Below are 57463 nucleotides of genomic sequence, written 5' to 3' on the forward strand. Positions count from 1 at the left end.
CACACGGTAAAGCAAATGCCCAAGCTTGTTTGAATAGCGCGTAAACATAGCTACATTCAAAAACAGCAAGAAAAATACAGCTACCTTGGGGGAGAAGTAAAGCTTGCCTGAAATTCACTCATTTAATCAACATCTATAAAAATCGATATGCAAAGGCTTACAAGATGAAATACATGCATTGTTGTTGGCCAATGGATAGCGTGTTTCAGAGCATTATCATTGTGTAGCATTATCATTGTGTAGCATTATTATGGGTGGCATAGTAATTTTTTCAGAGCATTATTATTGCTAGAATTATCATGGGTGGCATAGTAATTTCAGACCTAAATATTATCTTTGCTCATCATTTTCAATGGCATTATGTTGAAAAGTATTTTTCTGTTCTTTACGCCAGCGACCAGGGCTTAAACCATAGTCTTTCTTAAAACGGTGAGCAAAGCTTGCACTATCGCCATAGCCTACGGTGTCAGCTATTTGATCAAGATTATATTGTGTATAACGAAGTAAGTAGCAAGCGTATTCTAGGCGAGTGTGAGTTAATAGTTTGATTGGTGTCATCCCCATTTCTTTCTTACATAAACGAAAGAAGTGCGGCTCAGACATATGCATTTCTGTAGCTAATTGCTTAACAGTCCACGGCAGTTGCAATTGCTTATTTACACGACGTATTAGAGAGTGAAATTTTTGTTGTTGCTTTGTTAGTTGCTGCCCCATGTTCAGTGTTTGCGCAATTTGATAAATTAAAACTTCGACTAAGCGCAATACAATATCTGATTGATACATACTCTCGCCGTGTTTGAATTCTCTAATAAGTGACATCGTTTGATAAAGCTTCTCTGCATTCGCACTGGAATAAACGGAAGGTTGAAGTTTATGAACAAACTTATATTCAGAACAGTCATGCAGTAATAGCCAACACATATCCCAGTACTTCCCCGAAAGTTCATACAAAAAAGGGGTTCCTGCTGGCAGTAAAAGCACACTACCGGGTTTAACTAAATATTCGTTGTTACCAAACTTGATCTTTCCCTCTCCTGCATGAGTAGAAATTAAGTAATGAACACGCCTATTGCTGTTTTCATTACCTAAACAAACTTCTCCTTTACCTGTTTTGCCTATTTGATATTCAGTTTGTAAATACGACAACCCCGCAATGGCTATGAAACTATCAGCTTGCCCTGGTAATTTATCAAAATTAATAAAATCCTCAATACAATCAGGATGAACATTTAAAATATCTTGCCACATAGAATTACCAAAATGATAGTTTTAAACATGATACATGACAATTTCACTTATGTTTTTTTTATCACTATATTTTATAATTCTATGCAATATTATAGTAACCCCTAATGACTAAAACCAATGCGTAACATCGAACCTTCATCATTAAAGCAAAGCATTAAATTAGCTTGGCCTATCTCTTTACAAAGCATATTGGTCACCATGCTAGGCATGAGTGACATAATGATGGTTGGGCATTTAGGCGATACGGCCGTTGCTTCTGTTGGGCTGGGTAACCGAATTCAATTTGTTTTTTTAATCATTTTAGCGGGACTCGCTTCAGGTGTTGGTACTTTATCTGCGCAACACTTTGGCGCGGGTCAAATTGGTGTGATTAGACAAGTCATTGTTAAAACGCTTGTTATTGCAGCAGGGATTTTACTGCCTATATTACTCATTACTTTCTTGTTTTCTGACAATATCATGGGTATTGCCACAACAGATCCCAGCGTTATAAAAGCAGGAACAAACTACCTTTGGCTGACCATGCCTAGCTTAATTTTTGTTGTCATTGTGATGATATTTGAAAACGCGTTAAGGGGTCTTGGGCAAGTAGTCTTCCCCATGTTAATTAGTACCATAGCGATTATTACCAATATTATTTTAAACTATTGGTTAATCAAAGGTGGCTTAGGTATAGAGCCAATGGGTGTTATTGGCGCTGCGCTAGCAACACTAATTGCGCGAGCACTTCATGCTTTATTAATACTGGTCTACTTAGCAAAGGTTAAGCACAGTATTTTTCCAACAACGTTCTTTTGTGTTAGTTTTTATAACAAACAAGAGTGGACTAAATTACTCACCTTAGTTTGGCCTATGATGCTAAGTTTTGGCGTGTGGTCATTAGGCACTTTTGTATATCAACTGATATATGGACGTATTGGAACACAAGAACTTGCTGTAATGAGTCTATTAGCGCCAATGGAAGGATTATTGGTTTCATTCTTTTTTGGTTTTGCTTCTGCTTGCGCTATTTTAGTTGGGCAGCGCTTAGGTAGAAACGAATTTATAACGGCATGGGTTTTAGCAAAATATTACGCCATTAGTGCGCCAATTGTTACCTTTTTATTAGCCTTAATTTTACTTCAATGTGAGTCTTTAGTCTTTATGCCTTATAGCAATTTGTCTCCAGAAACAATGGCATTGTCCCATGATGTTTTTGTATTGATCACCTTTGGCACTTGCTTGAAAGTATTTAACTTAACTATGTCTATGGGGATATTACGCGCAGGTGGTGATAACAAATATTGCATGTTAATTGATATATCAGGCATGTGGATTTTAAGCATTCCATTAACTTTGGCGGCGGCATTTTACTTTAAGTTACCACTATATTGGGTAGTTCTTATCTCTTACTCTGAAGAAATAACTAAAGCATTTATGTTTGTTTTCAGAATGAGAACGAAGCTTTGGTTAAAAAACCTAACGGCTGAAAGTGTTGCCTAGTAGAACCGATTCGATTAAGTTGCACACAGCTAAAACTTGAGAAACCAATGTATCTTTCTAAGTTGTAATCAAACCAGAAAGTCGTAAAATCTACATTGCAGTCACTCACCTTTTCTAAAATTCAGATGAAATATAGTATTAGTTCTATGGCGAAAACGCCCCTTATAGCCATAGAATTAAAATTTATGTTAGCTTTAAGATCTGAAAGTTGACGTTTGAAATTTTGACTGCTCTTATTCCGCAATACGCTCGCAGAACACGTTAACACAGTTATTTTATGATGTGTTTCGAATAATTATTAAGGTTCACTTATGCTAGACGTCAGGTTCCAACTTTATTTGGAATGGTTCGGGTACTTTTTTAATAAATAAAACTTACTGCCACATTTTTTCTCTTTTTATTCAGAAAAGCCCATTTTTGCTCAACGGTATAAATCGGCTTGCTTGGTTTTTTTGTTTCGATCTTTATTTGGCTTCTACACTAATGGGTAATTAATTAGCGATAAACTTATGAATACGTATGTAGCTTAGCTGTAAATTGGTGTCAGTCCTTTATGCTTGATGTAATAAAAAAACATCAGGAATATCCATGAAAAAAATTATACTCAGCCTTACTTTACTGATTTCATCTCACAGTTTATTTGCACAAACCCTTAAGTTAGCGTCACCCGACGGAAAAATAATTCTCAGTGTTAGTGACCAAGGAAAACCTAATTACGAAATGAGCTTTTTAGGTGAAAGCATTATAAAACCCTCCCGCTTAGGCCTAGCATTCAAAGATACTATCGCTTTTAGTGACGGTTTTACTATTTTATCGAGTGAAACCCAATCAGCCAAAGAAGTATGGCAATTACCTTGGGGTGAACGTAAAAATGTGACTGATGAACACAATGAATTATTAGTGACTTTTTCGAAGAATAATAAAAAAAACACTAAAGAATTCAAGGTACGTTTTCGTTTGTTTAATGACGGCATTGGTTTTCGTTACGAAGTGCCAAAACAACAAGATATTGATCACGTTGAAATCATTAATGAATTCACCGAATTTGTTGTAAACGACGCGGATAAAGCGACCGCATGGTGGATTCCAGCACGTGGCTGGAATCGTTATGAATACATTTATAATACCACCAAGCTAGCTTCGGTTGACCGCGCTCATACACCTTTTACTTTTAAACTAGACTCGGGCATTCACCTTAGTATCCATGAAGCGGCATTAGTTGATTATGCTGCTATGACGATTAACCAAAAGCGTCCTGGTGTCTTAAAAGCCGATTTAACACCTTGGTCAGACGGCATTTTAGTTAAAACAAAAACCAATTTCAAAAGTCCATGGCGTACTATTCAAGTCAGTAAAGATGCGGTTGGCTTACTCAATTCTGACCTGATATTAAACCTTAATGAACCGAATAAATTAGGTGATGTATCTTGGGTTGAACCGGCTAAATATTTGGGGATTTGGTGGGGAATGCACATTAACGCCAACACCTGGGGCAGTGGCGACAAACACGGTGCAACCACCAGTGAAACCATGCGTTATATCGACTTTGCCGCTGAACATGGTTTTTCTGGGGTTTTGGTTGAAGGCTGGAACCTAGGCTGGGATGGCGACTGGTTTTTCAACGGCGACGTGTTTAATTTCAGTAAAGCTTATGATGATTTTGATATTGCTGCCGTATCAGCTTACGGTGAAAAGAAAGGGGTTCAATTAATTGGCCACCATGAAACCTCAGGTAATGTGACTAATTATCGTAATCAAATGAGTGATGCTTATGCACTTTATGAAAAGTACGGCGTAAGACAAGTAAAAACAGGTTATGTTGCTGACGGTGGCGATATTAAACGCATTGATGAAAAAGGCATAGTTCACAAAGAATGGCATGACGGCCAGTTCATGGTGAGTGAGTATTTACACAGTATTACTGAAGCAGCGAAACACAAAATTAGTATTAACACCCACGAACCGATTAAAGATACCGGTTTGCGCAGAACCTACCCTAACTGGATTTCAAGAGAAGGTGCTCGCGGCCAAGAATTTAATGCTTGGGGCACACCACCAAACCCGCCTGAGCACACCACCATTTTACCCTTTACTCGCATGTTAGCTGGACCAATGGATTTTACACCAGGCATCTTCGATATGAGTTTTAATGGTTTGGGTGATAAAAGTAATCGCCCACAAACTACGCTAGCAAAACAATTAGCATTATACGTGGTGCTTTATAGCCCTATTCAAATGGCGGCTGATTTACCTAAAAACTATCAAGCAAATTTAGCCGCATTTCAATTTATTAAAGATGTACCAACCGATTGGCATGAGAGTATAGCGATTGCTGGTGAGGTCGGTGAATATGTTGCTTTTGCTCGTCAAGAAAGGGGGGGTAATGATTGGTTTGTTGGCGCATTAACCGATGAGCAAGCACGCACGTTAACATTGCCGTTAAATTTTCTTGATAAGAATAAGCGCTATCAAGCACAAATTTATCGCGATGGTAAAAACGCAGAGTGGATTAACAATCCCTATGAAATGATCATTGAAAACAGGCAAGTCACCGCTAACGACCAATTAGTCTTACCCTTGGCGACAAGTGGCGGTGCTGCGATTCGTTTCAAAGCATTATAATCAATTGATATTTATAACTTAAATAGCGTAAAGAGTAGCACAAGTCTTACTTGTGCTACTCTTTTTACAACCCCGGATACTGAGAATACCCCAAAGCCACAACATTAATAAAAATAGCGAGCCAGAGCACAAATATAAAAGGCCGTTTTTGAGTTTTATGTCGAAAAGCTTGTTGAGCTAATAGCGCTCCTGGCCATCCGCCAAGTAGCGCAAAGACCTGTAGTGTTTTTTCTGAGATGCGCCATCGCTCTTTTATCGCATTTCTTTTGTCGATGCCATAAAGTACAAATGTTAGTAAACTTAAGCTCAAGTAACTCACTAGCACCCATAACGCTATTTCTTGCATCATAAAGAGCAGACCAAGAGCCATTAAAAATAAAACAACAACACTTTTTGAAAACATATTTATAGCTCGCACAATATACTTTGTAAGCACAACGCTAGTCATTAGCGGTGGTTACCATAGTTTATCGATAAGAGTTCATCGATATACTGGTTGAAGATAAAATTAAAAAAACCGATTATTTACCAATAGTCGGTTTTGATTCACTTTCTTACTTGTTAAATATCAATTGACGATAAGTTTTTAAAATCAACTAGATGGGCGTTCTTTCTTGAGTTTAATAATCAAGTCGATATGAGGAATAAGCTCTTCTATTTCTCGAATATGATCCCGCAAGCTTTCCCATTGCGTTAATTCTAATTTACCCGAGTCTAATATGGCGAGTTTTAGTTCACTGACTAACGAATTCTCATCGACTTGCTCTATAAACTCATTAATACGTAATAGGTTGTCTAATTCTGCTTGAGAAATTATTTCTATATCACTACTTTTTTTCATCGCTAACTCTTTAAAAAAACACTATAAAAACAAGTATAGCCAAGCTTTATTTTTTTGCTCAACATCGATAAAGCTAAAGGTATTTTAATTGTCACAATTTAGTAAGAAAAAAGTCATATTCAACTTGTAAAGTGCCTCACGTTAACTAAATAAAGCTCAACAAGGGATACTCATGGAACATAATAACTTTGATGAATATGATGAAATATTTAGCCTTTTCGACGGTTTACTCACGGATCAAAAAGAATCGCGCTCACGAAAAAGAAAGTGGCGAGAAATTGAAACGTATAAAGATAGAAAACGATTACGCCAAGAGCTTCATGATTTACAAGATTACTCGTCTTAATCATTAGCGTTTGGAGTAAGTAGACATTACTCCAAACTCTGCATAATTTAATCCGTTATGATTGGGCAAAATCAACCAAGGTTTTGCCCGTCATACGGTAACCTACCCATTCATCTTGAGACACAGCACCTATCGCTTGATAAAAGTCACGTGAGGGCTTATTCCAATCTAAACAGCTCCATTCAAAACGTGCACAATCATTATCAATAGCGGTTTTTGCCATGTTTTTTAATAATTTTAAACCCGCTCCTTTCCCTCTATGCTCTGGCGTTACGTATAAATCTTCAAGGTATAAACCTGACTTTGCTAACCACGTTGAATAATTATAAAAATAAATCGCCATACCAATAGCCACACCATCGAGTTCACAAATTAAGCCGTGTACTTGTGTATTTGTACTAAACATACTGTCTTTTATGGTTTCAACTGTTGCGTACACTTCATGTTCAGCTTTTTCATAAATAGCGAGTTCTTTAATAAAAGTGAATAAAAGCTCGGCATCATCTATGCTTGCTTCACGTATCGTTATCTCAGACATTTTACTTCCTTATTTTCTTCATTAATTTTTTCCATAGCATACCAGTACCAAGATATTTAAACACCTGCTCTGCAATGCCACATAAATAAACAACAAGGTTGAACTAATATCAAAAATTAGCTCTAAGTAAGAGATTAAAAGATAATTAAACACTTCTGGTAAACTTTTTAAAGTTTGTCTCTGTTTAGTAAATCACTTTATCGATACAATATAACAAATGAGTTATCGCCATTAAAAAAGGAAAGTCTGTGTTCAATAAAATAGCTTCACTCGCCTTATTCACCTTTATCACTTTACCGGTATTTTCAGCAGAGGTCAGCTCGACAGCAAAGTTAACCGCCGATTACGCCGTGCAAACCTATCAAAAATCTATGGTTGCTAGCTTAGCCGAGTTAGTAAAATACAATACCTTAGCAATTGATGGTGTTTCGGCTAATGACAACCCTGAACATATAGCTTTTAAAGCCGAGTTAAAAAAACAAGCTGAAGATTTAGGCTTTGATTATACCGACGACGGTTATGTTGTTGTTATTGGCTTAGGCGAAAGCACAGAGCGCTTAGGAATAATTACCCACGGTGACGTACAACCAGTAAACCCCAAAAAATGGCAAAAATCTCCGTTTGAACTTGATACAACTTCAGAGCCCGGCAAACTTATCGCTCGCGGTACCGAAGATGATAAAGGGCCAATATCAACCGCGCTCTTTGCAATGAAAGCCATTAAAGACAAAAATATAACGCTCGACAAGCGTATTGAATTGTATGTTTACATGGCAGAGGAATCAGACTGGGGTCCATTAGAAGCTTATATTAAGACCCATACATTGCCACAAATCAATATTACCATTGACGCTGAATACCCTGTTGTCACCGCTGAAAAAGGCTACGGGACAATAAAAATAGCCTTTAATAAAAATAAATATACCGGTTTAGATGCTTACCTCAGTGAATTTAGTGGTGGTTTTTTTGGTAGTCAAATACCTGAAGATGCTAAAGCGGTGATTGAAAATGCTGACCTTAGTTTACTGCAACAACTGATGGATAAGGCAAGAGAATACCAAGGTGTTAGTTTTGATTTAGAATTAAAAGGAAGCACCTTAACGATTACAGCACTAGGAAAATCAGCTCATTCATCGAAGCCAGAAGAAGGCCTAAATGCCATTCCATTTTTAGCGGGTTTATTATCGCAAACTCGCTGGCCTAGCAATGGTGCAGGTACATTAGTTAACTTTATTAATGACAATATTGGTTTAGGCTTAGAAGGGAAAAAGTTTGGTAATATAGCCTACAGTGATGACTTTATGGGACCTATGACGGTTTCACCCACTGTTATTAAGCAATTGAAAAATAATATTGAATTGAATATTAATATTCGTCGTCCGCGTGGTAAATCAGCGCAACAGCTAACGGAAGAAATTAATCACGTCATCGCGACTTGGAAACTAACAAATATGGCTGACATTACCGAGCTTGAACATTATATTGGTGACCCTTTTATTCAAAACGATGCACCACATATTGACACATTACTGGCTGTATTTTCACACTTTACCGGTATAAAGGACGCTAAGCCTATTGCTATCGGTGGCGGCACAAATTCACGCTTATTTCCAAATGCAGTAAGCTTTGGGCCATCAATGCCAAATGCTAATTATACCGGCCATTCTGAGCATGAATTTATTACCATGAAACAGTTCGTTTTAAATTTAAAAATGTACACCGCCGCTTTAGTTGAAATGGCTGCAGCCAAAACACAGTAACGAGTAGTGCAGCACTAAAGAACAGGAGAGGTTATGAAAAAAACATGTATTGTTACCGGTGGAAGTTCAGGTATTGGTCTAAGCATAGTGCAATTATTTACGGATAAAGGCTATCAGGTTTTTAATTTAGACTTACAACCAAGCAACCTTGCCACACTGCGCGGTGCTGATATTAACTGTGACATCAGTAATGTTGAGCAAGTACAAAGTATTATCAGTAATATAGCTAAAACAGCGACTATTGATGTTTTAGTCTCGAATGCTGGCATTCACTTTTCAGGAAATATTGAGAACACCTCAGCCGCTGATTTAGATAAAGTCCTTAACATTAATGTTAAGGGCGCGTATGCCGCGATAAAAGCGGTACTCCCCCATATGAAAGCCAATAAAAATGGCGCTATTATCTTAATGGCATCTGACCAAGCATTAATTGCCAAGCAAAATTCATTTGCCTATAACATTAGTAAAGTCGCGCTCGCTTCGATAGCAAAAACCACCGCGCTTGATTACGCTAGCTTTAACATTCGTGCCAATGCTGTGTGCCCCGGCACAATAGAGACCCCTTTGTATCATCAAGCGATTGATAATTATTGTCAACGCTCTGGCGCTAACAAAGCAGAGGTTCACGCTGAAGAAGCGGCTTTACAGCCGTTAGGTCGTTTAGGTCAACCCGAAGAAGTCGCTGAATTAGTTTATTTTTTAGCATCAGATAAAGCTAAGTTTATCACTGGTAGTTTACAAGTGATTGATGGTGGTTATACTGCGCAATAATTCACTTGGTAGGTATAACAACAGCTAGCGTTTAACGACAGTTCAAAGAGAATACTAGAAATTGCGATACCCTTTTTTTTATTGGTAATAACAACTAAGTGGCAACTTCTCTGAAGGAAAATTCAGCAGGATGTTTTCATTGATACATTTCAGTTCAGGCGTTAATGAACATAGGGTAATATGAAAATAATTGATCCTCACTTGCATTTATTTAACCTTGAACAAGGCCACTATCAGTGGTTAAAAGCTGATAGTCCACCTTACTGGTCAGATAAAAAAACCATTAGACAAAGTTTCACAGAAAAGGACTTAGCTTTATCTGTTCCTCTGCAACTTGCGGGTTTTGTTCACATCGAAGCCGGATTTGATAATCAACAGCCTTGGCGAGAAATTGCTTGGTTAGAAGATAGCTGTTCCCTACCCTTTAGAGCTATTGCTGGCGTTAATTTACTTTTACCAACAAGCGAGTTTCAACAAATACTAGATAAGCTTGATAAATTTGAGTCCGTAGTCGGTGTTCGTGACATTCTAGATGAAAATGCCTGCGCATATTTATCAAATTCGCACGTTAAGGAAAACTTAGCCCGACTTGCCCAGCAGCAGTTGATTTTTGAATGCCAAATGGCGTTAACTGATGTGGTAGCGACCGAACAATTAATAGCTATTATCAATGAACTGCCGACACTAAAATTAGTCATTAATCATGCAGGTTGGCCACCCGAAGATATTGACAGTAAACAATGGCAAGATTGGCAAAGTGGCATACAAGCACTAAGTGGTTATGAAAATGTTGCCATTAAATGCTCGGGGTTTGAAATGGTTAATCGTCAATATAGTGCCTCGTGGCAACAGCATGTGATCAAACATTGTTTAGCTACCTTTGGTTTAGATAAAACCATGCTAGCCAGTAATTTTCCTTTGTGTTTATTTAAAAGTAGTTATCAAAAAAACTGGATAACCCATTTCGAAAACCAACCATTATCAACAACTGAGCTTGAATTATTATGTTATAAAAATGCCTTGCGCATCTATCAAATTCCTATTTAAGCTATAAATTAAGAAGAAAAATCTACCCATAAGACCTTGGATAAAATACTATTTCATTACTTCGCACTTTCATGGTGAATTAATGGATAACTTCGACAGAAAAATTCTTAAAATATTACAAAATGACTGTACGCAGCCAGTCAGTGAGGTTGCCGCTCAAGTGGGGCTTTCAACAACCCCATGCTGGCGACGTATTCAAACTATGGAGAAAAATGGTGTTATAAAAGGGCGGGTTGCCTTGGCCGATCCTGAAAAGTTAAATGTTGGCTTAACCGTTTTTGTGATGATTAAAACCAACCAGCATAATTCTGATTGGCTTGATGATTTCAGTATCAATTCAAAAGCGTTTCCAGAAATTACCGAGTTTTATCGAATGAGTGGCGAAGTAGACTATTTACTACGTGTCGTTGTTTCTGATATGAAAGCCTACGATGCTTTTTATAAAAAACTCATCGGCCAAGCCAGCTTTGCCGATATTAGCTCAAGCTTTGCCATGGAAGAAATTAAATATACGACCGCACTACCCGTTGATTATATCTAACGCGTGATAAAAAAGGATGGCGATTAGCCATCCTTTTTACCTTCAGATATTGAAGCTGATTACTTTAATGAATTAACCGTAACATGCGGTGAGCGTTTCACGACTTCGTCATTTAATTCAATGCCTAAACCTGGTACTTCTGTCACTTGGAAAAAGCCATTTATCGGTTGTGGGTCTTGCAAACACAATTCACGATTCCAATGCTTAGTCGCATAAGTATGATGCTCATGAATTAAAAAGTTAGGAATTGCTGTTTCTAAATGCAAAGACGCTGCTGTTGCTACTGGGCCGCCACAAACATGGGCTTGAATACGAATATCATAGACATCAGCATAGTCACAGACTTTTTTAGACTCGGTAAAACCACCACATAAACCCACATCGGGTTGAAGCACATCAATACTTTGATCTTCAAAATACTGGCGTACATCCCAACGATGATATAAACGTTCACCACCGGCAATGGGGACATTAACCCGTTCAGCCACTTTTTTATGCACTTTCGCGTTTAAATAATTAACCGGCTCTTCGTACATCATACAGCCAACTTCTTCAACAATTTCGCCCATTTGAATCGCAGAAGCAGCGCCCATTAATGAATGTGATTCGAAAATAATATCAACATCTTCACCGACGGCATCACGAATAGCGCGTAATCGGTCTCCAAATAAACGCATCTGCGGCTTGGTAAATAATTTAGTGCGATCGAACGATGATGTGCCATCGGCATTATAAACAATAGGGTCTACTTTTACCGCGTCGTAGCCTTCAGCTACCGCTTTTAATGCAGCTTCAGCATATTCTTCTGGTAAAAATAACTTCTTAACTTCAACGTCCCAATCAAACTGTAATTGGCTAGCGTAGGTACGTAATTTATCATTAACTTTGCCGCCAAGCAGTTGATAGACAGGCACACCTAATGCCTTACCTTTAATATCCCAAAGTGCGGTATCAATAGCACTCATTGCAGAATAAAGCACCGGCCCACCACCTAATCCCCAGAAACTTTCGCGCAGCATTCGAGACCATAACAATTCGGTTCTAAAAGGGTCAAAACCAATTAAAACCGCTTCGGTAATTTCTTTAATCATCGCCGCTGCAGCACTATGCCCCCAATCGTAAGCAAGACCTGCTTCACCAACCCCCGAGATACCTTCATCGGTATGAACACGAATAAAAACAGGGTTCCAACCGGCGCGATCTGGACATTCAATATCAAAAATTTCTACGTGAGTGACTTTCATTTTATCTTCTCTAAATATGTGAGTGTTTGTCGCAGAGAACTTATTTCAATAGCGGCATAACGAGGTGTAAAGACAACTTTATTATTAGGTCGCAAAGCTAGGATCAGCGCGATAGACTTTCCTGACCATCGCCGGCCAAGCCTTTTGACCGCCGGTACTGCCCGTATGAACAATATTTGCTTGCGCTTTTATACCATCAACAATGCTTTGATCGACTAAAATGGTTGCCATACCGGTTGCCATTACTTGTAGTTGCACTTGACAAGCACGTGTTAAATCATACATATGCATAAAAGCATCGCCAATGGTTTCACCTAAAGTTAAACCACCATGGTTTCTTAATAACATAAAGTTTGCCGAGCCCAAGTTATTTTGTAAGCGAAGTTTTTCGTCAGCATTTACCGCTAAACCTTCGTAATCATGATAGCTAAGAGAAGCCAGTGCGAACATAGCGTATTGACTTAACGGCAACAAACCTTCTTGTAAACTTGCCACCGCAATGGTTTCATTAGTGTGTAAATGCAAGACACATTGCGCGTCATGGCGAGCTTCATGGACAGCGCTATGAATAGTAAAACCTGCAGGGTTAATTTCAAAAGGACATGCTGGGTCAATAATATTACCTGCTATATCTATTTTAACCAGATTCGATGCGGTAATTTCATCAAAAGCTAAACCGAAAGCATTAATGAGTAAATGCTCAGAATCAGGTATGCGTGCGGAGATATGAGTGTAAATCAAATCATCCCAGCCATGCATAGCGATAAGACGATAACAAGCCGCTAAATCGATGCGTGTTTGCCACTCTTGTGCTGACACTTTATTTTTTAAGTTAATCTGTGGGATAGTTAACATTAAAGTCCTTTAAAGAATTATTATTCTATAATTTTAAATCATCGATAATACAAATCAAACCGCTAGTGTAATAAATTACAATTAAAGGCTAGATAAAAATCAGCTAAGTTAAGCAAATTGGTATCAATTAAATAAACATCTTAATTAAACTACCAATGAGTAAAATAAACACCAAAATAGGAATGATTTTTGAATACTTAGCTTGCTCTTCTTCACCCATAGGTTTGCCAAAACGCTCACCTAAAATAACCATTAAGGCAATACCGGCAAAAACAGCTAATAAAATCATGATTAAAGTCATTATTTCTCCTATTATTAATCTCTAAACCAATTGCACATTGCATTAGCTAATTATTCAATTACCATAGCAAGATAACAAGCAAAAATATGTAAACAACAATATGACTGCACCTGATAACTTTGCTGAGAAGCGACGCTTTATTATAAGATTAGGCAAAGCTTTGCATAAGTTTGGCACGCCTGCTTATCGTCTTGAAGCACATCTTCAAGATGTTTCGACATTTCTCGAATTAAAAGCATGTTTTATCATCACACCCACGGCTCTGACTTTTGTCTTATCTGAAGATGAAGAGAACCAACAATATAATCATGTTATTCGAGTAAAGCCAGGTGATCTTGATTTAGGTTCACTGGCACGAACAGATGAACTAGTTGATGAATTAAGTTCGGGTCAACGCACGTTATCTGAGGCCATTGAACGACTTGATGATATCGCTAATAAACCCAACCCTTACGGTCGTTTTCTTACCTTTTTAGCGTTTGGTGCTTCAAGTGGTGCTTTTTCGATGCTAATGCACACCAGCTGGAATGATGTATTTTGGTCGGTATTATTAGGCTTTGTTGTTTGCTTATTTACCTTTTGGGCCGAATACTCACGCCGAGTTACCGAAACATTAGAACCGATTGCAGCTATTACCACCGCCCTACTAGCCTCGGCCATTACGCTAATTGACCCAAGTATTAATATGCCCTTGGTTATTCTTTCAGCCATCATTGCTTTTATCCCCGGCTTAGCATTAACGCTAGGCTTAGCTGAATTGGCCGCTCGACATCTGATGTCGGGTACTGCGCGTATTATGGACGCGGTAATGATGCTATTTAAGCTTTATTTTGGCGCGGTATTAGGCATGGCATTAGGAAAGTTATTTTGGGGCGAAGTGTTATATGTTACCCCCGCCAGCATGCCTGTTTGGACAGCATGGGCGGCAGTAACCACTTTATCTATAAGCTTAGTTATATTATTTCGCGTCCGTAAAAAAGACGCTCCATGGGGAATTATTTCTGGCTATGTTGCATTTGGTGCTAGCATTATTGGTGCCGCTTACTTAGGCCCTGCACTTGGCGCTTTCGTTGGTGCCTTTGTTTTAGGTATGTATGCTAATTTATTCTCACGCATTATGAGATTACCTTCAAGCATTGTTAAGCTATTAGGTTTAGTCGTGCTGGTGCCTGGAAGTAAAGTTTATATCGGCTTAAACAGTGCGGTATCCGGAGTGAATATGTTAAATACTAATAATATTGGTTCTGAAGCCTTCCTAATTTTTATGTCGCTTGTCGCTGGCCTTGTTTTTTCAAATGTTGCCTTACCTTCTCGTAAAACGTTGTAATAAAGTACGCTAATGAAACCAGTTAACAAAAAGACAGCATATCACCATGGCGACTTACGCAGTTCTCTCGTTGAAACGGGCGCCGAGATGATTGAAGAGGCAGGAATTGAAGGACTGTCATTACGTAAACTTGCTGAGCGTATTGGTGTTTCTCGTACAGCAACCTATCACCACTTCAAAAATAAAAATGATTTACTTTGTGCGATAGCTGCACTGGGGTTTATTCAATGGACAAGTATTTCTAATGCTATATTTGACGATAAAGAGCTTTCAGGAGAAGAAAAATTTCGTCAGTTTGTTCATCAGTACATAACATTTGCTACCGAAAATGCTTCAATTTACGAATTAATGTTTGGTAAAACAATTTGGAAAAAAAACAATAGCGATCAAGCTTTGCGTGATATCGCTTATCCTAGTTTTAATTACCAACTAGAAATGACCAAAACTTGGCAGCAACAAGGCTTATTGATTGAAGACGAAAATAGCTTACGTTTAGCACAGGTAACTTGGGGTACATTGCACGGTATTGTGCGTTTACTAATTGATGGAATTTACCTTGATACCAGCCATATTGATGAAATGTGTGAATGTGTCGTCAAGGTTTTTATTCACCAACAAAAATTATAATAAGGGTTAGGCATGTCTGAAGACAATAACAATAAAACCGCTCAGTTTGACCAGTTTTTTTCTATTAGTTATCCTTTCAATGTCAATGCAACTATCATTGAAACCGATACAGCGCCAAGTTATCAATGTTTTATGAACACCATGCCGATGCCGTTTAAAATGGCCTCTGAAATAGTCACCCTTGACCAAGCTGCATTGCGCCCACTGCAAACCCTTGGTAGCGTTGCGGGACAATTAGTTGATTATTTACATCATCAAGCTAAAAAAATAGACTTACTGGTTAGTTATATTTTGAGCGAGCAAGACAACGAAATGCAACGTTACCAAGGCACTCATTTTGGTGGTGGCGGCGTTATTTTTACCAGTAAAAATCTTTTTGATACCGGCCAATTTATTACCTTGAAAATATTTCTCCTTGATGATAATTGTGCAATTTACTGTTGTGGGGAAATAATTTCAGCAACAACTACAAGCGATGAACTCACTAGCTACAAAGTTATTTATCATCATATTAGAGAAGAAGACCGTGAAATATTAGTACGTTGTAGTCTTCATCAGCAATCAAAACAGTTGCAGGTTTTAGCGCAACAGCGCAATGAGCTATCAGCAAAAGAAAAGTAATTTAGCGCGTAAAAGTATTTCTCCGTTAAGTCTAGCTGATATAAAGCACACTTTAGCGCCTATTCCTTGTTGAGTAAGTCAAAAACCGTTAGCGTGATCACCATAAAATTTCAGGAAGATAGTTATGAACATGAATAAAAGATCTTTTTTAAAAGCGGGTGGTGCAAGCATTGCTGCGTTATCCGTATCAGCTTCAGCATTTGCCTCATCAACGAAAGAAAGTCAGTCAAATAGCCAAGTACTAAAAGACATCACCAAAGATGTTGCTGGCATTACTTCTGCAGAGCGTGAAGCTCGGATAGTAAAAGCTCAGCAATTAATGCAGCAAATGAATATTTCTGCGCTTATTATTGAGCCCGGTGCCGCCATGGATTATTTCTCTGGTATTCAATGGTGGCGCAGCGAACGCTTAACAGCTTTAGTGATCCCTCAACAAGGTAAAGTGGCGGTAGTTTGTCCCTTTTTTGAAGAGCCTAGTATTCAAGAAAGTTTAGCTATTGATGGCGACATTCGTGTTTGGCAAGAGCATGAAAGCCCGTTCGAGCGTATCAAACAAATACTAGCAGACCGAGGTATTAGCCTTACCAAAGGGACGATTGGTTTTGAAAACTCGGTACGTTATTTTGTTCAACACGGTGTAATGAGTTTATTATCAACTCTTCAACATGTCAGCGCAGAACCCGTTACGCGTGGTTGTCGCATTATTAAAAGTCACCATGAATTGCAACTGATGCATAAAGCTAATGAGGTAACACTATTAGCCTATAGCGAGGTATATTCAAAGTTAGAAGTGGGTATGACTTCTGCACAGGTTAAAAGCTTGATGAGTAATGCACAAGCTACGTTAGGGGGAAAAGGCGCGTGGAATATGGCCTTAATAGATCAAGCAAGTGCTTTCCCTCATGGCAGTAAAAAGAAGCATCTAATTAAAGAAGGTTCTATTGTATTAATGGACTGTGGCTGTAATGTCCATGGTTATCAGTCAGACATTAGCCGAACCTTTGTGATGGGTGAGCCAACAAAGCGTCAACGTGATGTTTGGCAAACGGTACGTACCGGCCAAAAAATAGCCTTTGAGCAAGCGCAAATAGGTAATGCTGCGGGTACTGTTGACGATGCGGTACGAAAATACTATCAAGCACAAGGATTCGGTCCTGATTATAAATTACCAGGTTTGTCGCACAGAACTGGTCATGGCATAGGTATGGAAGGTCATGAAAGCGTTAATTTTGTTCATGGTGAACAAGAAAAGTTAACAGCTGGTATGTGTTTTTCTAATGAGCCTGGCATTTATATACCTGGCGAATTTGGTGTAAGACTTGAAGACTGTATTTACATGACCGATAAAGGCCCACAGTGGTTTACTATTCCCCCAGACTCGCTAGATTCTCCGTTAGGTAAGCTTGCTAAACTCGCTTAACACACTATATATAATCTACAGTAGACTGTTTTTTAGCAAACTCATCAGTAACAGTGGCTTCACTTTATCCTAAAAAAAAGGAGTAACGGATCTTCCTTACTCCTCCTGTTTTTATAACGCAGGATACAATGAAATAACCAATAAAAGTGCCATGGTAATATTAAAAACTCTCAAGCGTTTTTGGTTAGTTAACAACACTTGTATTTTCTGCCCTAAAACAACCCAAGAACTGATGCAGGGTAAATTGATTAGCCCAAAGACAATCGCCACTAACAACACCGAGGTAAAACTCTTAGATGGAGCATAAAGGCTTATTGACGTTAGCGCCATTGTCCAAGCTTTAGGGTTAACCCATTGAAATAAAACAGCTTGAATAAAGCTAAAAGGTTTATGATTTGACGTTTGTTGTTCGACATGACTGGTAGAGCTAGCTATTTTGAATGCTAAGTAGAGTAAATAAACAATGCTGACCACTTTTAGTATTTGATAACTCACCGGGAAACGATCAAATAATTGAATAACACCTAGCCCAACTAAAGCAATCATCAGTGTAAATCCAATGCCAACTCCTAATAAGTGAGGGGTTGTTTTTTTGAAACCATAATTTGCACCAGAATTCATTAACATCAAGTTATTTGGCCCTGGTGTTATTGAAGACACAAAGGCAAAAATAGTTAAGGCTGATAGTATGTCTATATTCATTGTTATTTTGCTCTTAATTGTTTGAGAGACAGGTTAAATTTCAAGCTATTTTCACTTAAATGCTCAGATGTTATATCACAAAGTTATACTGGAAAATCACCTAAGGGCGCTTATTATTAATATAGGAGTTTTAAGTACTAAATATAGAGGCTGGATGACTTAACCCTTGGTAGTGGCAAAGATCAAAGAAGGCTGGGTAGATGTATCATTTTACATGGGGATAACGCATAGAAAAATATCTATAACGCATAGGTAAGTGGGTGAACATAGCCCTCCCATCTTACCCATTTGTTATATATTATTGCTTAGATAGCAACAACTTTATTTGCACATGGACCTTTTTGTCCTTGTCCAACTTCAAACTCAACAGCTTGGCCGTCAGCCAATGTAGCGTATTCACCGCCAGATTGGATTTCTGAATGATGAACAAACAAATCTTTACTGCCGTCTTCTGGAGTAATAAATCCGAAACCTTTATCCGCATTAAACCACTTAACTATACCTTTACTCATAACACTCTCTTTATCATTGGTGAAAAATATAAACCTAACTTGCTATCACCATTACAAGTCAGGATTTGAATCTTATTAATACAAACTATATTTAACATTATAGACTGTATTTATAATTAACGGTGCGCGCCACCTTTCTTTTTCATATTGACTACTTTTCGAGCTATATCAAGTAATTCAGGTGAAACATCTTCAGCACCATCTTTTATTAGTTTACTCACATCACCGGATGAAAAGAATGAGCCACGTTCAGCTTTTACGCCTAATGATCTTACAAAATCTTTTGTTTTACCTGTACTACCCGTATCAATATACTTAAAAATAATTTGTTCATTAAAACTTTGTGGTTCTTGCTTTAAAGTAGCAATAGTATTGGTAAGTAATGTTATTTCCGATCCTAACATTTCTATTAATTCGGCAATATCTGAATATGGTTTCATTAAATTATTTAGCTCTTATAATATTATCTGATAATGCCAATAGGCTATCATTTTACAGGAGAAGCAAGTCAGTATAACTAGCCTGCTTAAAAAATTATTATACAGTGAATGCCTCTGAGTAAACAGTCTCTATTTTAATAGCCCAGAGCAATGATGAATTATTGTTACTTTTTTAATAATATTACTTAATGAATGCCCATCTTATTGGTCGACAAAACCGCCACTGCCTCATATTCAATGTTCAATGTTCACCATAACTTTCCTACAATGAGATTATATTATTTAAAATTCTAAGTTTAATTACTTATTTTGATTAAAGGTTGTCATTTATTACGCTTGATTGTTTCTCTCGTAAGTCTATAATCCGCATAATTATTATATAACTAACCACAATAAAAATGAAAAAATCATACAAAAAAAACGTAAATATATATCTTGTCATTTTTTTGTTGCTAAGTCTTTGTATTTCCTATTTAGCGGTAGCGAAAACAGATACCCCAGAGATGAAGACTAAGGCAGTTTTTGGTCAAATAGAATCGGCTTTATTAATTTTAAAAAGTAACAATCAATTCACTAAAAGCAATATCAGAAGTGTATTAACCCAATACCTTCTGCCTGAGGTAGATATTCAATATTTTAGTTATAAAGTTATTAATCAAAATTTGCCCAAACTATCTGCCGAACTTAGGACTGAGTTTGTGACTGAGTTATCAAATCAATTAATAAATACTTATACCAACTTATTAAGTAAATATAGTGGTGAGTCAATGACCATCGGTACAGGGTCATTATCAAAAAGTGGTAAAATGTCGATGGTCAACATAACGATTACCGGTGAAAGTAAAGTCAACAAAGCGGTAGTAAAGTTACTGATATCAAAAGAAGGCACTTGGCAGTTCTTTGATATCATCATTGAAGGCATTAGTTTATTAGATGCAAAGCAAAAAGAAATAAATTCAAGTTTCAGTAAGTTAGGTGTCGAAGGTACACTGTTACATCTAAAAAGTATTAATCAAAGAAGCCTCACTTCTTTATAAAAATCAAGGTAGGTACAATCGTTCTAATGGAATGGCTTAATCATACGAATAATTTCAAAGCACTTTCAGCAGTACTCGCTAATAATAAATTTGTTATTGCGCTATTGTTTATTTCTATTTTTTATATGATTAAATATCTCATTGTAAGAAGAATAAAACGAAAATCAAAACAAGATAAAAGATTACAAATCAATGTAGTCAATAATATATTTACGGTATTAATAATCGTGATGGTTTTTAATATTTGGTCTGAAGAAATTCAAAAATTTGCTTTTTCGATTGCTGCTTTTATTGTAGCAATTGTCTTAGCAACCAGAGAGTTTATTCAATGTTTTATTGGTTTTGTTTATATCCTGTCAAGTCGACCATTTCGTATTGGTGACTGGGTACAAGTTGGCAATCATTACGGCGAAGTGCATTCAACAGACTGGGCAAAACTAACACTGTTAGAGGTAAATGTAGATGATTATCAATACACCGGTAAAACGCTATACCTACCCAATAGCCAGCTAATTACTTCGGTTATTAAAAACCTTAACTTTTTAAAACGATATGCAATGCATCATTTTACCATTGTCAGAGATGACAGTGTTAATCCCTTCGAGTTTATTGATGAGTTGTATACTAGAGCAAGTTTATATTGTAGTGACTTTAAAGAAGTTGCAATCCGCTATAACCAACTGATTGAAAACCGTTTAGAGGTCAACATCACAGGCCCTGAGCCACATATTCAAGTAGCAACTTCTGAGGTTGGAGATACGCAAATATTTTTTACTATATTTTGCCCAACAGAGATAGCATTAGAAATAGAGCAGAAGTTAACTGCTGATTTTATGACATTGTGGTTTAAGCAAAAAATGGTTTCGTCAACTTTATCAAACTAATGTAATATCACTAATTATCAAGTCACTCAATCACGATTAATTTCTTGACTGAGTGAATTTTTAGACGCTAACATTTTGATAAATAAAATTATTTCTTATCGCTATTCAATAAAGTAAGCGTGCCATCGAGGTGCACATCGCGTTGCGGAAAAGCAACAACAATATTATTCTCTTCAAACAATTCCTCTAATCGAAATCGAATATTACTTCTAGTCACTCTTAAAGCCGTTTCTCCAGTTGAGTTTATCCAAAAATTTACATAAAACACTAATGAATTATCACCAAAGTCTTCAAAAACAACGACGGGCATTGGCGTGGTCAATACTTCTTTTTGTGCCAGTGTCGCTTCTAAAATAAGATCCGCTACTTTTCTAGCCCGAGTACCATAAGCAACTCCAACAGAAACACTTGTTCTCACTAAACTGTCTCGAAGCGTCCAATTCACTACCGTATTTTCAAGTAGTTTACTGTTAGGAATAAGCAGATGAACACCATCAACACGTCTAATACGGGTTGAACGGGTGTTAATTTCTTCTACGACACCTTTGGCATTTTCAACTTCTAAAAAGTCACCAATTTTAATAGGTCGTTCCCACATTAAAATCCAACCACTGATAAAGTTGTTAATAATGTTTTGCGCGCCAAAACCAAAACCAATCGCGATTGCACCCGATAAAAAGGCAAAAGCGGTGATCGGCACATTAATCAAATCTAAGGTGGTGATCAACAATATAACTATCGCAATCACATAAAAAACACGCTGTAATAAGTGTATAATATTTGGATCAGTTTTTTTGGTCGTTAAACGCTTGGTTATAAACCTTACGCCCCACTTAGTGAGTAACAACCCAAGGTAAATAATTAGCGGAATTAACAGTAACCCACCCAATGTTACTGGTTGATCAGCAATAGTAATAACCTTAGTAGATAAGATTTCTTTTATTTGTGTAAAGTTCATAAAATCCCTTAATTTAACGACTTTTTATTTTGATCCTAAAAAGACTTTTGATGGGTCAACAAGAAAGCGTTTACCCAGTGCTTCTCTTCCTAACAGCATTAAATAACTCATATCAGAGCGATCTGTTAAAGTTATTTCAATTGACCACCTGTCTTCGCCAAGTACGATGGGTGTTTCTATAACGTAGCGTTGCTCTGTAGTGCCATTTGACGATTTAACTTTACGCATATCGCTAATGGGCGCCGTACATTTCTGCATGACATCCACATTATGCATATCAGGGTGTAGATCAAACGTCACACTATGTACGCCATCAATAATTAATTTTTTAATATTATCAACATGTAACGACGACGTTTTTGCGCCGGTATCAACTCGTACTTGTAAGTCATCAATAGCTAAGTCTGGCAAAGCTATTGACTCTAAACGCCCGATAACAACTTTATTCGCTTTTTTCATACGCTTCTCTAACTGTCGTCATTTTCAGGTAAAAGCTGCTCTTGCACATTTTCAATATGACCTGCAATTTCTTCATCATCTTCACTGAAATAAGCGACATGAAACATGGCTTCACCTTCTTGAACTAAAGGTATGTTTTGCTTACCAATTAAAATGCCTGAGCGTGTTGCTTTAACCGAATCAAATATTGCACCGTATGGACTACCAATTTCGGCTAATACTTGACCTTTAGTGATCTGATCGCCCAAATTTACAATATTATGAACAATACCACTAGCGTTAGCGCGTACCCATTGGCTGCCATTAGCAATAAACGGCATACGTTTTTTCTTCTTGGTGCGGACAACTTTTCTTGTCATACCTAAATGCTGTAATACATTTAAGATACCTTTCATGCCCGCTCGAATTGAAAACTCATCAAAACGCAGCGCTTCACCCGCTTCATATAAGAGTATTTTCGTTTCGTTTTTAACGGCTGATTCTCTTAACGAGCCGTCAACTAAAGTAGAATTCAACACTACCGGTACGCCAAACACTTCCGCCAAGGCTTTAGTATCGGGATCAGACATATCCGCCCTAATTTGTGGCAGGTTTGAACGATGAATGGCCCCGGTATGTAAATCGATACCGTAATCACAATGCTTAACGATTTCATTGAGAAATATATAAGCAACGCGTCCCGCTAAAGAGCCTTTCGCAGAACCGGGAAAACAGCGATTTAGATCACGACGGTCAGGCATATAGCGACTTTGATTGACTACGCCATAAACATTAACCATAGGAACAGCAATAACCGTGCCTCGCGTTATTTTAAGTTTCTTTTCGTGGATCAAGCGTCGAATAATTTCAATACCATTTAATTCGTCGCCATGTACTGCCGCACTCAAAAAAATAGTTGGCCCCGGTTTTTTAGCGCGAATAATATGAACGGGCAAAGAAACGTCTGCATCGGTATATAACTTAGCAACCGGCAACTCTATTTTGCGCTGCTCTCCAGGTAAAATTTCGAACTCACCTATACGTAATATGTCCATAAAACTCTCTTTAATTATCCTTTGCCACGTGTCTTAGTATCATGAGGTTTTGCATTTTTTTCTAAAAACTCAAACACCATCCCGGCAACATTTTTACCCGTCGCTTTTTCAATACCTTCAAGGCCAGGAGATGAATTAACTTCCATGACCATAGGACCATTTTGTGAACGCAGTAAATCGACGCCACACATGTTCAAGCCCATCGCCTTTGCCGCTTTAACTGCTGTGTCACGCTCTTCTTTCGATAATTTAACCACAGTAGCAGAGCCGCCGCGATGTAAATTAGAACGAAATTCACCTTCAGCGCCTTGACGTTTCATCGCCGCAACCACTTTACCGCCAATTACTAAACAGCGAATATCAGCACCACCGGCTTCTTTAACAAATTCTTGTACTAAGATGTTCGCTTTTAAGCCCATGAATGCTTCGATGATGGCTTCAGCCGATTTAGCGGTATCGGCTAATACTACGCCTATGCCCTGCGTGCCTTCGAGCAACTTAATAACCACTGGCGCGCCGCCAACATTTTTAATTAAATCTTTGGCATTATCAGGCTTGTTTGCAAAACCCGTTCGCGGTAAACCCAAACCTTTACGCGATAGCAACTGTAATGACCGCAATTTATCGCGTGAGCGGCTGATAGCGACGGACTCATTAATGTTGAAAGTACCCATCATTTCAAATTGTCTTGCCACAGCCGTGCCGTAAAAAGTTACAGAGGCGCCGATACGAGGAATAATTGCATCATACTTTGGCAATTCTTTACCCTTGTAACGCACAGCTGAACGAGTACTCGTGATATCCATATAACAGTGTAATGTATCGATAATATCAACTTCATGGCCCATAGCTTCGCCGGCTTCTTTTAAACGGCGCGTAGAGTAAAGATTTTTGTTTCTAGATAAGATAGCAACTTTCATAATAAGTCCTGTAGTGCTCACCTTTATTTAAGGTTAAAGAGTGAGGTAATAAGTAATATCGAGTGTATAGCTAGCTCATTAAATAATAAAGCGCTATATTTCGATACGTTTAATCAAATAAAGTGATTAGACGGCGATTTATATAATTATAAAGTCGTTATTATAGAATATTTTACGTCAATAGTTGAAAAAATAACGATTAAAATTTATTAAGATAAAACACTGAGCAAATATTACTTGTTTAGACAAATTTATGGGCTCTACAACATTGGACTAAACTGTGATTTTCCCGGGTAAAATGGCTTAAATGAATAATGGCAGATTATTTTGTATATGATTTTTAAAATGGCAATACTGGCAGAGTTTTAGAACAAAAAATGAGGGGGAAGTTTGTTGAGAATAATGAATAGCTGTGTTTATTTACGAATAGATGAAGTGAAGTAAGTGAACTCAAATTATAAAAACCACTTATATTAAGTGGTCTAAATAATTTGAGTGACTTAGACAAGCTGGTAATACAAAACGATTACTCGTCTTTAGGTAAAACCTTTATTGTTTTGTAATCGCCTTCTTTTAATTCGTCATTGATACAATTTAATAAATAAGTTTTCATATCAGCTTCTGCTATTTCATCTTCAATAGCGTATTCTTTACATTGACTTAAAAGGCTTGATACGTAGTCACTAGGTGCATCCATTAAAGCAGGTTCTGCTTCTTCACTGTGCGCTATGCTTGAAGTTAGGGCTAATAAAGCGATAGCTAAAATTGTTTTTTTCATAAATATTCTCTTTACATTAAAATTACTTACATATCCCAATAGTCACTTAATGAATTAAGTTGACGGTCAAGGAACCTTTTTTCATTTAAAATATCTAATCTTTCTTTAACCAGATATTTCTGTTTGGCGATATTGCTAATTTCTTTTTTATTTGCAGAGCCACTCGTTACTTCGAATCCGGAGATACCAGGATTGAAATTCAAATTGCTACCTATGCCAGTACTTTCGTATGTATCAATATTCATTTTTTGCCTTCAAAAAAATCATAATTAGATTCTGGATGGATAATGTTCCACTATTTGAGAATTGAAAAGCAAAATATTTTCGTTTAACTAATCAATTTTTTTTGTTAAACAAGGAAAATAGCTAACCCTTGATATAATGAGTGTGAGTACTGGAAGATTAAAGCATGACGGGGAGAGAATAAAAAAAATAACAAGCCTTTTAAAAACAAGAGGTTACATTCGAAACAGATTATTTAAATCGATTATTTGTTAACAATAAAATAATTCCCAGCGGCTTAAAAAATTAAATTGGTCTGCAAGAAGCAGCAACATTATTCTTTTCAGCGCTGAGAATAGCCACTATTTTTATCGCTAAAATAACAATAAAAACGTTAATTAAGCTGATTTTTCTAAAGCAGTAATAAGGTACCGCAGCCAAGAAAGGCTATAAAACCAAATATATCTGTTACGGTTGTTAAAATAACAGCTCCAGATAATGCTGGGTCGATGTTAAATTTATTTAATATCCAAGGTATCCATACCCCTGATAACGAAGCAACTAAAATATTACCTAAAATAGCGATACAAATGGTGACTGATAGCATTGGATTTTCAAACCAGTAAAAAGTGATGATGCCGATGACCGTCGCCCATAACATGCCATTAATTGCGCCAACTTTAAGCTCTTTTTTAACGATAGCCTGCCTATTAGCATCACTAATTTGCCCTAACGCTAAACCACGTATAATCAAGGTTAACGTTTGACTACCGGAAATACCGCCCATCGATGCAACCACCGGCATAAGCACGGCAAGTGCAACAACTTGTTGTAAGGTCGCTTCAAATAAACCAATAAACCAAGAAGCTAAAAATGCAGTCACTAGGTTAATACCCAGCCAAATCGCTCGGTTTTTACTACTTAACCAAACACTGGCAAATAAATCTTCTTCATCACTCAAACCAGCCGATTGCATTAATTGATTATCTTTATGCTGGTCTTTGTATCTATAAGCAGAGTGCAAATCTAAACGGCCGGTTAGATGGCCATTTTCATCAACGATAGGTAATGCTGATTTTCCAGAAAGGATCACTTCGTCAATTGATTCATCTATATCTTTACTGGCTTCTAAAACTTGAACATCTTGATACTCTACACTGGCTAAGGGAGTATCCCCATCTAAAAGCAATAGTTTATTGATGGGGATCTCACCAAGTAATTGGGCATTATTATCAACAACATAAATAACTTCAGTTAATGGTAATAAATTTTTTGCACACACTTTCTTTGCTGCTGCGACTTTCAATTTTTGCGAAATTCTTTTTTCGTCAAAGCTTTGCCAGCGCCCTACTTCATCTTCAGAATAATCTTGAGCCTTTTTTAAATACTCTCTTTGTTTAGCTGTCATTTTTGTGACAGCATATTCAATGAAGCGATCGCTTAAATCTTCAGTAAGTTCTATTAAACTGTTGGCATCTAATTTATCAAATAAAGGAAAACAAGCATCGTCATCCATTGCATTTAATAACATCTGCCGAGATTCATTTTTCATCTCTAGAAAAATATTTTGTTGATAATCTGCGCTCAACAACGCCCAAAGACTTAATCGAGGTTTGATAGGAAAAGCTTCTAAAAGAATTGCTACGTGCTCTGGCATGAGCGTATCTTCAATTTCAGCAGCTAATTCATTTAATTGAAGATCGTTGGCTAATAGTTCTTCGATTTTTTCAATATAAGTAGGGAGTAGTTCTAGGGACATTTAATTTCCTAATAAAGATTTCAACAAATTTTTTGAATCAAACTAAGTAAAATTTTGCGTTTTATTTTATGGGTTATTTAACTATAGAATCGCATTATTCTCTAATCATTAAACTAGAAAACTAATGAAAATGCCAAAGTTACAGCCTTTTGCTATAAAAACGCAAAAGTTTTCATTTTATTCCAAATTGTGGCGATTACTTTTTAAGAAGCGGCAATGGCAACTTATCGAAGATTGGCATTATACCTTACCTAACAAAAGAATCGTTATAATTCCGAAAGGCTTTATTTTTGATGGTAGTTCGTACCCGGCAATAGTCTGGCTTTTCTTCTCGCCAACAGGGTTATTACTCATCCCGGTTATTTTGCATGACTTTTGCTTTGAGTATAATTATTTATGGGCGAAGCAGGATGATAAAATATTTAAATTTAAAGAAGGCTATGGTTTTTTAAAATGGTCAACACTGATCCGCAAAGTCGGTATAGAAAGAAACGAACTACTGCTGATTGATTATTTTATATGGGTACTGTGTATGGCTTTTGGTTGGGTAAATTGGCTAACATTTCAGCGCAAAACTAAGCCGACGTTATTACCTGAGGACAAATAGGATAATTTTAAAAGTCTCAACTGAGAATTTGTTAAGAAGAGGATAAACTTATCGGTAAGTTTATCCTTAAATCTACTGCATATTAATTATTTTATCGACTAACTGGCTGCTGCTTGAGTAAATATGCTGCCATTTAAACAGTGAAACGACTTATGCCTGGTTATTTTTATGTATTTTTTCCACAACAGCTCAACTTTAGTTTGACCTTCAAGTTGTGATTCACACATGTTTACAAACTGTATTTCAACTTCATTTTCTGGCGAACAAATAGCTTTTTCTAACATCAGTAAACGTTTGCCTACCTGTGTTAATAATTCTGCTTCGGCGATATTGAAATCTCCAGATTTTCTGAAACCACGTGGAAAATGTACATCATCGTAAAATTGTGTTGCAGCAATAAATCCATGTATTAAAGTCATTTGCGCCTCTATTGACAGGGTATAGGTTTTAGCGGATTATGCGGCTAACAAGCAAGGCTGTAAAACAAATAATAATTATCGTATCGATAAGAGATTGCAGTATGGATATTGAGTTAATTAAAACCTTCTTAGAAGTTAAGGATTGTCGTCACTTTGGTAAAGCGGCAGAAAACCTATATCTGACCCAAGCGGCGGTTAGTACTAGAGTTCGTCAGTTAGAGAAATACTTTAATGTGACCTTGTTTCAGCGCACCAGAAACAATATTCAATTAACACCCGCAGGAGAAAAGCTTGTCCCCTACGCGGAGCTTATGATCAATACCCTTCGAATGGCAAAACAAGATATTGCCATAAGCACTGAAAAAGTTGCGCACATTTATATTGCCGGCACACCTAATACTTGGGATGTTTATATACATGATGCCATTTCAAAGATATATAGCAATGAACCACAAATCAGTTTAATCGCTGAAATATTATCGCGAGAGCAATTAACCAGACAATTACTTGAGCGCACTTTAGATGTTGCGATTCTATTTGATCCCCCAAAAGTAGAAGAGCTAAAGATTGAATCTTTACATATGTTTAATTTAATTCCCGTGACGACTTTTAATAACAAAGTAACAAGCCCCGCAGACTTACAACGTTATATTATGATTGATTGGGGAACTAGCTTTACTCACTGGCATGCTAAAGAATTTTCTGACATATCAATTCCTGCAATTAGAACGAGTACAGCGCGTATTGCACTTGATTTAATGCTGCAATGTGGCGGGAGTGCCTATCTACCAGACATGCTAGCGAAACCTTTTATCGAGCAAGGTAAGTTATTTAAAATCAATACCCTGCCTATTTTTAAACGTGAATTGTTTATTGCCTTTCATAAAGAAAATGAGAATGAAGAACGAATTATTGATATTAAAAATTTACTGAGAAAAGATGAACCAGAAGCCCCCGCTATTATGAGCCCCCAGTAACGTGAAAAACAGATACAATTTATAGCGAACTAGCACAGTAAATTCAAAATATTTTCAGTAAAAATCATTTATCGTTAACGTAAAAATATTTTACTTTTCTTGTTAGCAAAAAGCGTAGATTATGCTGTTTTTACTTGAGTATCCTTTGGTGATATAACAATGAATATCAATTCTAATTATGAGTTATCAGCTTCTGATGAAATAAGTTTTAACTATGATCTATCTTCAAACGAAGGAGATGATAATAACAATGATGATGATAATGATAACGATAGTGACAATAACATTGCTGAATTTGAGTTACATACCTCACCTAGCGATGTAAAAAAATCAAGACACAGTAACAAACGTAACTATTTAGCCAAGAAAAAAATTGAACAGCTGCAAGAAGAACGACAACTGAGAAGGTTCACTCAAGATTACTATGATGATTGGGATTAAGTGCATAATTAACGCTTAATCGATAAAATAATAGTAACGCGAATTAATGATGAATTAATTCGCGTTTAGTTCTTTAGCAAGAATTGATTACCCGCCACAAGATTGCCATTGAGTGAGTTCAAGCAAAACGTTGTTATCGACTGACTTCCATTAAAAAGTGATTAGGTTTATTACTGAGTCATAACTCTTCAATTTTCAGGTCTAAACTAGTCTAAAGTTAAAACTGGTGTTAAAATATCAAACAGCCCATTTAGGTTTCAATAATGACACAATAAGGCTTGATAGCATCAAAAACTACAAATCAAGAATAAACCTTGTAAGTCAACCGCTAGCACCTAGACCTCAAACAACTTAAGAGTACTAAAAACCATGAATACAAAAATCTACAAGCGCGTATTTGCTTTGGCTGGAGAGTTAATGCTTGCTGCTCAGGAAAGAAATCAAATCAACTTTGACAATTGCTACAGTGAATTAAAACAACTCTGTGATGATAATGAAAATACCGATAAAGACCATCCTGTTCAGTGGGAAACACTGGCTGACTTTACCGACGATTTACCCTTAGCTATTTCAATTTACGAGAAAGCATTACTTAAAGCAGAAGAGATTAATTCAAAAGATTTTCGTTCATCAATTGGCTTCTCCGTTGCATCACTACAAGTTGAACTCGGTGAAAAAGAACAGGCGATTGAAAACTTAGAAAAAGCAAAAATCAGCTGTAATAAAATTGTCGACAAAGAATTAAAAGCTGAAATTCATGATTTATTAGAAGCATTAAAAACTGAAGTATCGAGTCCTTACTAAATAACTCATCAGCCAGCGAGTAACTTTATTTAGCTTTGATCAATAATCAAGTTACCACCTAAAATAATACAGTCGCCTGCTAGCGTAGACGACTGCAATGTCTAATTTATAAGCTATAGTAAGGTCGCTTTACGCTATTACTTCTGTGTCTTATCGGCTTTAGTTGGAAAGTTGATACCCGTTAAAGTCAATGGCTGTTGCATTGAATGTATGCATTTTATCGACGCTGCTCACCTAATATAAAATCAATATATCGCCAAAATAATTCTTCATACTGAGTATGACTTTGTAAATTTGATGTAAAGCCAAAAAAATATAACCAAACAGAGTTCATAAAGTATTGCCCAGCGCTAAATAAAGCGGGGAATAAACATAAATTCTCCTTTGACACTCAGTATATATAGGTAATACTTAGCAAATATTCGCTTGCACAAATCTGTGCTCCCCCTGAATAGATCTATTCACTAGAACGGAGTAATAAACAATCATGATTATCTTTTTTATCTGTATCACTCTATTAATATTGGGTTATAAGTTTTATAGCCCTTTCATTGAAAAACAAGCGGGCATTGATGAAACCATCAAAACACCTCAAGTACGTTTTGAAGAAGGGGTTGATTACGTTGCCATCCACCCGGTTAAAGCCTTTCTTATTCAGTTTTTAAATATTGCTGGGGTAGGTCCTATTTTTGGTCCTATCCTTGGTGCCCTCTATGGACCAGTTGCACTTATTTGGATTGTACTTGGTAATATTTTAGGTGGCGCAGTACATGATTACTTTTCTGGGGTCATGAGTATTAAAGAAGATGGTAAAAGTTTGCCTGAAATTGCAGGCCACTATTACAACGTTTACTTTAAAGGGATAATGTTGATATTCACCACAATGCTACTGTTTTTTGTTGGTGTTGTCTTTATCATGAGTCCTGCCGGATTATTAAGTAATTTAAGTTATTTTGAAGGCACATTTTTAGCCGGTAATACCTTTTGGGTTTTAGTTATTTTAGGCTACTATTTACTGGCAACACTGTTACCCATAGATAAGATAATAACCAAGCTCTACCCCCTTTTTGGTTTACTCATGATAGTGATGACCTCGCTTATCGCGGTATCATTACTTATGAATGCGCCACACTTACCTGTCGCGGGTGATTTTTTGGGGTATTTTAACTCAGACCATTACAGTCATGACTTTTTAGAACCTAATGCTGACGGTCTCCCTGTCTGGCCATTATTATTTATAACAATTACCTGTGGCGCAATTAGTGGTTTCCATTCGACACAAGCACCGATTATCGCGCGTTGTTTAACCAATGAAAAATATGTACGCCCAGTCTATTATGGCGCGATGATGTGCGAAGGCATTGTAGGTTGTGTTTGGGCCTTAGCTGGCATAGCAGCATTTCCTGAAGGTTACTCAGAGCTTAAAGCATTGCTTAACCAAGGCGGTCCTGGCTTAGTGGTTAACCATATAGCAAACAGCTACCTTGGCGCACTCGGTGGCATTATGGCTATTATAGCCGTTGCGATATTCCCTATCACTTCTGGAGATACCGCTTTTCGGTCCTTGCGTCTAACCTTAGTGGATGCATTTAATATCCCACAAAGTTTACGCAACCGCCTCTTGTTAGCCGTGCCTATTTTGATTATTGCTTATTTTATGACAAAATTAGATTTTTCAATAATATGGCGTTATTTTGCTTTTTCAAACATGCTACTTTCTACCAGCGTATTATGGCTAGCCACTAAATTTTTGTTTGACCGTGGCACTTTCCATTGGATTGTCAGTTTGCCTGCCATTGTTGGTACTAGTGTTAGTGTCTCTTATATTATGACGGCAGGAATAGGCTTAAATTTACCCAGTGAATATGGCAAATTAATCGGGGCTGTGGTCGGTGTTATCTCACTTATCTTATTAATACTGGCACACAATAAACGGGTAAATATTGCCTCAACATCACCTTAAGGTTTGAGATGTTTGATGTTTGATGTTTATCATTAACAACAAAAGCAGTGCTAATTAGCACTGCTTTTTGATTTTTATCTGCCCAATAAAGCGCAATTACTGTTAACTTTTCAGGATAAAAAGTTAAAGAAAGTCCTTATTTTCTAGCGGTTCAATCAGACCTAAGCCAAATTGATAACTGGAGATAATTAACGTATTCTAATCAGTAACAGCCAACAGGAAGGCGTACACTTATATTTTTAATTTCCCTAGCCTTTGAAACCTTGCCAATATAAAAAATGTTACTGTCGCGCAAAACGCCAATAATTATTATGCTGAAGCTAAAATATTGGGTATTAGTACTCTTATAGTAAAAAACATTATCGTGTTACTGACAACATACCTAGGGAATTGCAAAACTTATGCAAAATTTTTTTAAAAAAGGACTCAATGTCGTTCGCTCAGTTGCAGACAAAGCTACAGAAGAGTTAGCGGCTAATTATTCCATTGTTAAAGAAAAAGTGAATGGCTTACCCGTCTTTATTTCCGCAGAGAAGTCAGACAAATATAACGATATCCAGTATGACGAAAAACACTATTTTGTTATACCTTTCCAACTATCAGAATATAAATTTGCCTTACACACCATGCGGTGTCTCCCGAATGCTGTTCCAGAAATTAACAACCTGCCTAAAAGGCGTGTTTTTCACTTTCCCAATCAACATTCAGAAGAAATGCTTAAAGATTATATGCGCCAATCAGCAGAAGAAATGGTAAGAAATAAAAGCGCAAGTAATCCAAACAGTATTGAGTCTTTGGCTGATCAAATTGACGCGCTAGATAAAAAACTCACATATAGCATGCTATTAGTGGGTGGTTTGGCCGCTGTGGTAAATCCATTATTGGGCGTAGGTATTGCGGCAAAAGCGTTGTTACCCAGTGTTGGCGGTATAATTAACAAGTACGGCTTGCGTCCTACGGGAGAGAAACTTTCCCAACATCAGCTGAATAAATCTATAGAAGAAGCTGATGCACATATTGCAAAAGAATTTGCCGATGCAAGTACACTGCAGGTTATTAATCCTATATTACAAGAATTAGAGTTGACACTACGTACCACAGAATTGCAGCATGACCCGATAACTGACGCCAATTTAGCTGATGGCAGTATTCCTGAACTTGATGGAGAAAGATGGCGAGAACTAACTGAGGTCGCTATTTGTCATGTTTACAAGGAAGTTTATCAAACGCCATCTCTGCACAAAAAAGCGGGTCTTGGGCCTAAAGACATAAGATGGCTAAAAATAATGTTTGAAGTAAACAGTAAATAAAGCTGTTCTGCATAAAGACTTTACCAGAAGCGATTAATTATTAAACTTGTTAACATTCACCATAAAACAAGAAAAAACTGCCCTTTGCTAACCATGTATTGTCAAATCAATGACACATGGGGGTCAGTTTTACTGACCCCCATTTCATAAAAGCAATGCTGATTTATACCTACTAGCGAGTCACTTATTGACCACTCAACCTTTTGCCAAAAGATATAGCATAAGCTGGTGAGCGCATTCTTAATACCGGATCATCACTTGGCGTAAAGCCTGCAGACATCATATTAGGATCAAAATTAGTATTTTTACATGCATCGCTGCCACTGGTATTAACGGTCACTGTGCCTAGCATTACTTGAGGACGCTCACTTGGCCATTGTTGTGATGGGTCAATATCACTGTCTTGTGCTTCACCTAAACTTGCCATAATGTTAAAACTAACCGTTTCATTTTTAAGCTGTTGCGCAAAGGTATCCGCTAAAAACTCAGTAGGCATTTTAGCAGCCTCAGCTTTTTCTAATGTTTTAACCCCTAAATTAGGCTCAATGGTCCAGCGAAATTTAGTTTTCTGTTGATTAGGTTGGTCAAAGTAAAAAGTGTGCAAACCAAAGAACTCAGTGTTGGCAAATGAAGCGGCTGTTTTAGCTGTTTTATTCCACATAGCATTAGCTTGAACACTCGGATGTTGTTGAATATATGCCATGGTTTTAGCGGGATCAGTTTTACCATTTTCATCAGGAAGTAAGGTCGATAAAAAACCATGAAAAACTTCTGGATTTTTACCGGCAAACACCGGAAAGTTATTACCAGTAAAAGTGTGAAAAGAGCCATCAGGTAACTTTATTTGCATGCCCATGCCGCGTGTGCCAGCCGCTTTTTCATCACTATTGGGATTTGAACCGCCAACGGAAAATCGAATAGATACCGGTAGTTCGCCGTTCGATAACAAAGCAGCTCCAGTAAAATGTTGATTGGGTGTTGGTACAAAAGTACCCGATGCACACAAACCTTTAGCATGTGCTTTTCTATAGCCAGGATGTTTCCCACCCAATTTTTCAAATATTTCAACAAAATCATTGGCGACAACTTCTTTATCATTGGCTGCAGCGTTCGATGTTGCTGTAGCAGTAGCGATAAGAAACAAAGCACTAATACTTGAGGTAATGAGATTATGTTTCATTGGTTTCCTTAGAGTGATTATTTCAATAGTTCAAATGACGAAAAATGTCATAGATAAGATCTAGAGTATTATCTACAAGCATAGCAAAGGACCTTAATAGTGTAATAAATATTTCACGACCAACTTGCATAAGACTAAAGAAATTTGTTGTCATAGTTATGGTGAAAATAATAATGATTTAATGACACAAAACATTCTTATTCAACTTCAAATATTTCACCAATAAAAAAGCTGGGTTTACAACCTACCCACCGGTCGGTTAGAATGAATTATCATTAATAGTTAATTAAGTCGTGAATATGAGAGACGCAGAGCTAACTCGTCAAAAAATACTAGAAATAAGTGCAGATGAAATTCATAAAAAGGGTTTCATCGCAACAAGCTTATCTTGTATTTTAGTGCGCTGTGAAGTTTCAAAAGGTGCCTTGTATCATCATTTTAAAAATAAAATGGAGCTGGGCTACGCTGTTTTTGAAGAAATTTATACCCCCATGTTTTTAGAATTATGGCAGCCAGCAGTAGAGGTAGATGATCCTATTGAAGGTTTGTGCGACTTTTTTACCGCTATGTATACCAACTCATCTTGCGACGAAATTGTTTGTGGTTGTCCTTTAAACAACCTTTGCCAAGAGATGTCTGGCGTAGATGAAGGCTTTCGCTTACGTATTTTAAACATGCAGCAACAACTCAATCAACTTATCGCCATTAACTTACAACGTGTCGCTAACCAGCTTCGTGACGACATTGATTTTAGCCAAGTTGCCTATTTTATTGTCTCAACTTTTCATGGTTCTTCTAGTTTAAGTAAAAGTTCTAAAAACAAAGACCTCTTTGAAAAAGTCATCAAAGAACTGTGCAACTATATTAGAAATCTTAGAAGTCATTAACGCCACTCTTTTCACTTATCTCCTTGGCTTTTCACAGCCGATATAGCAAATAGTAATAAAAAATATCAATTAAGTATTTACATACCGCATGGTCGGTATGTAAAATACCCCCTAATGAATTAACAATGAACTCAGCACTTAATACGCTCTCTCAAATACGGACAAAAACATGAAACACTTAATGGCAATATTTACTCTCTTATTCATGACTTCATTGGCAAGCTTTTCCAGCAATGCCTACAGCATTGAAAACTCTCCATACACAGTAATTGCTGAAACAGGAGAACGTTTGTTTTCTCGTATTGCTAAAGATCAAGAGTCACTGAAAAAATTCCCTGAACTGATGCGTGATATTGTTGAAGAAGAGTTAATGCCATCAATAGATTACAAATACGCCGCATTCAAGGTTTTAGGTAGAAATTTGAGAACGATGACCCCAGAACAGCGTGAAAAATTTGTTGTTTCTATGCGCAGTTACTTAGTAAGAACTTACGCAATAGCGTTAAAACAATATAAACAACAAGACGTTGCATTTGAATCTCATAAATCAACAAATGGCGCTAGAATTGTTGGTGTTAATTCAGTTATTCGTAATGCCAATGCGCCTGAAATTAACATTACTTTTCAAATGCGCCAAGACAGACAAACAAGTCAATGGAAAGCTTACGATATGATCATCGAAGGTATCTCTTTACTCAGTAGTAAAGAAGCTGAAATAAGCCAACGGATCCAAAAGAGTGGCATTGACCAAGTGACCTTAGAGTTAGCTTCTTTTAATCAATAAGTTCTCTAATTCCGTCATCAAGCTATGCTAAAATATTTTGTATTATTATCAATGCATCAGTAAGTATTAGCATAAATGACGGTTATTAATTTTTATCTTACGCGCCACGGCGAAACACAGTGGAATAAAATAGGGAAGTTTCAAGGACAGTTAGATAGCCCTTTAACCGATAAAGGCTATCGACAAGCTGATGGAATTGCTAGGCAACTAGTTGATCACAAGATAGACCTTATTGTAAGCTCAACATTACCAAGAGCAAAAAGTACCGCTGAAATTTGTCAGGTGACAGTAGATTGTCCACTTAACTTTGCGCCGGCCTTAATCGAGCGAGATTTTGGCCTCTGGCAAGGAAAAGTTATTGACGAAGTTAAATTAGAAAAAAACTTCCATGCTATTTTTCATCAAGTAAACGCCTCCGCACCGCCGAGTGGAGAATCGGGTATTGACTGCGCACTTCGCTTTCAACAAGCATTAATTGAGATTGCTAATACTAGTGATGATCAAAAAACGCCACAAGATAAAACGACCACTAAGCCCAACAACATAGCGATTAAGAGTATTCTTGTGGTTAGTCACGGCGATATATTACGCTGTTTTTTATCTTTGTTTGTTGAAAATTTTTCTGATAAACAAGCAATTAACAGTCAACAAAAAGCCTTTGATAATGGCTGCATTTTTCAGCTTGCCTACCAGTGTAAAACTAAAGTATTTACCCTTATAGCGACACACGACATCACTAAACCTTCAGCGGTGATAATGCCGCGATGACAAGTTCTGTGATCATGGTGATGGCATACCTGCTAGATCGTTGGCTCGGCGAAGTAAAACGATTTCATCCTTTAGTAGGCTTTGGTTGGTTAAGTACTGCAATAGAGCATACCTTTAACTTTCAGCATGCGACACCGAAAACAACCTCCATATTGTTGCCTCGATTATTGGGGATTTTATCGTGGCTTATCTTATGTTTACCTTTACCTATTCTTTATTATTACTTTCACCAAAACCAGCTATTTTTTTGGTGCTTAGATGCCTTAGTCCTTTATTTCGCTATCGGTTTAAAAAGTCTACAATTACATGCTTTACAAATATTTAATCCCCTTAATAAAAATGACTTAGCCACCGCACGATATTTTTGTGGTTATTTAGTTAGCCGAAATACAGCAGACCTATCCGAACAAGAAATTTCCCGTGCAACCGTTGAGTCTGTCCTAGAAAATGGTCATGACGCCGCTGTTGCTAGTTTCTTTTGGTTTATTATTGGTGGTATTCCACTGGTGATTTTACATCGACTCGCCAATACATTAGATGCAATGTGGGGCTATAAAAATCAACGTTTTATCAATTTTGGTTGGTGTGCTGCCCGCATGGACGACTTACTCGGTTGGCCAAGTGCAAAAATTACCGCATTACTTTATGCTTGCCAAACAAATTTGTCTTACTCAAAAATGATCAGTGCGCTAAATAATGGTTATCGACAAGGCCAGCATTATAAAAGCCTAAATGGCGGTTGGGTAATGGCGACGGGCGCCAGCGTTCTAAACTTCACGCTGGGTGGAACAGCGACTTATCATGGCAAGGCAGTAACGTCGATACCATTAGGTTGCGGTAATAGCGTTGTTAAAAATGATATTTTTCGTAGTATAAACCTGGTCAATAAAGCGGTTATTATTTTGATTTTTACTTATTTTTGCTATCAATTCCTGCATTACTTTTATAGTGTAAATTTGTGATGGACAATAAAGCTAATGAAAGTTCGCCCCTGTTAGTACACGGTGGTCAGCTCAATGAAGTTGCCCAACACTATCAAATTCCTTTCGAAAAATGGCTAGACTTGTCAACAGGTATTAGCCCAATTAATTACCCGATCCCCACTATTCCTACAAATATCTGGCAACAGTTACCACAGCCAAACCAAGCAATGCTATCTGCGGCTAAAAATTATTATGGTACACAGAATCTTAGCGTAACGAGCGGTAGCCAAGCGGTTATTGCTCGTTTACCTGCACTCTATCTTAATCATATCAATCAGCCAGCAAACGGGATAGAGGTATGGTTACCGGAAGTGGGCTATAAAGAGCATGAACGAGCATGGCATGATGCTGGTTTTACCATAAAAAATTATCAGCAGTTACCCACTTGCGAAGCGCTATCTCGCTACGCGATTGTTGTGGTGATTAACCCTAATAATCCAACCGGTGAATTACAGCAACAGCAAACATTAACCACACTGTTAACGACGCTTGAATCATTGTCAGGTTGGTTAATTGTTGATGAAGCTTTTATGGATGTCATAACACCGAGTCAATCGCTGATCCACTTAACGGCTAATAAACATCTTTTTGTGTTACGTTCAATTGGTAAATTTTTTGGCTTAGCGGGGATCAGAATCGGCTTTGTAAGTGCACACCCTTCTTGGATAAATAAACTACAGCAGTTATCTTCACCTTGGGAAGTTAATGGCCCGGCTCAATTTATTACTGCGCAAGCCTTAAAGAATAAAGTCTGGCAAGTATCACAACAACAGCAGTTAATCGCCTTATCAATAAAGTTAGAAGCGTTATTAGCGAAAACTTTTTTACCTAACCAAAATAAAAGCGATGACCTGAGCAGAACCATCACTGGGTGTGGTTTATTTAAAACCCTCTTTCATCCCCAAGCTACAGAACTTTATCAAAAATTCTGTAGCCAAGGACTTTACGTGCGCTTGTGCGACGAAAAAAATGCTTTGCGTTTTGGCATACCTGATCAAGAACAATACCAGATATTAGCAAAATTATTGGCTGAGCATAGCCATAGCTGAAGCGAGCTTTTCAGCTAACTCACCCTTTTTTAACTGTCCTTTGTCGGCATCAAAATTGTCATAAAAACTAGGAATAGATAAATGGGCTTTTACCTCGCCATCAAAAAATGGTGCCGATCCTACAGCGGCGGCAAGAACAGTTGCAGCTCCACCAGGTCCTGGTGACGTCGCTAATAAAACCATAGGTTTATGCTGATAGACTTTTTGTAGCGTGCGAGAGCTCCAGTCAAATAAGTTTTTATAGGCGGCCGTATAATAACCATTATGCTCGGCAAAACCTATGACCAAAGCATCTGCAGTGGCTATTTTATCAAGAAAGTCTTGTGCTAACTGCGGTTTACCGAGTTCAGCTTCTCTATCAGCGCTATATAAAGGCATTTCATAATCATTAATATCGAGTACTTCAACTTGTGCATTTTCAACGAGACTAGCGGCATAGCTCACTAACTGTTTATTAATAGATTGACGACTACTACTGGCAGCAAAAGCGATAATTTTCATATAAACTCCAAAGGTAAGAAAAGGTAACAATAGGTATTTCAGTGAAGATAGTGTAATTTGTTTCCTATATAAGATTAATAACTTACTTACAGATACATTATTTCCATATGAAAGCTAATACACTATTTTCTTCTTCACAAAGTCAAAGTAACTTACTTGATGGTATAGCTGTTTTTGTCCAAGTTGTGCAAAGCAAAAGTTTTGTCAATGCCGCTGAAAAAATGCAGCACTCTACGTCTTATATCAGCAAGGAGGTTAGTAAGCTAGAAACCCGTTTAGGCGTCCGCTTGCTACACCGCACGACCCGAACTTTAAGTTTAACATCGGAAGGCGAAGTCTATTATCAACAATGCCAACAGATCATTGAAGATGCTTTACACGTTGAAAATAGCCTTTCTGGACGCCAGCAAATACCGCAAGGTCGATTAAAGTTAAGCTGTCCTATTGGTATAGGTGTTTCTCGTATTCGGCCGATCCTCGCTGAATTTATGGCTAAGTATCCGAAAGTAACCTTAGATATCGACTTAAACGATCATAAAGTTGATTTGATTGCTGATGGCTTTGATATTGTGATAAGAGCCGCTATGCAACTTGAAGACTCAAGCTTAATTAGCCGACGTTTTATGAACTCAACTAGCTTAACACTCGCTTCTCCTGAGTATTTAACACAATATGGTCGACCTAAACATCCCGATGAATTGGTCGATCATCACATGATCAGTTACCGTAACTTAAAAACGCCCGAAACTTGGCAGTACAGCTCCCAGAATGGCCAAGTAACGCAAACACATGTAACCAGTCGAGTATCATGTAATAACTCAGAAATGATGATTTCGTTATGCTTAGCAGGACAAGGTATTATTCGTATGCCATTATTTAATTTACGTGAAGAAGTGGCAACAGGGAAATTAGTCCCCTTGTTTGAAGACTTTATGCCAATAAACATTGGTGTTTACTTGGTTTATCCCAGCAGAAAAAATATGCCCGCTAAAGTGAAATGCTTTATCGACTTTATTGTCGATAAGTTAGGCGATAGTTAACCACAACTACGCTAAATTATTATCCTGAGTAAACATGCCGTTAACTAATGCCAGTTGAGCGAAGTAATAGCTAATCATGATCCAAACACTGGCATAAGGTATTTGATGATAAAACTGATTAAGCCCGATTAATGAATCAGAAAGAATAAAACTGAGCCCACCGATAATTAGCCAAATATTAGCTTTTTGTGAAAGTAAGGTGGTGATCCCCATTAATAGCAGTATGGTCATATAAACCAATACAGGGATAAATAACTCGCCTAAGCCAGCATATATGACCAAAAACACGCCAACGCCATAGATACAATAGAGCCCAATAAGTGGTAAACGTTTACTGATAATAGGCTTGGCTACTAAGGGCTTTAAGCTAAAGATGTAAAAAAGATGAGCTACTAAGAAAGCCGCTAAACCGAGTACAAACCAATTTACTCGGTCATAATCTAAAAAGAAATCGCCAAAAATAGAGAAAACCAAACCGCTCATAAATAACTTATGAGCGCGTTCTTTAGTACCTCTACTGTTTTGCCATGAAAAATGCAATAACACTAAAATCGGCAAAATTTTTACTAACCAGCTCAGCGGATAAGGCTTAAAAAAAATACTCACCATAAAGCCACAGGCAGTAAGTAAAAATAAAAGTAAATGGGATCGGGTCATTGCTGTCATCTTCTTTGTATAAACCTTTGGTATAAACCTTCGCTAAAAATCACTATCTACTTAAAAATAGAAAATAAGTTATCATTTAGCTCGAGATAATATCGCTAAACTAGTGATCGCTATTTGTTAGCACAGACAAAAAAGGGAGTATACCCTACGCCCTTTTTCAGCTATTCGGCTTTTAAATGGCTTAAACTCTTTCAATAATTAAGGCTATGCCCTGGCCGACACCAATACACATGGTACACAGTGCATAACGCTTATTGGTACGTTGTAGTTGTCGAGCCGCAGACGTTATTAAACGCGCACCACTCATGCCCAAAGGATGCCCTAAAGCTATGGCGCCACCTTGTGGGTTGATACGCGGATCGTCATCTTGTAAACCTAATTCTCGAATACAAGCTAAAGCTTGTACTGCAAAAGCTTCGTTCAGTTCAATAAGGTCGATATCTTCAAGCGATAAGTTTAAACGTTTTAATAGTTTTTGTGTTGCCGGTACTGGGCCAATCCCCATAATACGTGGCGGTACACCAGTGACAGCCATACCTAGCACTTTAGCTATCGGGGTTAAGTTGTTTTTTTGTACCGATTGACTTGACGCCAATAATATTGCGGCAGCGCCATCATTAATCCCTGAGGCATTACCCGCGGTAATACTGCCTTTGGCATGAACAAAAGGTTTGAGTGCTAACATTTTTTCTAAGCTTGTTAGGCGAAGATGCTCATCTTGAGAGAAAATAATCGGCTCTTCTTTACCTTTTATAACACTGACAGGCATTATTTCTTCGGCAAAAAATCCAGCTTGTTGGGCACTCGCCGCTTTTTGCTGGCTAGCAAAAGCAAACTTGTCTTGGTCTGCTCGGCTAATGTTAAACTCTTCGGCAAGGTTTTCTGCTGTTTGTGGCATACTTTCAGTACCATAAGCGCTATCGAGTGCTTTGTTAACAAAGCGCCAGCCCATAGTCGTATCAAACATTTCTTGAGTACGCGAAAAATTACTTTCCGCTTTGCCGATCACAAAAGGCGCGCGAGTCATACTTTCAACACCACCGGCAATAATCATTTCAGCTTCACCTGACTTAATCGCTTGCATAGCAATGCCGACAGCATTCAACCCTGAGCCGCATAAACGGTTTAGCGTTGTTGCGGGAACTTGGTAAGGTAAGCCGGCTAATAACGTTGCCATACGAGCAATATTACGGTTGTCTTCCCCTGCTTGGTTAGCACAACCTAAAATAACATCGTCTACTTGGCTAAAATCTAGAGTTGGATTTCGTGCCATTAATGCTTTTAAGGGTAAGGCGGCTAGGTCATCAGCCCTTATAGTCGCTAGCGAGCCGCCATAACGGCCAATGGGTGTTCTAATTGCATCACAAATAAAGACTTCATTTTGTCCGCTGTTTTCAGTTTTTGTTGAAAAGGCACTCATGTATATATTCTCTTTTGAGTTTATCGGTGCTGCGATCTAACTGACCTCAGCATAATCATAAGCGCCATGATAAGCACTTTTTACTTTAACTATTTTTTCTTTACCGGTAAAAGCATAAGAAATCGTTGACAACGCCAAGTCTATTCACCCTCTTTTTCTGAGAATCCCGATTTATTAATAAAATCACCGAAGAGATTGATCATATCCAGTTAACCTTGATGACTCACAAAATCCTTGTGACAGGCGTGTTACTCCAGCTCATTCAGTTGAAAACTACAAAAACGTCTTTGCTATCTGACAAGACTATTATCTGACAATACAACCATCAACTTACTGCGAAAAAGCTTGGCTTATTGCTCAGCAACCTTCAATTTATATTGCTGAAGACAAATCATGCCCTTTATCAATCGAGCACCTTGTGATGCACTCGATAAATTAAAAGTGGTTATGGTCGATGAATCAATAAGGTTTTAGCCACCTGTGAATATCAAACTATTGAATACGCTTGGTAATAAGTCTTTACTGGCATTGGTGCTTCAATACTCCCTGATTGGCAAGCAATCTTAGAAACTGAAGCGACCGTATAAATACCGGTAGAAAATAATAAATTAATAAAAGAAAATTGTCGCTCTGCTCCAGTGAGTTAAATTTACTTTATCGCTTAAATAAAGTCTAAACAGATATCGGTACAGCCTTTGCCACAATAAACACCCGGAGTACTTTTATCTTCAGGGACAATTAAACGCAGTATACTGCCGCAAGTTTCACATTTCATTTCACGGCCCGCCATCACTTTTTTAATCAATGCTTTTTGATCGTTAAATGACTTTGCACTGCTTTTTTTTAATAGGTTAAACTGTGTTATATCAAGCATAAAGCTGCCTTATTAATGCTAAATAGCCTTCAGCATCTGGGTAATAGTCAATGGACCTGCACTTTTATTAATATAAGAGCGCTAAATTAAACAGCGGCGCAATAAAACCCGTCATATTGACCACCTAACGGCTCAGCGCTTGAAATCAATAAATTTTGGTAGGAACTAATATTTTCATAACTGGCGCCAACAAAAGGATAAGCGGTAATTTCCCAAGGAAAATCATCATTGCCTTCATAAGGACAAAAAGAGAGTTTTTGATTGTTTTCTAAAAGTAACTGACCAAATTTCAAAGCGGCTTCTTCGTTAGGAAATATCACTGAAAACTCAATTTCACGGGCTTGGTTTAAATCATCACCATCAATCATCATTTGCCATAAGGCATCACCAACATTGTCTTGTGGAAATAGGGCTAAATCACGGTTCATTATTTTTCATCTTATCTTTGTAGGCATTAATTCGCTATTTTATCTGATGAAAAACATAATACCAATTCAGTTAGCGATTATTTTTGGTAAACTAGCGATATAACTTACCAACGAATCACTCACCTTGAATATAGCCTTGCATAAATTTGAGCTTCATATCGATGTTAATACAGAAAATAGCAGCATTATTGGCGAACTTAACCAAGCATGCTCATTAACTAATGCTCAATTAAAACAGGCTATTCAACGAGGTGCGTTATGGTTAACCCGTGGTAAAAGCACACAGCGTTTGCGACGCATCAAAAAGCCATTACAAGTAACCGATACCCTACACTTTTATTATGACGAACAAGTATTAAGCCAACAGCCTAATGAAGCGTTATTAATTAATGACGATGTTGATTATAGCGTATGGTATAAACCTTACGGTATGTTATCTCAAGGTTCAAAGTGGAGTGATCACTGCACGATTGCCCGTTGGGCTCAAACACATTTATCCCCTGAGCGCCCCGCATTTATTGTTCACCGTTTAGATAGAGCAGCCACCGGATTAATTCTAATTGCCCATAGTAAAAAAGCAGCGCGCGCATTAAGTGCGATGTTTGAAAAACATGACTTAGAGAAAATTTATCATATTATTATTCACGGCGATCATCGTTTACGACCACAACCTGACACATTAACCTGTGATGTCGATGGTAAAAGCGCCAGCAGCCATTTTAGCCATCTTGCTTATAATGAAAAAAATAACACCTCGTTGGTGCAAGTTATTATTGATACGGGGAGAAAACACCAAATAAGAAGTCATGCTGCAAGTATTAATATGCCGGTGGTTGGCGATAGATTACACGGGGAAGTTGGCGACGCCAGCATTGAAGAAAGTATTAACTTACAGCTGTGCGCCGTGGCACTTAATTTTATTTGCCCGCTAACCGCAGAGCAGAGGTCGTTTAAAGTGCCTGAACATTTAATGCCCTCATTAAATGCTCTTGGCTAAGTGTTGTTTATGAACAGTAATTAAAATCACTATCATTAAGCAGAGCTAATTTATCACCAACAATTTCAGCCGCATCAAGTTTAGCTAACAGATCAAAACCGATTTGACGTTTCTCTAGTGTCAACGCTAAATAAGGTAATCTAAAGTTAGCTTGAACGGCACCTGTCATCATTAACGTGGTATTTATGGCAATAGGGTTAGGCTCACAAAACAACCATTTCATCAGGCTTTGTAAACGTTCATTTAGTTCGTCATCTTCACTGTCCATTAATGTTCTCATTAGGCCCGGTACTAGATTCGAGGTTACAGAAATAACACCGTGAGAGCCAAATTGGTGGCGACCAACATAACATTCATCATCATTACCTGACCAACAAGCAATACCTTGTTTTTCATAATAAGCAATACGGTCATTGCCGCCACATTCTTTCACACCAATAAAGTTTTTATGCTTTGACAAAGGTTCGATCAAATCAGGCGTAAGGTCTTGGCCCGTTCTTCCTGGTACGTTATAGATAAACGCAGGACCAATATCTAAGACTTTGTTAAAATGCGCTGCAACACCCGCCATTGAGGTTCGCCCGTAATAAGGATTAATTTGCAATGCTGCATCCATACCCATGGCAAACCCATTTTGTGTGGCTTTAATTGCCTCTCGGGTATTATTACTACCGGTATTACCAACAATAATAAGTTTGTCACTATATTGATGAACGGTATGAGCGATTAACATTAAATGCTCTTCCCAACTTAATAAGTGTCCTTCACCTGTAGTACCACCGACAACAATACCGTCAACACCCGCCGCTATTTGCTTTGCAACCAGCTTGTCATAAGTAACAAGGTCAATTTCACCCTGTGCGTTGTAAGGGGTTTTTATCGCAGTAATTAAACTTGCTGCCTTTATATTTTTCATTTTTTCTCAACTACATATTAGGTAAAAGGGTAATTTTTCTTATTTTTGAAGAATAACTGAATTTAACAATGACCGATTTTATCAACAACTCGGCGCAGGATAAACACTTCATTACTAACAATGTGCTGATATTTGAAAATTTGACTGTCTAAGGCTAAAACTTTATAAGCCTGATAGTTATTTTCATCATTTAAATCGGCTCGATAATGCTCACCGTCAACAACTTCTTCTTGTGTGATAGTAAAGTGAATATCTCCCACTAATCCCCAATCGCCTAACTCAATAATTTGGCTAACAATTTCGCCCTGAGACGTTTGTTCAACAAAAGAAAATTCAAAACTACCATCAAGGCAAAGCTCAGCATACTCAACAAGTTGGTGACCGACGTCGTTCATTTCCATACGATACCAACGGCCGGCTAATAATGCTCGGTTATATTGTTCACTCACTTAAAACACGCCTTAATAACTCTGTCAGATATAAATACTATTGTGCATTATTTTCACCGACAACCAAATAAAAAAAACCACAACATTGATTGTTGTGGTTAAATAAAGCGCTTGACGTTTTATTAAAAATTAGTTTTTTAATACCTTAATGCTGCCATTGACACTTTCTAAATTAATCGTAATATCGCCGCTGCCGACTGTCCCAGATAAGTGACGACCACTAAACATTTTTTTCTCACTTGAAAGCCCAAATGCCGTGTCGATACTACCGTGCATGGTTTCGGCATTAATCGTGGCATTGAGCTCACCAGGCATATAAAGTTTAATACTGCCGTTGACCGTTGTTAGCTCCACGCTGTCGATGTTGTTACCAACTTGCTGGTAGGTCGCATTAATACTGCCATTAACTGAATTTAATTCAAGGTTTGCAGCTAAGCCTTGCACACTAATAGTACCATTGACTGTATTCGCTTTTATGTCACCTCGTACTTTATCAATCACCAATGAACCGTTTACTAATTCAATATCGGTTAATGCCGCGCCAAACGGAACCATTACAATATAATCAACTTTGCCAGAGCTATTATTATGCCCCCAAGATGATTGTTTTTGGTATATAGTTTCAACACTAACGCCACTAGAACTTTCAGAAAAATCAAGGTTTATACGGTCTCTATCAGTTTGATTTTCCGCGGTCACTGTTGCTGTTATTCTAATTTCATCGTTACTCCAACCTTGAATATCAACACCACCATTTATATTAGCTAAACGTAAACTTGTTTGTTCATTAACAACAAATGATTTTTCAATGGTATCTTTAACCTCTGCATATACGGTGCTAATACTAGCAAGTGATAAAATTGTGGCTAAAGTAAGTTGTTTCTTAAATGACTGTTTCATGAAATTTCCTTGAGTTTTATTAACTATTTTAATGACTATAATGGTTAAGTACACAATGGCATTGAAAAGGTTTAAATTTTATTTTACTTTTTTAAATGACCTTTCCTGCTCTTAATAACTAACAACAATTCAACTTTTACAGTAACCTAACGGTAATTTTTACCTATTAACAGGATTTATAAATGACCATCGCTAACGTGCACTTACTTCTTACTGGCAATGAATTGATGACGGGAGATATTGTCGACAGTAATTCAGCAATGATCGCTCAACAATGTAAAGCCATTGGCATAAAAATTAGTCGAAAAGTGACCTTAGCTGACGATCTTGATTTACTTGCAAAGGAAATAGAACACTTAACAAAAGATGCCGATGTATTAATTATTAATGGCGGGCTTGGTCCAACAACAGATGATTTAACCGCGCAAGCATTAGCGATGGCGTCACAACGCTTTTTAAAGCAACATCCTATAGCATTGGCCCACCTAAAAACCTGGTGTGAACAACGTAATGCTCATTTAGGTAAGGCTAATTTAAAGCAAGCCCTGCTGCCGGAAAATTGTAATATTATTGCCAACCGAGTAGGCAGCGCAGTAGGTTTTTCCTTAACACTGAATGATTGCCAAATTTTTTGTACGCCGGGGGTCCCTAGTGAACTTAACATAATGCTTGATGAAGTAATCATTCCTGAATTGGCCTCACAATCTAACTTCACTGCGGAAATGGATATTACTCGCTTACAATTATTTGGTATTGGCGAGTCAACCCTTCAGTCAATGTTGGTAAAAAACTTTCCCGATTGGCCTAAAGAAGTTGAAGTCGGTTTTCGTGCATCTTCGCCATTAATAGAATTAAAGTTAACCGTTGAAAAAAATGAGCATTTATCAATAAAAATCGATCTTATTCAAAAAATTAAAACCTTATTAAATGATCACATCATTGAAGAGATTAAAGATAAACCTTATTCTTTAGCCGAACTAGTATTGCAGTTATGCCAACAAAAAAATCTTAAAATAACAACAGCAGAGTCTTGTACCGGCGGTTTAATCGCCAGCGAAATAACCAAAGTTTCAGGGTCATCATCTTCGTTTGAGGCTGGCTTTGTAACTTACTCAAATAATATGAAAAGCAAACTATTGCATGTTAATGAAAATATACTTGAACAACATGGCGCGGTTAGTGAACAGACAGTAATAGCGATGGCAGAAGGTGCATTAGCCATAGCAGGAGCTGATTTAGTTATTGCCGTTTCAGGTATAGCTGGCCCAACGGGTGGCAGTAAAGAAAAACCCGTTGGCTCAGTTTGGATAGCTTGGGGTAATAAAGATAAAATACACACCAAATATTTTTGTATAAAGGCAAATAGGGAAAACTTTCAACGTACGGTAGCAGCAAGATCTCTTGATTTAATAAGACGGTTATTAATTGAGAGTAGTCAAACACCACTTTATTTTTAATATATAGCCTTAATATGTTGTATGCATGTTAACGTTAGGTATTAACTATAATAATATTGAAAGAAATGTCATTTTTATTGCGCCATAAATCAAATCTTTATATATTTATAGGCAGAATAAACTAGAATAGAGTTATAAAGCTGCATATTCGTTATTTGGGTAACTAATATTGCTAGACGTTTGAGTAGAAATAGGAGCATATTTTGATAGAAAAAAACTTCATCACGAGTGGTCGTAATACCATTATCCATAAGATGAGAAAATTTGATTTATTGATTATAAATGGCGGTCACCCTGTAGTGATTGTAAGTAACCGTGGTATAGGTATTTACAAAGGTGAAGTTCCAAATAAGAAAGCTGACGCTAAGAAAGCCTATCAAGATGTTGTTGATGTTAGTGCAACAGACGTTTTTGGAGAGAATAAAACATTAATTTTTATACAAGCATTAGATAACAAAGAATATAAAATTGATTATTCAAAAGTAAATACTGGCTCTTTCATTAAAATTCACCAGGAAAACTACATTTAATCGATATTTTAAGTGGTAATATTGGAGTAAATCTAGCGTGACTCAAGCAAGCTTAGTAACAAATAAAAAAAATAATATTGACCTTGTTTTGCAACCGGTTAAAGATGATACACAGGTAACAGAAGCCAGCGTCCATGAACTAATAGAAAATTCTGAATTTAAAGATTTATATGTTGATAATGGTAATATAAAAAATGCCATCGCCGAACTTAATAGTGTCCTAAAACCCCTTCAAACGAATAAATCTGGCCGAGAAATTAGTTATCAAGTGCTTGAGCGCAGAGACGCGACTATTTCAATTACCATTGATAAAGATGAAATGTCTGCAACAGCTGAGATTTCAACAGCGCTTGGTGGTAAACATTTAACCGCTAAGGCCATTCTCAACTCTGCTCAAGAAGCTGGTGTTAGCAAAGGTTTTACCAAAGAGCAATTATTAAAACTTGCTCATCAAGCCGCGAAAGAACCTGCTGGCTCTATAATTACCGGCGAAATTGCCCACGGTAAAATTGCCATTAATGGTAAAAATTCAAAAATAAAATGGTTAGTGCAAAGCGCCCAAGATAGAATTTTACGTCCTAAAGATCGCGAAGATGGAAGTGTCGATATGCGCGATTTAGGTGACATAATTTGTGTGAAAGTTGGCGATCCGCTCGCGAAAAAAATTATGCTTACCGAAGGTGTTAAAGGTTTTACTGTGACTGGCTCTGCCCTAGATCCTTTACCAGGAGATGACATCACGCTAACCGCTGGCGAAGGTACAACAATAAGCCCTAAGAATGATAAAGTCTTAATCTCGACACTGGTCGGCTTACCAAGAATTATTGATAACGGCATGGAAGTTGATCCGGTTTATCGCATAAAAAATGTTGATATCAGTACTGGGCATATCAAATTTGAAGGCAGTGTTATTATTGATGGTGATATTTGTGAGGGTATGAAAGTAACGGCAACCGGCGATATCACAATTGGTGGTTTTGTTGAGTCAGCAACCTTAGAAGCTGGTGGTGACATTACTATTGGTAGTGGCATTATTGGTAAAAAACAAGACGTTGAAGGTCAATCTCTCGATAATATTAAAATGAGTGCTCATATATCTGCTAAAGGTGATATTTTCGCAAAATATGCTCAATATGCTGAAATATCTTGTCACTCCTTACGTATTGAAAACCAAATGATGCACAGCATTATTGATGTTGAAGAGACACTTTGGTTAGGCACTGAAGAAAAAGCTAATGGTAAGCTTATCGCTGGTTACATAAAAGCGGGAAAATCTGTTCATGCCGGTATTGTAGGCGCAACAGCAGGAAGCAGCACCATTATAAGCTTTTCCAAAAAAGTGGATCTAATGAAAGAACAGTTAGAAGACATTGAATTTAAATTAAAAGTTGATTCTGATAAATCAACAGAATTACAATTAGCCGTTAATAAACTCAAAAAGTTGCCTACCGATAAAGTAAACCCTGAGATGCTCAGTAAACTGGTTTCTACTTATAAGTTTCATGCTCATCGCGTAGGTGAGATCCTTAACGAAAAAGAAGCTTTTGAAGAGCAAATACAAACCTATATGGCAAGTGTCTATATAGAAGCAACAGAGAAACTTTATCACGGTGTACAAATGATTGTTGGCGACTTCCAAGATAGATCTCGCCGTGAATATGGACCAACTAAAGTGAATTATAAAGAAAGAAAAATTCATTTTAATCCTATCGTTAATACATAGAGTATTACTGAACATTTTCCATCAATATCATTTTAGTTACATTAGGAAAACGATGAAATTTAATACTCTTGCTTTAATTGCAACGAGCTTAATTGCTGGTACAGCTTCAGCACAGCAATGCGATATAAACTTTAATCATGGTGTGGTAATCAACCCTTCTCATGTACGTATTTTGAAAGAAAGCCAAACCTACGTTCAAATTAATAATGATCAACAATTATTTATTCGTGGGCGTGAGATAGCCCTCAATGAAGAACAAAGACAATTACTCACGCAATACAGCCAAGGCATTCGTAAACAAATCCCTGAAATAGTGGCGATAGCGATTGAAGGTGTTGATATTGATTTAAAAGCAGTAAACAAAGTTATTGCGGGTTTAACGGGTGAAAATAGCGCCTCACATCAAAAAATTCAAGAGCGCTTCGATGAGATGCAATACCGTTTAAGAGAACGTTTTAACCATAGCGATACTAATTATTATATTGCTTCGCAAGATTTTGCTGATTTTGATGAAATTTTTGCTGGCGCCTTTGAACAAGAAATTGAAAGTATCGTAACCGAATCAATTGGCACTATTTTAATGGCCGTTGGTGAAGCAATGACCACCAACGAAGCAAGCAGTAGTGAACAGCGCGTAGAAACCTTTGACCAACGTATCAAAGGTATGGAAAAGGATTTGCAGCTTGACATTGAACCCCGCGCACAAGAAGTTAAATTAAAAGCTGCGCAGTTTTGTAAAAGCTTAAAGAAGTTAGATCAACTAGAGTCGAAGTTACAGCAAAGTATCACTGCACTGAGTGAATTTGATTTGATACAGACAAAGTAATTCCGTTGCTCCCAAAGAGCAACGTCATAGTGAACAAAGTGCCAACCTGAACACAACACCGTCATCCTGAACATAACGCCGTCATCCTGAGACAGGCGCCGTCATCCTGAACTTGTTTCAGGATCTGTACTTGTAACAACAAAAACCAGATACTGAAATAAATTCAGCATGACGACTAAAGGACTAAAAGATCACGACTCCTTAATACCATGACTATCATCATCAAAATAAGCCGTCATCCCAAAACAAGCACAAGCACCGTCATCCTGAACTTGTTTCAGGATCTGTACTTACAACCACAAAAACCAGATGCTGAAATAAATTCAGCATGACGACAAAAGGACTAAACGATCATCGACTCCCTGATGTCATCACTGTCATTCTGAACACAACGCCATCATCCTAAAAGAAGCACAATCACCTGAACACAAGCACCGTCATCCTGAGACAGGCGCCGTCATCCTGAACTTGTTTCAGGATCTGTACTTACAACAACAAAAACCAGATACTGAAATGAATTCAGCATGACGACTAAAGGACTAAACGCTCACGACTCCCTGATGCCATCACTGTTATCAAAACGCTGTCATCCTGAACACAAGCACCGTCATCCTGAGACAGGCGCCGTCATCCTGAGACAGGCGCCGTCATCCTGAAACAGGCACCGTCATCCTGAACTTGTTTCAGGATCTGTACTTACAACCACAAAAACCAGATACTGAAATAAATTCAGCATGACGACAAAAGGACTTAACGATCATCGACTCCCTGATACCATCACTGTCATTCTGAACACAACGCCATCATCCTAAAACAAGCACAATCACCTGAACACAAGCACAATCACCTGAACACAAGCACCGTCATCCTGAACTTGTTTCAGGATCTGTACTTGCAACCACAAAAACCAGATACTGAAATAAATTCAGCATGACGACTAAAGGACTAAACGCTCACCGGCTCTCTGATACCATCACTGTCATTCTGAGACAGGCACCGTCATCCTAAAACAAGCACAATCACCTCAACACAACGCCATCGTCCTAAAACAAGCACAATCACCTGAACACAACACCGTCATCCTGAACTTGTTTCAGGATCTGTACTTACAACCACAAAAACCAGATACTGAAATGAATTCAGCATGACGACTAAAGGACTTAACGCTCACCGACTCTCTGAAACCATCACTATCATCAACACAACGACTTAATCCTAAACATAAAAAAACCTGCATCAGCAGGTTTTTATAATTAAAATCGCACAAATAGTAACTTACATATTTGGATAATTCGGACCACCGGTGCCTTCTGGTGTTACCCAAGTTATATTTTGGCTTGGGTCTTTAATATCACAGGTTTTACAGTGAATACAGTTTTGTGCATTGATCACTAATTTATCACCCTGCTCTGTCGATTCAATTTCGTATACGCCAGCCGGACAATAACGCTGAGCAGGCTCTGCATATTTAGCTAAATTAACCGTAATTGGAACATCAACGTCTGTCAGTCTTAAGTGACAAGGTTGTTCTTCTTCATGGTTAGTATTTGACAAAAATACTGAGGTTAATTTATCAAAACTCAGTTTATTATCTGGTTTTGGATAATTGATAACCGCCGACTCCGAGGCTAATTTAAGCTGGTCATGGTCAAGCGTGTCGTCCTTGAGGTTAAACGGTAATTTACCGTTAAATAGGTTTTGATCTATGGTGTTATAAGCACCACCCAAGGTCATACCAAATTTATGCATCGCCGGACCAAAATTGCGAGAGCTATAAAGTTCGTCATATAACCAAGAGTCTTTAAACCTTTCAGTATAATCAGCAAGGTCTTTACCGCCTTCATCACCGGAAACAATCACTTGAAAAATACTTTCAGCGGCTAACATACCCGATTTCATTGCGGTGTGATTACCTTTGATTTTAGCAAAGTTTATCGTTCCAGCATCACAACCAACGATAATACCACCTGGCATTGTCATTTTAGGTAATGAGTTAAAACCACCCTTTGCCATTGCTCGTGCTCCATAAGAAACACGTTTACCGCCTTCAAGGTACTGACTAATTTTTGGATGATGTTTATAACGTTGAAATTCATCAAATGGACTTAAATGCGGGTTGCTATAATTTAAATCTACAATAAGACCTACAAATACTTGATTATTTTCTGCATGGTATAAATAGCCACCACCCGTTGCGCCTTGATCTAATGGCCAACCGGCCGTATGTACCACGAGACCTTCTTGGTGCTTAGCGGGATCAATGTCCCAAATTTCTTTAAAACCTAGACCATAATGCTGTGGAGAGACACCTTCATCTAAATTAAATTTACTGATCAGTTCTTTACCTAAGTGACCACGGCAACCTTCAGCAAAAACAGTATACTTAGCGCGAAGTTCCATTCCAGGAACAAACGAATCTTTTTCTTTACCATTAACATCTAGACCCATGTCACCGGTAATAATACCCGCAACACTACCATCATCGTTATAGAGTACTTCATGTGCAGGGAAACCAGGAAAAATTTCAACCCCTAGTTCTTCCGCTTGCTCTGCTAACCAACGACATACGTTGCCCATGCTAACAATATAGTTTCCATCGTTATGCATAGTTTTTGGTACAGAGATGTTAGGTAATTTTATCGCGTTGCTTTCGCTGTTAAGTAAATAAAGATCATCGCCGGTAACTTTTGTATTCAGTGGCGCGCCTTTTTCTTGCCAATCTGGGAATAATTCATTTAGCGCTCTTGGCTCAAAAACAGCCCCCGATAAAATATGTGCTCCAACTTCTGAGCCTTTTTCAACAACGCAGACTAAGAGTTCTTGATCTTTTTCTTTTGCTAACTGCATCAAACGACAAGCTGTTGCTAAGCCAGACGGACCAGCACCAACAATAACAACGTCAAAATCCATCGATTCGCGTTCCATAAATTTCCCCAAAAAATATTCATTTAAATAAAATCAAACACTCGTTTGATTTTCAAACACCTGTTTGATAATATCACTCATTATAGATATTTTGTTGATAAATACTATCTTCTATTGAAAGATATTGCGACAAAAGCTATTTAAGCTCAATTTATCGAGACAAGCACCGTATTACGTTGACGTTCACGTAGTCTAGTATTAGTCTGTCGAGCAATAATGAGAAATACTTGCTAATGTTAGTTTAATTAATCAAACCTTAGCTTTACACTATAAATACAAACACAACAAACGCAATCAGAGGCTACGATGAAAGTATTAGTACCTATTAAACGTGTAATTGACTATAACGTCAAAGTTCGCGTAAAAGCAGACAATTCAAATGTTGATCTTGCTAATGTAAAAATGGCAATTAACCCTTTTTGTGAAATCGCTGTAGAAGAAGCGGTTCGTTTAAAAGAAGCTGGCGTTGCCACTGAAGTTATTGTGGTATCCGTTGGTGACAAATCTTGCCAAGAACAATTAAGAACGGCTTTAGCATTAGGCGCAGACCGCGCTATTCAAATCGAAACTGATGAGAAGTTAGACGCTCTTAATATCGCCAAACTTTTACAAAAGATTGTTGAAGAAGAACAGCCACAATTGGTTATTCTAGGTAAGCAATCTATCGACAGTGATAATAATCAAACAGGTCAAATGCTCGCTGCCTTAACAGGTATGCCGCAAGGTACTTTCGCATCAGTGGTAAAAGTTGAAGGCGATAAAGTTAATGTAACACGTGAAGTTGATAGCGGCTTACAAACTGTATCACTTAACCTACCTGCAATTGTTACTACCGATTTGCGTTTAAATGAACCTCGTTATGCTTCATTACCTAATATCATGAAAGCAAAGCGTAAACCATTAGTGGTTAAACCCGCTGCAGATTTTGGCATTGATTTAAGCCCACGTTCAAAATTAATAAAAGTTGTACCACCTGCAACACGTAAAGCCGGTATTATTGTTGATGGTGTAGATACATTAATTGAAAAACTGAAAAATGAAGCGAAGGTGATTTCATGAGTATTTTAGTATTTGCTGAACATGATAACAGCACATTAAAAGCTGACACGCTTAAAACAGTTGCTGCAGCTCAAGCAATTGGTGGTGACATTCATATATTAGTTGCTGGTAGTAATTGTCAGAGTGTTGCACAAGAAGCCGCTAAAGTTAACGGTGTAAGTAAAGTACTTGTTGCTGATAATCCAGCTTATGAACATCAGTTAGCTGAAAACATTAGCTTATTGGTAACAGAACTTGCTGCTGATTACGAACACGTCTTAGCAACAGCTTTAACGACAGGTAAGAACTTTATGCCTCGCGTTGCCGCTTTATTAGATGTTGCACAAATATCAGATATTATTGCTGTAGAAAGTAGTGATACTTTTGTTCGTCCTATTTATGCAGGTAATGCTATTGCCACAGTGCAAAGCTTAGACAGTAAAAAAATAATTACGGTTCGTCCTACGGGGTTTGACCCAGTTGCCACTGATGGTAGTGCTGAGATTGTAACAGTAGACTCAGTAACAGACGCTGGAATTTCAACGCATGTAAATGATGAACTTTCTGTATCAGAACGTCCTGACTTAGGCGCAGCAAGTATCGTTATTTCAGGTGGTCGTGGCATGCAAAACGGCGATAACTTCAAGTTACTTGAAGGTATTGCAGATAAGCTTGGCGCTGCTATTGGTGCTTCACGTGCCGCTGTAGATGCTGGCTTTGTACCTAATGACATGCAAGTCGGTCAAACAGGTAAAATTGTTGCTCCTGACCTATACATAGCTGTAGGTATAAGTGGTGCAATACAGCATTTAGCTGGTATGAAAGATTCTAAAATCATTGTTGCGATCAACAAGGATGCCGAAGCGCCTATTTTCCAAGTAGCTGATTACGGTATTGTTGGTGATTTATTTGAAGTATTACCAGAGCTTGAAGGTAAACTGTAAACTATAACGTTTTCAGACTTATTTTCTAGGTATAATAAAGCCACTTTAATAGTGGCTTTATTTTTATCTTTTATTTAACCACTCAGTCAATTAACACTCGGGTACCACATCATGAAAAATAAACTTTCTAGTCTTAGCGATCTTGCTGGTGCATTTGGTAGAGAGAGTGCTACAGCTGAGCATTCGGCCAATCAGCAACCAGCCGATAGTTCATTAGTATATTCAACAGATAGTGGCCGTATCAAACAAGACAATAACACCCAAACAATAACAGCCAGTGATGGCTTTGCTAAAGTTAGGCGTGAAACTAAAGGCAGAAAAGGTAAAGGTGTCATCACCATTAGCGGATTAGGCTTAGATG

General features: G+C 37.6%; 61 protein-coding genes (1 of these 61 cut by a window edge). 33 read left to right on the plus strand and 28 right to left on the minus strand.

What is annotated here, in order from left to right; genetic code table 11:
• Window positions 1–330 precede the first annotated feature (330 nt).
• Entirely contained in the window at window positions 331–1248 is a 918-nt protein-coding gene (locus H4J76_RS16820) for an AraC family transcriptional regulator (RefSeq protein WP_182218193.1), read from the minus strand.
• 117 nt (window positions 1249–1365) lie between these two features.
• Between H4J76_RS16820 and H4J76_RS16825 the strand changes: the two genes are divergently transcribed.
• Window positions 1366–2730 carry an MATE family efflux transporter gene (locus H4J76_RS16825; RefSeq protein ID WP_182218194.1) on the plus strand — a complete coding sequence of 455 codons (1365 nt, stop codon included), beginning with the start codon at window positions 1366–1368 and terminating at the stop codon, window positions 2728–2730.
• Window positions 2731–3318: 588 nt separating this feature from the next.
• Window positions 3319–5352, plus strand: a complete 2034-nt coding sequence (locus tag H4J76_RS16830; RefSeq protein WP_182218196.1) for a glycoside hydrolase family 97 protein — start codon at window positions 3319–3321, stop codon at window positions 5350–5352.
• Between the two features lie 64 nt (window positions 5353–5416).
• Here H4J76_RS16830 and H4J76_RS16835 read toward each other — a convergent pair whose 3' ends face one another.
• Window positions 5417–5755: a DUF1294 domain-containing protein gene (locus H4J76_RS16835; RefSeq protein ID WP_182218198.1), complete on the minus strand. Its 339-nt coding sequence runs from the start codon at window positions 5753–5755 to the stop codon at window positions 5417–5419.
• A gap of 189 nt (window positions 5756–5944) precedes the next feature.
• Window positions 5945–6193 carry a hypothetical protein gene (locus tag H4J76_RS16840; RefSeq protein WP_182218200.1) on the minus strand — a complete coding sequence of 83 codons (249 nt, stop codon included), beginning with the start codon at window positions 6191–6193 and terminating at the stop codon, window positions 5945–5947.
• Between the two features lie 172 nt (window positions 6194–6365).
• Between H4J76_RS16840 and H4J76_RS16845 the strand changes: the two genes are divergently transcribed.
• The gene (locus tag H4J76_RS16845) at window positions 6366–6539 is read left to right on the plus strand and encodes a DUF3545 family protein (protein WP_157470826.1); all 174 of its coding nucleotides are present in this window, start codon (window positions 6366–6368) and stop codon (window positions 6537–6539) included.
• A 55-nt stretch (window positions 6540–6594) separates the two neighbouring features.
• Here the strand turns inward: H4J76_RS16845 and H4J76_RS16850 are convergent, their stop codons facing one another.
• On the minus strand, window positions 6595–7077 hold the full coding sequence (locus tag H4J76_RS16850) for a GNAT family N-acetyltransferase (protein WP_182218202.1): 483 nt from the start codon (window positions 7075–7077) through the stop codon (window positions 6595–6597).
• Between the two features lie 248 nt (window positions 7078–7325).
• Between H4J76_RS16850 and H4J76_RS16855 the strand changes: the two genes are divergently transcribed.
• The 4 genes from H4J76_RS16855 (at window position 7326) to H4J76_RS16870 (ending at window position 11196) form a co-directional block, all read left to right on the plus strand.
• Entirely contained in the window at window positions 7326–8837 is a 1512-nt protein-coding gene (locus H4J76_RS16855; RefSeq protein WP_182230999.1) for a dipeptidase, read from the plus strand.
• 33 nt (window positions 8838–8870) lie between these two features.
• On the plus strand, window positions 8871–9608 hold the full coding sequence (locus H4J76_RS16860) for an SDR family NAD(P)-dependent oxidoreductase (protein WP_182218206.1): 738 nt from the start codon (window positions 8871–8873) through the stop codon (window positions 9606–9608).
• Between the two features lie 180 nt (window positions 9609–9788).
• Window positions 9789–10655, plus strand: a complete 867-nt coding sequence (locus H4J76_RS16865) for an amidohydrolase (RefSeq protein ID WP_182218208.1) — start codon at window positions 9789–9791, stop codon at window positions 10653–10655.
• An 82-nt stretch (window positions 10656–10737) separates the two neighbouring features.
• Complete coding sequence (locus H4J76_RS16870) at window positions 10738–11196, plus strand: Lrp/AsnC family transcriptional regulator (protein WP_182218210.1); 459 nt, start codon at window positions 10738–10740, stop codon at window positions 11194–11196.
• Between the two features lie 59 nt (window positions 11197–11255).
• Here the strand turns inward: H4J76_RS16870 and H4J76_RS16875 are convergent, their stop codons facing one another.
• The 3 genes from H4J76_RS16875 to H4J76_RS16885 form a co-directional block, all read right to left on the minus strand.
• Window positions 11256–12440, minus strand: coding sequence for a mandelate racemase/muconate lactonizing enzyme family protein (locus tag H4J76_RS16875; protein ID WP_182218212.1), 1185 nt, complete (start codon window positions 12438–12440; stop codon window positions 11256–11258).
• An 84-nt stretch (window positions 12441–12524) separates the two neighbouring features.
• Window positions 12525–13295: a class II aldolase/adducin family protein gene (locus H4J76_RS16880; RefSeq protein WP_182170845.1), complete on the minus strand. Its 771-nt coding sequence runs from the start codon at window positions 13293–13295 to the stop codon at window positions 12525–12527.
• Window positions 13296–13422: 127 nt separating this feature from the next.
• Window positions 13423–13596: a hypothetical protein gene (locus H4J76_RS16885; RefSeq protein ID WP_182170842.1), complete on the minus strand. Its 174-nt coding sequence runs from the start codon at window positions 13594–13596 to the stop codon at window positions 13423–13425.
• Between the two features lie 100 nt (window positions 13597–13696).
• Here H4J76_RS16885 and H4J76_RS16890 point away from each other — a divergent pair, with 100 nt between their 5' ends.
• The 4 genes from H4J76_RS16890 (at window position 13697) to H4J76_RS16905 (ending at window position 17591) form a co-directional block, all read left to right on the plus strand.
• Window positions 13697–14923 (plus strand): threonine/serine exporter ThrE family protein, encoded by a 1227-nt coding sequence (locus H4J76_RS16890; protein WP_070374419.1) that lies wholly within the window; start codon window positions 13697–13699, stop codon window positions 14921–14923.
• A gap of 12 nt (window positions 14924–14935) precedes the next feature.
• Window positions 14936–15550, plus strand: a complete 615-nt coding sequence (locus tag H4J76_RS16895) for a TetR/AcrR family transcriptional regulator (RefSeq protein ID WP_182218213.1) — start codon at window positions 14936–14938, stop codon at window positions 15548–15550.
• 12 nt (window positions 15551–15562) lie between these two features.
• Window positions 15563–16171, plus strand: coding sequence for a PilZ domain-containing protein (locus tag H4J76_RS16900; RefSeq protein WP_070374421.1), 609 nt, complete (start codon window positions 15563–15565; stop codon window positions 16169–16171).
• A 124-nt stretch (window positions 16172–16295) separates the two neighbouring features.
• Window positions 16296–17591, plus strand: coding sequence for a Xaa-Pro peptidase family protein (locus tag H4J76_RS16905; RefSeq protein ID WP_182218215.1), 1296 nt, complete (start codon window positions 16296–16298; stop codon window positions 17589–17591).
• 111 nt (window positions 17592–17702) lie between these two features.
• On the opposite strand, the gene H4J76_RS16910 is transcribed toward H4J76_RS16905, so the two are convergent.
• From H4J76_RS16910 to H4J76_RS16920, 3 genes are all read right to left on the minus strand, one after another.
• On the minus strand, window positions 17703–18293 hold the full coding sequence (locus H4J76_RS16910; RefSeq protein WP_182218216.1) for a LysE family translocator: 591 nt from the start codon (window positions 18291–18293) through the stop codon (window positions 17703–17705).
• Between the two features lie 305 nt (window positions 18294–18598).
• Window positions 18599–18805: a cold-shock protein gene (locus tag H4J76_RS16915; RefSeq protein ID WP_070374424.1), complete on the minus strand. Its 207-nt coding sequence runs from the start codon at window positions 18803–18805 to the stop codon at window positions 18599–18601.
• 116 nt (window positions 18806–18921) lie between these two features.
• Entirely contained in the window at window positions 18922–19245 is a 324-nt protein-coding gene (locus H4J76_RS16920) for a hypothetical protein (RefSeq protein WP_182218218.1), read from the minus strand.
• Window positions 19246–19748: 503 nt separating this feature from the next.
• Here H4J76_RS16920 and H4J76_RS16925 point away from each other — a divergent pair.
• Together H4J76_RS16925 and H4J76_RS16930 are read left to right on the plus strand one after the other, a co-directional pair.
• Window positions 19749–20282 carry a phospholipid-binding protein MlaC gene (locus H4J76_RS16925; RefSeq protein WP_259366896.1) on the plus strand — a complete coding sequence of 178 codons (534 nt, stop codon included), beginning with the start codon at window positions 19749–19751 and terminating at the stop codon, window positions 20280–20282.
• 26 nt (window positions 20283–20308) lie between these two features.
• Window positions 20309–21166 carry a mechanosensitive ion channel family protein gene (locus tag H4J76_RS16930; protein ID WP_182231000.1) on the plus strand — a complete coding sequence of 286 codons (858 nt, stop codon included), beginning with the start codon at window positions 20309–20311 and terminating at the stop codon, window positions 21164–21166.
• A gap of 88 nt (window positions 21167–21254) precedes the next feature.
• On the opposite strand, the gene H4J76_RS16935 is transcribed toward H4J76_RS16930, so the two are convergent.
• The 7 genes from H4J76_RS16935 to H4J76_RS16965 form a co-directional block, all read right to left on the minus strand.
• Window positions 21255–22124: a mechanosensitive ion channel family protein gene (locus H4J76_RS16935; protein WP_182222970.1), complete on the minus strand. Its 870-nt coding sequence runs from the start codon at window positions 22122–22124 to the stop codon at window positions 21255–21257.
• 24 nt (window positions 22125–22148) lie between these two features.
• Window positions 22149–22583, minus strand: a complete 435-nt coding sequence (locus H4J76_RS16940; protein ID WP_182231001.1) for a RimK/LysX family protein — start codon at window positions 22581–22583, stop codon at window positions 22149–22151.
• A gap of 8 nt (window positions 22584–22591) precedes the next feature.
• Window positions 22592–23617: a succinylglutamate desuccinylase/aspartoacylase family protein gene (locus tag H4J76_RS16945; protein ID WP_182231002.1), complete on the minus strand. Its 1026-nt coding sequence runs from the start codon at window positions 23615–23617 to the stop codon at window positions 22592–22594.
• Between the two features lie 14 nt (window positions 23618–23631).
• Window positions 23632–24537, minus strand: a complete 906-nt coding sequence (gene rimK, locus H4J76_RS16950) for a 30S ribosomal protein S6--L-glutamate ligase (RefSeq protein ID WP_070374431.1) — start codon at window positions 24535–24537, stop codon at window positions 23632–23634.
• Window positions 24538–25063: 526 nt separating this feature from the next.
• Window positions 25064–25315 carry a hypothetical protein gene (locus tag H4J76_RS16955; protein ID WP_182222828.1) on the minus strand — a complete coding sequence of 84 codons (252 nt, stop codon included), beginning with the start codon at window positions 25313–25315 and terminating at the stop codon, window positions 25064–25066.
• Between the two features lie 26 nt (window positions 25316–25341).
• Window positions 25342–25560 (minus strand): hypothetical protein, encoded by a 219-nt coding sequence (locus H4J76_RS16960; RefSeq protein ID WP_182217893.1) that lies wholly within the window; start codon window positions 25558–25560, stop codon window positions 25342–25344.
• 389 nt (window positions 25561–25949) lie between these two features.
• Window positions 25950–27296 (minus strand): magnesium transporter, encoded by a 1347-nt coding sequence (locus H4J76_RS16965; protein ID WP_182217891.1) that lies wholly within the window; start codon window positions 27294–27296, stop codon window positions 25950–25952.
• Between the two features lie 124 nt (window positions 27297–27420).
• Here H4J76_RS16965 and H4J76_RS16970 point away from each other — a divergent pair, with 124 nt between their 5' ends.
• Window positions 27421–27903, plus strand: coding sequence for a DUF1353 domain-containing protein (locus H4J76_RS16970; protein ID WP_070374435.1), 483 nt, complete (start codon window positions 27421–27423; stop codon window positions 27901–27903).
• Between the two features lie 98 nt (window positions 27904–28001).
• Here the strand turns inward: H4J76_RS16970 and maoP are convergent, their stop codons facing one another.
• Window positions 28002–28322 carry a DUF413 domain-containing protein gene (gene maoP, locus H4J76_RS16975; RefSeq protein WP_182222827.1) on the minus strand — a complete coding sequence of 107 codons (321 nt, stop codon included), beginning with the start codon at window positions 28320–28322 and terminating at the stop codon, window positions 28002–28004.
• 101 nt (window positions 28323–28423) lie between these two features.
• On the opposite strand from maoP, the gene H4J76_RS16980 reads away from it, so the two are divergent.
• The 5 genes from H4J76_RS16980 (at window position 28424) to H4J76_RS20055 (ending at window position 33817) form a co-directional block, all read left to right on the plus strand.
• Entirely contained in the window at window positions 28424–29299 is an 876-nt protein-coding gene (locus H4J76_RS16980) for a LysR family transcriptional regulator (RefSeq protein WP_182231003.1), read from the plus strand.
• 159 nt (window positions 29300–29458) lie between these two features.
• Complete coding sequence (locus tag H4J76_RS16985; protein WP_182217884.1) at window positions 29459–29740, plus strand: hypothetical protein; 282 nt, start codon at window positions 29459–29461, stop codon at window positions 29738–29740.
• Between the two features lie 369 nt (window positions 29741–30109).
• Window positions 30110–30544 carry a tetratricopeptide repeat protein gene (locus H4J76_RS16990; RefSeq protein WP_182217882.1) on the plus strand — a complete coding sequence of 145 codons (435 nt, stop codon included), beginning with the start codon at window positions 30110–30112 and terminating at the stop codon, window positions 30542–30544.
• 487 nt (window positions 30545–31031) lie between these two features.
• Window positions 31032–32507 carry a carbon starvation protein A gene (locus H4J76_RS16995; RefSeq protein WP_182231004.1) on the plus strand — a complete coding sequence of 492 codons (1476 nt, stop codon included), beginning with the start codon at window positions 31032–31034 and terminating at the stop codon, window positions 32505–32507.
• A gap of 401 nt (window positions 32508–32908) precedes the next feature.
• The gene (locus H4J76_RS20055; protein WP_259377161.1) at window positions 32909–33817 is read left to right on the plus strand and encodes a hypothetical protein; all 909 of its coding nucleotides are present in this window, start codon (window positions 32909–32911) and stop codon (window positions 33815–33817) included.
• A 184-nt stretch (window positions 33818–34001) separates the two neighbouring features.
• Here H4J76_RS20055 and H4J76_RS17005 read toward each other — a convergent pair whose 3' ends face one another.
• Entirely contained in the window at window positions 34002–34997 is a 996-nt protein-coding gene (locus H4J76_RS17005) for a catalase family peroxidase (RefSeq protein ID WP_182231005.1), read from the minus strand.
• Window positions 34998–35296: 299 nt separating this feature from the next.
• Here H4J76_RS17005 and H4J76_RS17010 point away from each other — a divergent pair, with 299 nt between their 5' ends.
• From H4J76_RS17010 to H4J76_RS17030, 5 genes are all read left to right on the plus strand, one after another.
• Window positions 35297–35884 carry a TetR/AcrR family transcriptional regulator gene (locus H4J76_RS17010; protein ID WP_070374442.1) on the plus strand — a complete coding sequence of 196 codons (588 nt, stop codon included), beginning with the start codon at window positions 35297–35299 and terminating at the stop codon, window positions 35882–35884.
• Window positions 35885–36053: 169 nt separating this feature from the next.
• Entirely contained in the window at window positions 36054–36668 is a 615-nt protein-coding gene (locus H4J76_RS17015) for a phospholipid-binding protein MlaC (protein WP_182217877.1), read from the plus strand.
• A gap of 75 nt (window positions 36669–36743) precedes the next feature.
• Complete coding sequence (locus H4J76_RS17020; protein ID WP_182231006.1) at window positions 36744–37436, plus strand: histidine phosphatase family protein; 693 nt, start codon at window positions 36744–36746, stop codon at window positions 37434–37436.
• On the plus strand, window positions 37433–38398 hold the full coding sequence (locus tag H4J76_RS17025) for a CobD/CbiB family cobalamin biosynthesis protein (protein WP_220466050.1): 966 nt from the start codon (window positions 37433–37435) through the stop codon (window positions 38396–38398). Before H4J76_RS17020 ends, H4J76_RS17025 begins: the two co-directional genes overlap by 4 nt.
• Entirely contained in the window at window positions 38398–39468 is a 1071-nt protein-coding gene (locus tag H4J76_RS17030; protein WP_182231007.1) for a threonine-phosphate decarboxylase, read from the plus strand. Before H4J76_RS17025 ends, H4J76_RS17030 begins: the two co-directional genes overlap by 1 nt.
• Here H4J76_RS17030 and H4J76_RS17035 read toward each other — a convergent pair.
• Window positions 39442–39969, minus strand: coding sequence for an NADPH-dependent FMN reductase (locus H4J76_RS17035; protein WP_182231008.1), 528 nt, complete (start codon window positions 39967–39969; stop codon window positions 39442–39444). The two genes, H4J76_RS17030 and H4J76_RS17035, sit on opposite strands and share 27 nt — an antisense overlap.
• A gap of 107 nt (window positions 39970–40076) precedes the next feature.
• Between H4J76_RS17035 and H4J76_RS17040 the strand changes: the two genes are divergently transcribed.
• A complete protein-coding gene (locus H4J76_RS17040; protein ID WP_182217868.1) occupies window positions 40077–41009 on the plus strand; it encodes a LysR family transcriptional regulator in 933 nt (310 codons plus the stop codon).
• Between the two features lie 6 nt (window positions 41010–41015).
• Here the strand turns inward: H4J76_RS17040 and H4J76_RS17045 are convergent, their stop codons facing one another.
• The 4 genes from H4J76_RS17045 to H4J76_RS17060 form a co-directional block, all read right to left on the minus strand.
• Window positions 41016–41666 carry a lysoplasmalogenase gene (locus H4J76_RS17045; RefSeq protein WP_182231009.1) on the minus strand — a complete coding sequence of 217 codons (651 nt, stop codon included), beginning with the start codon at window positions 41664–41666 and terminating at the stop codon, window positions 41016–41018.
• Window positions 41667–41856: 190 nt separating this feature from the next.
• Window positions 41857–43095, minus strand: a complete 1239-nt coding sequence (gene pcaF / locus H4J76_RS17050; protein ID WP_182204376.1) for a 3-oxoadipyl-CoA thiolase — start codon at window positions 43093–43095, stop codon at window positions 41857–41859.
• Between the two features lie 661 nt (window positions 43096–43756).
• The gene (locus H4J76_RS17055; protein WP_182217865.1) at window positions 43757–43969 is read right to left on the minus strand and encodes a hypothetical protein; all 213 of its coding nucleotides are present in this window, start codon (window positions 43967–43969) and stop codon (window positions 43757–43759) included.
• Between the two features lie 86 nt (window positions 43970–44055).
• On the minus strand, window positions 44056–44397 hold the full coding sequence (locus tag H4J76_RS17060) for a ribonuclease E inhibitor RraB (RefSeq protein ID WP_070374451.1): 342 nt from the start codon (window positions 44395–44397) through the stop codon (window positions 44056–44058).
• Window positions 44398–44521: 124 nt separating this feature from the next.
• On the opposite strand from H4J76_RS17060, the gene H4J76_RS17065 reads away from it, so the two are divergent.
• The gene (locus tag H4J76_RS17065; protein ID WP_182231010.1) at window positions 44522–45394 is read left to right on the plus strand and encodes an RluA family pseudouridine synthase; all 873 of its coding nucleotides are present in this window, start codon (window positions 44522–44524) and stop codon (window positions 45392–45394) included.
• 7 nt (window positions 45395–45401) lie between these two features.
• On the opposite strand, the gene dapA is transcribed toward H4J76_RS17065, so the two are convergent.
• From dapA to H4J76_RS17080, 3 genes are all read right to left on the minus strand, one after another.
• Complete coding sequence (gene dapA, locus H4J76_RS17070) at window positions 45402–46310, minus strand: 4-hydroxy-tetrahydrodipicolinate synthase (protein ID WP_182231011.1); 909 nt, start codon at window positions 46308–46310, stop codon at window positions 45402–45404.
• Between the two features lie 62 nt (window positions 46311–46372).
• On the minus strand, window positions 46373–46759 hold the full coding sequence (locus tag H4J76_RS17075; protein ID WP_070374454.1) for a hypothetical protein: 387 nt from the start codon (window positions 46757–46759) through the stop codon (window positions 46373–46375).
• Window positions 46760–46888: 129 nt separating this feature from the next.
• Complete coding sequence (locus H4J76_RS17080) at window positions 46889–47659, minus strand: DUF4097 family beta strand repeat-containing protein (RefSeq protein WP_182217860.1); 771 nt, start codon at window positions 47657–47659, stop codon at window positions 46889–46891.
• A gap of 182 nt (window positions 47660–47841) precedes the next feature.
• Here H4J76_RS17080 and H4J76_RS17085 point away from each other — a divergent pair, with 182 nt between their 5' ends.
• From H4J76_RS17085 to H4J76_RS17100, 4 genes are all read left to right on the plus strand, one after another.
• Window positions 47842–49116 (plus strand): CinA family nicotinamide mononucleotide deamidase-related protein, encoded by a 1275-nt coding sequence (locus H4J76_RS17085; protein WP_182217858.1) that lies wholly within the window; start codon window positions 47842–47844, stop codon window positions 49114–49116.
• Window positions 49117–49319: 203 nt separating this feature from the next.
• Window positions 49320–49646, plus strand: a complete 327-nt coding sequence (locus H4J76_RS17090; protein WP_146800730.1) for a hypothetical protein — start codon at window positions 49320–49322, stop codon at window positions 49644–49646.
• A gap of 37 nt (window positions 49647–49683) precedes the next feature.
• The gene (locus H4J76_RS17095) at window positions 49684–51369 is read left to right on the plus strand and encodes a DUF342 domain-containing protein (protein ID WP_182231012.1); all 1686 of its coding nucleotides are present in this window, start codon (window positions 49684–49686) and stop codon (window positions 51367–51369) included.
• 52 nt (window positions 51370–51421) lie between these two features.
• Window positions 51422–52195 (plus strand): DUF2884 family protein, encoded by a 774-nt coding sequence (locus H4J76_RS17100; protein WP_182231013.1) that lies wholly within the window; start codon window positions 51422–51424, stop codon window positions 52193–52195.
• 1275 nt (window positions 52196–53470) lie between these two features.
• Here the strand turns inward: H4J76_RS17100 and H4J76_RS17105 are convergent.
• Complete coding sequence (locus H4J76_RS17105) at window positions 53471–55120, minus strand: electron transfer flavoprotein-ubiquinone oxidoreductase (protein ID WP_070374460.1); 1650 nt, start codon at window positions 55118–55120, stop codon at window positions 53471–53473.
• 306 nt (window positions 55121–55426) lie between these two features.
• On the opposite strand from H4J76_RS17105, the gene H4J76_RS17110 reads away from it, so the two are divergent.
• The 3 genes from H4J76_RS17110 to H4J76_RS17120 all read left to right on the plus strand — a co-directional run.
• Complete coding sequence (locus H4J76_RS17110; RefSeq protein WP_070374461.1) at window positions 55427–56179, plus strand: electron transfer flavoprotein subunit beta/FixA family protein; 753 nt, start codon at window positions 55427–55429, stop codon at window positions 56177–56179.
• Entirely contained in the window at window positions 56176–57102 is a 927-nt protein-coding gene (locus H4J76_RS17115; RefSeq protein ID WP_182218571.1) for an electron transfer flavoprotein subunit alpha/FixB family protein, read from the plus strand. The genes H4J76_RS17110 and H4J76_RS17115 overlap by 4 nt, the downstream gene beginning before the upstream one ends.
• Window positions 57103–57213: 111 nt before the next feature.
• Window positions 57214–57463 carry the 5' portion of a translation initiation factor gene (locus H4J76_RS17120; RefSeq protein WP_182222815.1) on the plus strand. It continues 158 nt past the right edge of the window, so only the first 250 of its 408 coding nucleotides appear in the window; it begins with the start codon at window positions 57214–57216; its stop codon lies off the right edge, out of view.

Origin of the sequence: Colwellia sp. BRX9-1 (assembly GCF_014077195.1) — a bacterium.
Classification (GTDB): Bacteria; Pseudomonadota; Gammaproteobacteria; order Enterobacterales; family Alteromonadaceae; genus Colwellia_A.

Bases quoted from the DNA above. Each gene is read 5' to 3' on its own strand.
- H4J76_RS16820 (WP_182218193.1), bottom strand. From the start codon at position 1,248: ATGTGGCAAGATATTTTAAATGTTCATCCTGATTGTATTGAGGATTTT.
- H4J76_RS16825 (WP_182218194.1), top strand. From the start codon at position 1,366: ATGCGTAACATCGAACCTTCATCATTAAAGCAAAGCATTAAATTAGCT.
- H4J76_RS16830 (WP_182218196.1), top strand. From the start codon at position 3,319: ATGAAAAAAATTATACTCAGCCTTACTTTACTGATTTCATCTCACAGT.
- H4J76_RS16835 (WP_182218198.1), bottom strand. From the start codon at position 5,755: ATGTTTTCAAAAAGTGTTGTTGTTTTATTTTTAATGGCTCTTGGTCTG.
- H4J76_RS16840 (WP_182218200.1), bottom strand. From the start codon at position 6,193: ATGAAAAAAAGTAGTGATATAGAAATAATTTCTCAAGCAGAATTAGAC.
- H4J76_RS16845 (WP_157470826.1), top strand. From the start codon at position 6,366: ATGGAACATAATAACTTTGATGAATATGATGAAATATTTAGCCTTTTC.
- H4J76_RS16850 (WP_182218202.1), bottom strand. From the start codon at position 7,077: ATGTCTGAGATAACGATACGTGAAGCAAGCATAGATGATGCCGAGCTT.
- H4J76_RS16860 (WP_182218206.1), top strand. From the start codon at position 8,871: ATGAAAAAAACATGTATTGTTACCGGTGGAAGTTCAGGTATTGGTCTA.
- H4J76_RS16865 (WP_182218208.1), top strand. From the start codon at position 9,789: ATGAAAATAATTGATCCTCACTTGCATTTATTTAACCTTGAACAAGGC.
- H4J76_RS16870 (WP_182218210.1), top strand. From the start codon at position 10,738: ATGGATAACTTCGACAGAAAAATTCTTAAAATATTACAAAATGACTGT.
- H4J76_RS16875 (WP_182218212.1), bottom strand. From the start codon at position 12,440: ATGAAAGTCACTCACGTAGAAATTTTTGATATTGAATGTCCAGATCGC.
- H4J76_RS16880 (WP_182170845.1), bottom strand. From the start codon at position 13,295: ATGTTAACTATCCCACAGATTAACTTAAAAAATAAAGTGTCAGCACAA.
- H4J76_RS16885 (WP_182170842.1), bottom strand. From the start codon at position 13,596: ATGACTTTAATCATGATTTTATTAGCTGTTTTTGCCGGTATTGCCTTA.
- H4J76_RS16890 (WP_070374419.1), top strand. From the start codon at position 13,697: ATGACTGCACCTGATAACTTTGCTGAGAAGCGACGCTTTATTATAAGA.
- H4J76_RS16895 (WP_182218213.1), top strand. From the start codon at position 14,936: ATGAAACCAGTTAACAAAAAGACAGCATATCACCATGGCGACTTACGC.
- H4J76_RS16900 (WP_070374421.1), top strand. From the start codon at position 15,563: ATGTCTGAAGACAATAACAATAAAACCGCTCAGTTTGACCAGTTTTTT.
- H4J76_RS16905 (WP_182218215.1), top strand. From the start codon at position 16,296: ATGAACATGAATAAAAGATCTTTTTTAAAAGCGGGTGGTGCAAGCATT.
- H4J76_RS16910 (WP_182218216.1), bottom strand. From the start codon at position 18,293: ATGAATATAGACATACTATCAGCCTTAACTATTTTTGCCTTTGTGTCT.
- H4J76_RS16915 (WP_070374424.1), bottom strand. From the start codon at position 18,805: ATGAGTAAAGGTATAGTTAAGTGGTTTAATGCGGATAAAGGTTTCGGA.
- H4J76_RS16920 (WP_182218218.1), bottom strand. From the start codon at position 19,245: ATGAAACCATATTCAGATATTGCCGAATTAATAGAAATGTTAGGATCG.
- H4J76_RS16925 (WP_259366896.1), top strand. From the start codon at position 19,749: ATGAAGACTAAGGCAGTTTTTGGTCAAATAGAATCGGCTTTATTAATT.
- H4J76_RS16930 (WP_182231000.1), top strand. From the start codon at position 20,309: ATGGAATGGCTTAATCATACGAATAATTTCAAAGCACTTTCAGCAGTA.
- H4J76_RS16935 (WP_182222970.1), bottom strand. From the start codon at position 22,124: ATGAACTTTACACAAATAAAAGAAATCTTATCTACTAAGGTTATTACT.
- H4J76_RS16940 (WP_182231001.1), bottom strand. From the start codon at position 22,583: ATGAAAAAAGCGAATAAAGTTGTTATCGGGCGTTTAGAGTCAATAGCT.
- H4J76_RS16945 (WP_182231002.1), bottom strand. From the start codon at position 23,617: ATGGACATATTACGTATAGGTGAGTTCGAAATTTTACCTGGAGAGCAG.
- rimK (WP_070374431.1), bottom strand. From the start codon at position 24,537: ATGAAAGTTGCTATCTTATCTAGAAACAAAAATCTTTACTCTACGCGC.
- H4J76_RS16955 (WP_182222828.1), bottom strand. From the start codon at position 25,315: ATGAAAAAAACAATTTTAGCTATCGCTTTATTAGCCCTAACTTCAAGC.
- H4J76_RS16960 (WP_182217893.1), bottom strand. From the start codon at position 25,560: ATGAATATTGATACATACGAAAGTACTGGCATAGGTAGCAATTTGAAT.
- H4J76_RS16965 (WP_182217891.1), bottom strand. From the start codon at position 27,296: ATGTCCCTAGAACTACTCCCTACTTATATTGAAAAAATCGAAGAACTA.
- H4J76_RS16970 (WP_070374435.1), top strand. From the start codon at position 27,421: ATGAAAATGCCAAAGTTACAGCCTTTTGCTATAAAAACGCAAAAGTTT.
- maoP (WP_182222827.1), bottom strand. From the start codon at position 28,322: ATGACTTTAATACATGGATTTATTGCTGCAACACAATTTTACGATGAT.
- H4J76_RS16980 (WP_182231003.1), top strand. From the start codon at position 28,424: ATGGATATTGAGTTAATTAAAACCTTCTTAGAAGTTAAGGATTGTCGT.
- H4J76_RS16985 (WP_182217884.1), top strand. From the start codon at position 29,459: ATGAATATCAATTCTAATTATGAGTTATCAGCTTCTGATGAAATAAGT.
- H4J76_RS16990 (WP_182217882.1), top strand. From the start codon at position 30,110: ATGAATACAAAAATCTACAAGCGCGTATTTGCTTTGGCTGGAGAGTTA.
- H4J76_RS16995 (WP_182231004.1), top strand. From the start codon at position 31,032: ATGATTATCTTTTTTATCTGTATCACTCTATTAATATTGGGTTATAAG.
- H4J76_RS20055 (WP_259377161.1), top strand. From the start codon at position 32,909: ATGCAAAATTTTTTTAAAAAAGGACTCAATGTCGTTCGCTCAGTTGCA.
- H4J76_RS17005 (WP_182231005.1), bottom strand. From the start codon at position 34,997: ATGAAACATAATCTCATTACCTCAAGTATTAGTGCTTTGTTTCTTATC.
- H4J76_RS17010 (WP_070374442.1), top strand. From the start codon at position 35,297: ATGAGAGACGCAGAGCTAACTCGTCAAAAAATACTAGAAATAAGTGCA.
- H4J76_RS17015 (WP_182217877.1), top strand. From the start codon at position 36,054: ATGAAACACTTAATGGCAATATTTACTCTCTTATTCATGACTTCATTG.
- H4J76_RS17020 (WP_182231006.1), top strand. From the start codon at position 36,744: ATGACGGTTATTAATTTTTATCTTACGCGCCACGGCGAAACACAGTGG.
- H4J76_RS17025 (WP_220466050.1), top strand. From the start codon at position 37,433: ATGACAAGTTCTGTGATCATGGTGATGGCATACCTGCTAGATCGTTGG.
- H4J76_RS17030 (WP_182231007.1), top strand. From the start codon at position 38,398: ATGGACAATAAAGCTAATGAAAGTTCGCCCCTGTTAGTACACGGTGGT.
- H4J76_RS17035 (WP_182231008.1), bottom strand. From the start codon at position 39,969: ATGAAAATTATCGCTTTTGCTGCCAGTAGTAGTCGTCAATCTATTAAT.
- H4J76_RS17040 (WP_182217868.1), top strand. From the start codon at position 40,077: ATGAAAGCTAATACACTATTTTCTTCTTCACAAAGTCAAAGTAACTTA.
- H4J76_RS17045 (WP_182231009.1), bottom strand. From the start codon at position 41,666: ATGACCCGATCCCATTTACTTTTATTTTTACTTACTGCCTGTGGCTTT.
- pcaF (WP_182204376.1), bottom strand. From the start codon at position 43,095: ATGAGTGCCTTTTCAACAAAAACTGAAAACAGCGGACAAAATGAAGTC.
- H4J76_RS17055 (WP_182217865.1), bottom strand. From the start codon at position 43,969: ATGCTTGATATAACACAGTTTAACCTATTAAAAAAAAGCAGTGCAAAG.
- H4J76_RS17060 (WP_070374451.1), bottom strand. From the start codon at position 44,397: ATGAACCGTGATTTAGCCCTATTTCCACAAGACAATGTTGGTGATGCC.
- dapA (WP_182231011.1), bottom strand. From the start codon at position 46,310: ATGAAAAATATAAAGGCAGCAAGTTTAATTACTGCGATAAAAACCCCT.
- H4J76_RS17080 (WP_182217860.1), bottom strand. From the start codon at position 47,659: ATGAAACAGTCATTTAAGAAACAACTTACTTTAGCCACAATTTTATCA.
- H4J76_RS17085 (WP_182217858.1), top strand. From the start codon at position 47,842: ATGACCATCGCTAACGTGCACTTACTTCTTACTGGCAATGAATTGATG.
- H4J76_RS17100 (WP_182231013.1), top strand. From the start codon at position 51,422: ATGAAATTTAATACTCTTGCTTTAATTGCAACGAGCTTAATTGCTGGT.
- H4J76_RS17105 (WP_070374460.1), bottom strand. From the start codon at position 55,120: ATGGAACGCGAATCGATGGATTTTGACGTTGTTATTGTTGGTGCTGGT.
- H4J76_RS17110 (WP_070374461.1), top strand. From the start codon at position 55,427: ATGAAAGTATTAGTACCTATTAAACGTGTAATTGACTATAACGTCAAA.
- H4J76_RS17115 (WP_182218571.1), top strand. From the start codon at position 56,176: ATGAGTATTTTAGTATTTGCTGAACATGATAACAGCACATTAAAAGCT.